Below are 57671 nucleotides of genomic sequence, written 5' to 3'. Positions count from 1 at the left end.
ATTTGTCTCAGCAAAAGTGGGCGTTCATTGCGGCAGAGAAGTTTGGTCACGCGTTAAGTTGCGTCGAACAACTGATGGATATCTTAGGCGACGACCCTTACGAACGCCGTGATAGAGGGTATCTACTCAATCAATTAAATTGTCCGAAGATGGCAAAAGACGACTTACAGTTTTTTGTTGATGAATGTCCGGACGACCCAACTATTGAAGTGATCCAGCATCAGATCAAAGAGTTGGCCGATCACAATAATATTTTGCATTAAAAAATAGTTATATAAAAAATAATAACAGCGAGGATTTATGGAGCAAAGCGCTGCGCTCGTTACCAATAACGCGGTAATCATGGGCCTATTGGCCGTTATTTTAGGATTTGTTTTTTACACATCGAGTCAAAAAAGCGGAGTTTGGGCAAAGTTTTACAAGTACGTGCCAGCGCTTTTGATGTGTTATTTCTTACCATCTCTGTTAAATACCTTTGGTATCGTTGATGGTAACAATAACGATGTCTACACGGTGGCAAAATATTATCTGTTACCCGCTTGTTTGGTGTTGTTGACACTGAGTATTGACCTAAAATCGATATCTGCTTTGGGTAAAAAGGCGATTATCATGTTCCTGACGGGTACTGTGGGTGTGGTGATTGGTGGCCCCATTGCGCTTTTACTTACTGCGACCTTTATGCCTGAGTTACTCGGTGTAACTGGCCCAGAAGCCGTATGGCGTGGTATGGCAGCACTTGCAGGAAGCTGGATTGGTGGCGGCGCCAATATGGTGGCAATGAAAGAGATTTACGGCGCAGGCGGAGAAATCTTCACCATTATGGTAACGGTTGATATTGTTGTCGCAAACCTATGGATGGCGTGTTTGCTCTACATGGCGGCGCGCAATAAAGAAATTGATGCGCGAACAGGGGCTGATACTTCTTCAATCAATCGCTTAATTGACAAAGTGCAAGCATTTGAAGCCGAGCACTCAAGAAAGCCAGAGCTCAAAGATTTGATGATCCTAGTTGGTTTTGCTTTTGGGGCAACGGGGCTTGCGCATTTTGCCGCGGACTTATTGGTGCCATTTTTTAGTAGCAACTACCCAGAACTGAAGAAATTCTCACTTCATAGCAAATTGTTTTGGATCATTGTACTAGTAACGACTATAGGCCTAGCACTTTCGTTTACCAAAGCACGCCAATATGAAGCGGTTGGCGCGTCAAAAATTGGTTCAAGCTTTTTATATATTTTAGTGGCAACCATTGGTCTACACATGGATATCACCAAAATTGTTGAAGCGCCTAAATACGTCGTTATAGGTGTTATTTGGATGGCCGTGCATGTTGGTTTGTTATTTATCGTTGCTAAATTAATTAAAGCACCCGTGTTTTATGTTGCCGTTGGCAGTAAAGCAAACATTGGTGGTGCGGCATCTGCGCCGGTGGTGGCTTCGGCTTTTCACCCTGCGCTTGCTCCGGTCGGTGTGTTACTGGCGGTGCTTGGTTATGCTCTGGGTACTTATATGGCTTGGTTATGCGGACAATTGCTTCGTGTGATAGGCAGCTAAAGGATAAAAAATGAATACAGATATTATTAACGTTGCGGGACGAGAAGTTGCAAACGATAAGCCGTTTGTGCTGTTCGGTGGGATGAATGTGCTTGAGTCACGCGACTTGGCAATGCAAATTGCCGAGCATTACGTTGAAGTGACGAATAAACTTGGGATCCCATACGTATTTAAAGCGTCATTTGATAAAGCTAATCGCTCATCAATTAATTCTTACCGTGGCCCAGGTATGGAAGAAGGCTTAAAGATTTTTGAAGAAATCAAAAAAACCTTTAATGTACCGGTGATCACCGATGTACATGAACCTTTCCAAGCAAAACCCGTTGCAGAAGTTGCTGATGTGATCCAGTTACCTGCGTTTCTTGCTCGTCAAACCGACTTAGTTGTCGCTATGGCGGAAACTGGCGCGGTGATCAACGTGAAAAAACCACAGTTTTTAGCGCCACACGAAATGCGTCATATCATTAAGAAGATCAATGAAGCGGGCAATGACAAAGTTATCCTCTGTGAACGCGGTAGTAGCTTTGGTTATAACAATCTGATCGTGGATATGCTCGGCATGGATGACATGAAGCGTATGGCTCCAGTGATTTTTGATGCGACACATGCGCTACAGCGTCCAGGTGGTCGTAGCGACTCTGCCGATGGCCGCCGTGCTCAGGCTGCTGAGCTTGCTCGTAGCGGTATGGCGCTTGGGTTAGCTGGACTCTTTATTGAAGCGCATCCGAATCCAAATGAAGCTAAGTGTGATGGTCCTTGTGCATTGCCATTGGCTAAACTTGAAGGCTACCTACAACAGATGAAAGCGGTAGATGAGCTAGTTAAGAGTTTTGCGCCACTGGACACCAGCGCGGCTGATTTATAATCTATACCCAAGCGACCTCATTATTAGATGTTGTTTGGGGATTTTACTTGCCCGCGGTTAGCGGGTTTTTTTATAGGCATGAATGAATGTCACGACGAGTTCCACCATTAAATGCATTAAAAGCCTTTGAGGCGGCAGCACGACACCTGAGCTTTACCAAAGCGGCGGAGGAGTTGTACGTCACTCAAGCTGCGGTTAGTCATCAAATTAAAATCTTAGAAGAACATCTAGGTTTGAAACTGTTTTTGCGAAAAAATCGCTCTTTACTTCTAACAGAGGAAGGGCAGGGTTATTACCTCGATATTAAAGATATTTTTTCACAATTAATTGATGCGACTGAAAAGCTTCTAGCGCGAGGTGCAAAAGGTTCATTAACGGTGAGTTTGACGCCGAGCTTTGCAATTCAATGGTTGGTACCAAGGCTGAGTAACTTCAATGAGTTGCACCCTGAAATCGACGTGCGGATCAAAGCCCAAGATCATGATGATAACTCATTAACGGATGATGTTGATGTTGCGATTTACTACGGTCGTGGTAACTGGAACGGGGTGCAAACTCACAAATTACACACTGAGTATTTAGTACCGCTATGCAGTCCGTTTTTGTTAACTGGTCCAAAGCCGCTAAACCAGCCAAGCGACCTTGCGCAACATACCTTACTCCATGACACCACGCGTCGCGCTTGGAAAGCTTGGATGAAAACCGCTGGAGTAAGAAATGTGGCGGTAAATACTGGGCCTATCTTCAGTCACTCTTCGATGGTATTACAAGCCGCTATTCACGGCCAAGGCGTGGCGCTGGGCAATAGCGTACTGGCAAGACCGGATATAGATGCTGGACGATTGGTTATTCCATTTAGTCATCACCTTGAAAGTAAAAATGCCTATTACTTGGTGTTTAGAGAGTCACAATCGGAACTGGGTAAAATCGTCTCATTCAAAGAATGGATGCTCGGTATGGTAGAACACGAACAAGAGTTAAATAGTTTATGAGCGCAGTAAATATTGAATGGCACTATGCTGAAAACCCAGTTGCACAGTTTATTTTTGCCCATGGTGCAGGTGCAGGAAGCGATAGCGATTTTATGCAAGAAGTGGCTAAGTTGCTTGCTTCTATGGGAATTCAAGTTGGACTCTTTGACTTTGAATATATGCAGCAAGCCAAACAAGAAGGGAAAAAACGCCCACCAGAGCGTGCCCCTAAGTTACTTGCGTATTTTGAGTTGGTACTTGCGGCGGTCGAACCAAGCTTGCCGCTCTTTATTGGTGGTAAGTCGATGGGCGGGCGTATGGCATCTATGCTGGCCTGTGAAACCACCATGAAGATGGAAGGGGTACTCGCGTTTGGCTATCCATTCCACCCGCCTGGTAAGCCAGAAAAGCTCAGAGTGGACCATTTTCCTGAATTGAAATGCCCCATGCTTATTTTACAAGGTGAACGCGATACCTTTGGCAATCGCACAGAGGTTGATGCCATGAGTTTTCCAGAGCAGGTAACGGTGAAATGGCTCAAAGATGGTGACCACTCGTTAAAACCACGTAAAGTGAGCGGTGTAAGCGGATCAGAAAGCCGCGCGAATGCTGCTGTGATAGCGGCGAATTTTATTAAGGAGCGCTGTCATGGCTAAGCTCTACTTGATTATTGGCAGCGTGTTTTGTTTATTGTCTGTGGCTCTGGGCGCTTTTGCCGCTCACGGTCTCAAAGGACGCTTAAGTGATTATGCCATTGGTATTTTTAATACGGCGGCGCAGTACCAAATGACCCATGGTCTTGCCATTATCGCCACGGCGTTTTTAATCAAATGGGGCCTAAAGGTGCAAGTTGCTGGTGGTTTCTTTATTGCTGGTGTATTGCTATTTAGTGGTAGTTTGTACTTACTTGCCTTAACAGGTATGAAATGGCTAGGGCCAATCACCCCAATCGGTGGTATCTGTTTTTTAATTGCTTGGGTTTTATTGATAGTTCAAGCTGCTAAATCTTCCTTTTAATCTAGAGAATCTAATGTCGAGTATCGTTATCTATTGTCGCGGTGGTTTTGAAAGTGACGCCGCAGCCGAAATTAATCATTATGCTGCAAAGCATGGAATTGCTGGCTACGTAAAAGCTAAGCCGAATACTGCTTTTGTAACATTTGAGTGCTTTTCGCCAAATGATGCAGAGACATTAGCGAAGAAAATCGACTTTAAGAAACTGGTGTTTGCAAGGCAGTGGTTTGTCGGCACATTACATACCCATATGCCGATTGAAGACAGAGTGAGCGTGATAAAAGCGGCAGTGGAAGGCTTTCCTTTGTGTGGTGAGCTACGCGTTGAAACGCCAGATACTAACGAAGGAAAAGAACTTTCTAAATTCTGTAAAAAGTTTTCAACGCCTTTGTCTAAGGCGCTCGAGAAGCAAAACAAGCTGACTCGTGAGGTAAAACCTACCAAGCCTGTGTTACACGTGTTGTTCCTTGCTAATAACACCGCTTATGTCGGTTATTCGTTTAGTGATAACAATTCGCCATTCTTTATGGGGATCCCACGTCTGCGAATGCCGTCGGACGCACCAAGCCGCTCGACGCTAAAATTAGACGAGGCATTTCATGTCTTTGTGCCTAAAGATCAGCAAGAGACACGTGTGCGTGCGGGGATGCGAGCAGTTGATTTAGGTGCTTGTCCCGGCGGTTGGACATACCAACTTGTGCGCCGTGGCATGTTTGTCGCCTCAATCGACAATGGTCCAATGAATGATGACCTCATGGAAACAGGACAAGTAAAACACTATCGAGAAGACGGATTTAAATATCGCCCTGAAAAGCGCAATATTGACTGGCTTGTGTGCGATATGGTCGAAAAGCCAACTCGCGTTGCTGATTTGATGGTGGACTGGGTGGTGAATGCGTTTGCTCGTGAGTTGATCTTTAACTTAAAGCTACCGATGAAAAAACGTTTCGACAGTGTGTATGAATGTCTTACGCTTATCCATGAAGAGCTGCAAAAGTACAATGTGGATTATGAAATCCAAGCAAAACATCTGTACCACGACCGTGAAGAAGTCACGGTTCATATCAACGTATTGAAAGTACCACAGAATCTTTATAGTTGATTTAGAGGAACGTAACTTATGCACCGCTAGGGTTTATCTTATTACTCTGCTTTCACCGATTTCACTCCGGACGGGCTCCGGAGTCTCATTTCTCCCTTCTATCATCAGCGACCCTGCGTGTGGACTTAAAACAAGCTTGAAGTTCAGATTAGAAGTTGTGACATAAAAAATTCATTAGTTAACCCTGTTTTTAAGTTGCTGAAATAGGTGCATATTTAACTTTTTAAAATTAGCAAATGAAAATAATTCATTTAGATGCTACTTATTGCTCAATAAAAGGTCTACACTGGAGTTCCCCAGTATACTTAGTGGGCATTGTTTGTATCGCTTCCGAAGCTGTACCTTGGCACGGACAGTCAGCCCACTAAGTATTATTCTTACCGAGGTGATATCGTGTGTGCGAACAGGTCTTTCTTAGGCAACCGCTTTTCAACCCTTCCTGATGAGCGTATACATCCACATACGCACAGAGGTTTATTAAATGTTTATCACTGTAGTGGTTCAGAGGCCACGCCAAGTGCTGTTATTTTCTGCGAAGCAAACTTTACAAAAACCGATGGCAAAACTGCCAATGGACTTGTCCGTTATTCTCCTAAATTTCGAATATTATCGGTTATAGATAGTGAAAAGGCTGGGCTGGACTCAGGCTATGCTTTAGATGGTGAACGCAATGGTATCCCAATTTATGCAAGTTTAAATGAAGCTATTGAGATGGCAAAAGAAGTTCCGGAGTATTTTATATTTGGCATGGCGCCATCAAGTGGTGTTTTATCCGTTCTTGATAAGCAAGTGATTTTAGATGCTATAAAGCTGGGGATGAATATTGTTAATGGACTGCACGAATATCTAAATAATGATCCTGAATTTATTGCTGCTAGCCGTAAATCTGGTGTTGTGATTTTGGATATTCGCAGGCCTAGAGCGACAAGCAACTTGCGAATTTTTAGTGGTCTTGTCAATCGAGTCGATTGTCCAAAAATTGTGATTATGGGGACGGATTGCGCGATAGGAAAACGCACAACAGCAACAAAGCTTGCCTGTGCGCTGAGGCAATACGGATTAAACGTTGTTTTGGTCGCGACAGGACAAACCGGAGTTATTCAAGGCGCGCCATACAGTTTGGTGATGGACGCAATACCCGCTCAATTTGGTCCAGGAGAGCTCGAAGCTGTTATTTATCGGGCTTATGAAATTGAGAAACCAGATGTAATGATTATCGAGGGCCAGGGGCCTTGAGTCATCCCGCATTTTCGACCAGTGCGATGATCATAAGGGGCGCGGCACCAGATGCTATTATTTTGCAGCATGCACCTTACCGGAAATACCGAGTTGATTTTGATGAGATGGCCATGCCCTCAATTGCAAGTGAGATCGAATTGATTGAGCAATTCGCTCATGCAAAGGTAATAGGTATTAGTATAAATCACGAAGGAATGGCGGAGGATGATATCGATGAACACATATACCATTACTCTAAAGAATTTAGTATACCAGTTACAGATGCACTAAAGCGTTCCAGTAAATTTCTAGTTCACATGGTGCTTAGGGCGTTTCCAAAGCTCATAAAACAACTACCAACACTGCAATGAGCAATCCTAGGCTGGAAATCGACTGTGCTAAGATTGCGGTGAATGCACGCCTCCTTATCGACAAGTTAAAGCGTCATGGTATAGATGTTGTACCAGTAACAAAAGTATTTATGGGACATCCTAAGGTTGCGGCTATGTTAGTCGAGTCTGGAGCCAATATGCTGGCTGATTCCCGTATTGAGAACATTGAAAGAATGCGACGTGCAGGGATTACAATACCAATTATGCTGATCCGTTCTCCAATGTTAAGTCAAGTAGACAGAGTGGTACTGAACTGCGAAGTGAGTCTTAATACCGAGTTACAAATCATTAGAGCGCTTGCAAAAGCCGCTAAGAAGGCGGGTTATTACCACGGCGTTATTATTATGGTGGAACTTGGCGATTTGAGAGAGGGGGTTATGCCTGAGCAACTGTCGAATACAATAAGGCAAACATTAGCCCTGTCAAATATCGAATTAAAAGGAATTGGCGCCAACCTAGCGTGTCGTTATGGTGTTGCACCAGAGCAAGAAAATATGGCGCAGTTGGCCAAGTTAATGCTAGAAGTTGAAAATCAATTTGGCATTAGGCTACAAGTGATATCCGGTGGGAGTTCAGCGAGTTTGCTATGGGCATTTAGTTTAGATCAACGGAGTTGTGTCACTCAACTGAGGCTAGGAGAGTCTATTTATTTTGGAGTAGAAGCGCTAAATAAGCGTCCCATCGCTGGAGCCAATACCGATGCCATAACGTTGGTCGCTGAAGTTATTGAGTCCAATAAAAAACCATCCGCCCCTTGGGGAAGGCGTTATAAAAATGCCTTCGGTGAATCACCAGAAGTCAAAAATCGGAAACTGGTTGATCAAGCACTGTTAGCCCTTGGTCGTCAGGATGTTAATCCTTCAGGCATAACACCACCAACAGGGATCACTATTGTCGCGAGCAGCAGTGACCACATGGTAGTCGAGAGTGTAAGAAAACCTTTGAAGGTTGGTCAAGAGATCAGATTTAAGCTGGACTATGTAGGACTGCTATCTGCGATGACCTCCCCCTATGTAAGAAAGTACTTTTATCAATGAACCTGTAGGCTTTTTAGTCGCGGCAAGTAAAACGAAAGCTTAATTTAAGCTATGTATCACATTAAAAAAGAGAGTGTTTGAAATGAGCCCGAATAATCAAACTGGACACCCGTGGGGGGAGGAAACAAATCACCTCCAGACTTAGATGATATCGTCAATAAACTTTCTCATTACAAAAATATGCTGCCAGGCGGTAGTCCTTCAAATTTCTTCATCATTATAATTATTACTAGTCTTTCCATAACTATATGGAGCTCGATTTATACGGTTCCTAGTGATTCTGTCGCTGTTGTCCAGCGATTTGGTAAGTTCTCCTCTTTGGAACATCCTGGGTTACATTTTAAATTGCCCCTGAGTATAGACAACACCACTATTGTGCCTGTTAAACGGCAACTAAAGCAGGAGTTTGGTTTCTCAACACTTGGTGCTGGAGATCCCCACCAAATGCCACGCCTGTCCCAAGGGTTAAAAGAAACCCAAATGGTTACAGGAGATTTAAATGCGGCATTGGTGGAGTGGGTAGTACAGTACCGTATTGACGACCCAAAAAAGTTTCTTTTTGAAGTAAGGGAGCCTGCTGAAACATTACGATACGTGTCTGAGTCGGTAATGCGGGAGGTGGTAGGGGACAGAACCGTCGACGAAGTTATTACGATTGGACGACAAGAGATCGAGTCCGAAGCGCTAATTAAAATGCAGGCTTTATCAAGCAAATATGCAATGGGTTTACGAATTGACCAAGTACAATTAAAAAACATTAATCCTCCCGAGCCAGTACAAGCATCATTTAATGAAGTGAATCAGGCGCAACAAGAAAAAGAGAAATTAATCAATGAAGCGCGAAGGGATTATAACAAAGTGATCCCACTTGCCTTGGGAGAAAAAGATCAACGGATCCGCGAAGCTGATGGTTATCGTCTAAAACGTATTAATGAGGCGCGAGGAGATGCTGATCGGTTCAATGCGTTATATCTAGAATATATCAAAGCTCCAGAGGTCACCACGCGACGAATATATATAGAAACAATGCAGCTCGTGCTTCCGACCATTCGCTCGAAAATTATTATTGATGAAAATACCACTCATATTCTGCCATTACTGCATCTAGGCGATATAAAAATGGGAGAGAAATAATGAAACACAGGAAAAAGATCTTAGTGATTGCAGTCATTGCTATTGCTACTTTGCTACTAAATAACGCGTTATACAGTGTAAGCGAAGTACAGCAGGTAATTATTACTCAATTTGGCAAACCCGTCGGTATGCCGATAACGCATGCGGGATTAAAGATCAAAGTGCCTTTTATTCAACAAGTTAACATAATGGAGAAACGGGTTTTAGAGTGGGATGGCAGACCTTCTGACATGCCTACAAAAGATAAGCTTTATATCTCTGTCGACCTTTTTGCTAGATGGCGCATTACCGAACCTTTGCAGTACTTTCTTCGCTTGAAAGATGAGCGAAGTGCGCAATCAAGGTTGGATGACATTTTGGGAAGCGAAACAAGAAATGCGGTTGCAAAGCATGAGCTTATAGAGATTATTCGAACAGATAAAAACCGAAGTCCGTTAAGAGAAGGGTATTAAGCACGTTTGAAGAAGACTTGAAAATAGGTACTTTAGTGCCAATACAGAAAGGTCGAAAATTAGTTGAACAAGAAATTTTCTCTGCTGCCGAGGAGAAGGTACGTGTTTTTGGTATAGAGCTTCTAGACATTCGCTTTAAACGGATCAATTACAATGCCAGTGTGCGACCAAAAATTTATGAAAGAATGGTCAGCGAGAGGCGACAAATTGCTGAGCGTTTTTTATCTGAGGGGAATGGCGAAGCTGCGAGAATAAGGGGAGATAGGGTTAGAGAATTAAATAAAATCCAGTCCGAAGCCTACCTGCGAGTTGAGCAGATAAGGGGAGAGGCCGATGCAACCGCGGCAAAAATATATGCGCAAGCTTATAGCCAAAGCGCTCAATCTAAAGCTTTGTATGAATTTACGCGTTCAATGGCTTCTTACCCTGTGGTTATTTCTGCCAACACCACCTTAGTACTTTCAACAAAGAATGAGCTACTGCAATATTTGAATAAGACAAATGTGAATAAAGCGCTTTTAAAATCGCACAAAGCGACAAAAAATGGGAGATAAATATCAAACCAATCCATCACACTTAACGCAATTGCCAAAAGAACATGTAGATTGGTTTATTCGGCCTGTGACTCGGTTTATAAAAGTCGAAACGGCTGCGGGCGCGACGCTATTTCTCGCAACCATTATTGCGCTACTGTTTGCAAACTCAGATTTGAGCACGTCATATTCGCAATTTTGGCAAGCTTCAATTGGTATTAGTTTCAAAGATATGGAGCTAAAACGCTCATTGCACGAATGGATCAACGACGGCGCAATGACAATATTCTTTTTCTTAGTTGCGTTGGAACTTAAACGCGAGCTAGTGCTAGGTGAGTTGCGTAATCCGAAGCTGGCTATGTTTTCGATTTCAGCTGCACTGGGCGGCATGTTGATTCCGGGATCTATCTACTTGTTACTACAATACGGTAGACCGGAGCTGCACGGGTGGGGGACCGTAATGTCCACCGATACAGCCTTTGTTATAGGTTGCTTGGCCCTGCTTGGCCACAGTATCCCAAAGGCCTTACGAGTGTTTATGTTATCACTCGCTGTCGTGGACGACATCGGCGCCATTTTGGTGGTCGCAATAGGTTACGGTGAGGGGATTGACTGGCTTGCTGTTGGGGTTGCTTTGACTGGTCTCATCGCAGTGAAAATGATGTCTTTTATCGGCGTTCGCAGCTTTACCCTATTCTTTATCGCAGGTGGATTAATTTGGTTAGCTGTGGATATGTCTGGAATTCACCCAACAATCACCGGTGTGGCATTGGGGCTTATGACCCCAACGACGAAATGGGTAGATGATGAGCGGTTGCATCGTATTATGCAATGTGTGATGAATTTTCCTTTAGAGGAACGTAAAAGCGGTGATACACCAGATAGGAGAGCACTAAAAACGGCAGAAGCCGCAGCAAGAGAAGCGCTCTCACCAGTCGAGCGGCTAGAAATTTTACTCCACCCTTGGGTTGGGTTTGTCGTTATGCCTCTATTTGCGTTAGCGAATGCAGGGATTGTACTAAAAAGTGCAAATTTCATGTCGTCACTGACTTTAACCGTATTGGTCTGCTTCGTGATCGGCAAGCCTTTAGGGATCATGTTACTTAGCTGGGTTGCAGTCAAAATACGACTGGCAAAACTACCCGACGGCTTAGGATGGAATATGGTGTGTGGTGGCAGCATGTTAGCAGGGATTGGTTTCACAATGGCTTTGTTTATTGCCGATTTAGCTTATGGTGCAGCACAAGTAAACTCGGCGAAGCTGGGAATTTTATTAGCATCCGTTATTTCAGCATTATTGGGATGCGTTGTCTTAAAATACATATCAATGGCGAACGCTAAAAAAGTTTCACCTGTTCAAAGTAACGTCAGTTCAACGCTCATCAACGATAAAAAACCTTTATCTAAGTAAAACAAATGCCTGGCTTACTGACTAAAAAGCCTAAATAAACTATGGGTTAAAACAAGTAAACTTAAGTTCACAAAAGTACAATTAATGAGCCTTGGAAGAGTGCTTAAATGGTCCTTTTTTATGTTTTTTTGTAAATTTTTATCTATTATTTACTCGTCAGTAGTTCCGTTCTCAACAAGTAACCAAGGAACATCTCATGCAAAGCAGTAAAGGTATATCCTCATGTCCATTTGCGCATGGCGCAAATACCTCAGCAGTGCGGAGTGAACATCAGTGGTTTCCGCATAGTCTTAACCTTGATATTTTGCACCAGCACGATAGTAAAACGGATCCTATGGACCCCGACTTTAATTACGCAGATGCATTCAGAAGCCTGGACTATCAGGCACTAAAACACGATCTTCATGCACTAATGACAGATTCACAACCATGGTGGCCGGCAGATTGGGGACATTATGGAGGTTTGATGATCCGAATGGCGTGGCATTCAGCGGGTAGTTATCGTGTCGCTGATGGCCGCGGTGGTGCAAATACTGGTAATCAGCGTTTTGCGCCACTAAATAGCTGGCCGGATAACGGAAATCTAGATAAAGCGCGTCGCTTACTATGGCCTCTTAAGAAAAAATATGGCAATAAGATCTCTTGGGCTGATTTAATCATTCTGGCAGGTAACGTTGCCTACGAGTCCATGGGTTTTAAAACGTTTGGGTTCGCTGGTGGTCGGGAAGATATTTGGCACCCAGAAAAAGATACTTATTGGGGCAGTGAAAGGGAGTGGTTAGCACCATCGAACAGCCCAGATAGTCGCTATACTGGCGACCGCGAGCTTGAAAACCCGCTGGCAGCAGTCATGATGGGACTGATTTATGTTAACCCTGAAGGCGTTGATGGTAATCCAGACCCACTAAAAACAGCCGCAGATATGCGAGTTACTTTCGCTCGAATGGCAATGAATGATGAAGAGACCGTTGCTCTCACCGCTGGTGGTCATACCGTTGGTAAGGCACATGGTAACGGTAATGCAGAAAAACTCGGTCCTGATCCTGAAAATGCCGATTTACATGAACAAGGACTTGGCTGGATAAACCATACCTCGAGAGGAATAGGCCGCGACACGGTTACCAGTGGGATAGAAGGTGCTTGGACGACCAATCCAACGCGATGGGACAATGGCTATTTTTATTTACTGCTCACGTACGAGTGGGAAAAAACCAAGAGTCCAGCTGGGGCATGGCAATGGCAGCCTATAGATATCAAAGAAGAAGATATGCCAGTAGATGCAGAAGACCCAAGTAAACGCTGCATGCCAATGATGACAGATGCAGATATGGCACTAAGAGAAGACCCCGCCTATCGCAAAATTTCAGACAAGTTCTATGTTTCTCCCACTTATTTCGAGGATGTTTTTGCTAGGGCCTGGTTTAAATTAACACATAGAGACTTAGGTCCTAAAAGCCGCTATTTAGGTCCAGAAGTGCCCGAAGCCGATTTGTTATGGCAAGACCCTGTACCGAGCGTTGACTATGTGCTCCGTGAAAGTGAAATAGTTGCACTTAAACAGCAGATTTTAGGTTCAGAACTCACGATTTCAGAACTTATTACGACAGCTTGGGATAGTGCTCGGACCTTCAGAAAATCCGACTTTAGAGGAGGTGCCAATGGCGCTAGGATCAGGCTTGCTCCACAAAATGGCTGGTTAGGAAATGAGCCCGAACGGTTAAGCAAAGTCTTGACGGTACTTGAGTCAATTCAACAAAGTTGTGAAAAACCTATCAGTATGGCGGATTTGATTGTGCTCGGTGGCAGTGCAGCGCTTGAGCTTGCAGCTAAAGCTGCTGGAGTATCTGTTTCTGTACCTTTCTCCCCAGGACGGGGAGATGCGACTGAGGCACAAACCGATGCAGAGTCTTTTAACGTTCTAGAGCCTGTCCATGACGGCTTCAGAAACTGGTTAAAGCAAGATTACGCAGTAAAAGCTGAAGAAATGCTATTAGACCGTGCGCAATTGATGGGGCTTTCGGCTAAAGAGATGACGGTACTCATTGGTGGTATGCGTGTATTGGGTACTAACCATGGTAACACGACGCATGGAGTGTTTACTGATCGAGTAGGTCAATTAACGAACGACTTTTTTGTAAATTTAACTGATATGAATTTCAGTTGGGAGCCTGCTGGTGAAAATCTATATAATATCGTCGACCGACGCTCTAAAAAGGTGAGATGGACGGCTACAAGAGTTGATTTAGTGTTCGGCTCAAATTCAGTGCTAAGAGCCTACGCAGAAGTGTACGCGCAAGATGATAACAAAGAAAAGTTTGTGAAAGACTTCGTTAATACTTGGGTTAAAGTGATGAATGCAGATCGTTTTGATTTAAACTAATTGTTAGCCGAGTCGCTATCCCGTGACTCAACTAAGCGTCGCGGGATATGCACAATGCTGCGGCTGAGGTGGCGCTCTCTTAGCATTGTGCTTGAGGCTTTGATATCGCCGCGTAAAGCGCCTCCCACACGGGTGTTAGCTTATTTGTGGGCGCGATTTCACATCGCCTTTTTCATCAAGCTCGCCGCGTAAAGCAGCTCCCACGCGGGTGTTAGCTTATTTGTGGGCGCGATTTTACATCGCCTTTTTCATCAAGCTCGCCGCGTAAAGCAGCTCCCACGCGGGTGTTAGCTTATTTGTGGGCGCGATTTTACATCGTAATCTTTTTGCTTTAATCAATCAGTCTTAATAACTTGTCACTCGGTTGATTTCTGTAAGCGATGTTACGCCTGCCGCGGCTTTTCTCAAACCAGACTTACGTAAGTTATCAAAACCTAACTGCTCTGCTTTTTCGGCAATCTCAAGAGAATTGCCCCTTCCATGATCAGGTGCGAAAGCTCAGGCGTGATTTTTACCACTTCATAAATACCCACACGGCCCTTGTAACCATCGGTGCAGTGTTCACAGCCTTTAGGCGCAAAAAGGGTAATCTCTTTAATCTGCTCGGCAGTAAAGCCTTGCCCTAACAAGGCTTCTTCTGGCAGCGTTTCTGCTGTTTTACACTTAGGACAGAGGCGTCTTGCGAGACGCTGGGCAATAATCAGACTCACCGAGCTTGCTACGTTGTACGCCGGCACGCCCATGTTTAATAGACGAGTGAGCGTTTCAGGCGCGGAATTGGTATGCAATGTACTCAATACTAAGTGACCAGTTTGAGCCGCTTTTATTGAGATCTCTGCGGTTTCAAGGTCACGGATCTCACCTACCATCACCACATCAGGATCCTGACGCAGGAATGCCCTCAAGGCATTGGCAAAGGTCATATCCGCTTTGATATTGATTTGTACTTGGTTAATGCCCTCGAGGTTTATTTCGACTGGGTCTTCCGCTGTGCTGATATTGCGCTCTGGCTGATTAAGAATATTTAAACCCGTGTAAAGTGAAACAGTTTTACCAGAACCCGTTGGGCCGGTTACCAAAATCATGCCCTGAGGCTGCTCTAGTGCGTCGAGGTAGAGTTTTTTCTGCTCTGGCTCATAACCTAGCACGTCAATCCCCAACATGGCGCTGGACGAGTCTAGAATACGCATTACGATTTTCTCGCCCCACATGGTAGGCAGCGTACTCACACGAAAATCGATACTTTTGCGCTCGGAAATCTTTAATTTAATGCGGCCATCTTGCGGTTTACGTTTTTCCGCTATGTCTAAGTGCGCCATTACTTTGATACGGGCAGCGAGCCGAGTCGCTAGTGTGTTAGGTGGGCTTGCCATTTCATGCAGCAGGCCATCGATACGAAAGCGAACGCGATATTTTTTCTCGTAGGGCTCAAAGTGCAGATCCGACGCGCCTTTTTTTATCGCGTCCATTAAGATTTTATTGATATAAACGATGATTGGCGCATCGTCTTTGTCTTCGTTGGTGTTTTGCTGTTTAGGCTCGTCATCGACTTCTAAGTCTGCAAATTCTTTAAATTCTTCTTCAGAGATCGAGAGGCCGCCTGTTGCATCAAACAGCTGATCAATCTTTGCTTCGAGTTTTTTGTAGTCGGTTACCAGTACTTCACACTGTAACCCAGTACTAAACTCAAAGTTTTCAAATGCGCCAAAATCAGTGGGATCGGAGGCAGCAACGTAGAGTTTTCTACCTTTTTGTACTAGCGGTAAAATATGGTGTTTACGGATCAGTTTTTCTTTGACTAGCGCTGATGGAATTTCACTGACATTAAAGTGATCAAGATTAAAGAATGGCACTTTAAATAAGTCTAGGCATTCTTCAGCTAGCTCTTTGGAGCTCATTCCTGAACTTAGGCAAATCAACTCGGCAGTGGTGTTTGCTTCTGACTGGCGAGACTTTATTTGCTCAGCAGTGACTCGCCCTAAGGTAATAAATTTACGCAGTAGCGGGGAATGATGTTCCATAGTACCTCTTTGCCTTCACATTGAATGCATATTCAATATTTATCATTAAGTTGGAAAAATGCCAAGTTATCACTGTGAGTGTAGATTAAGTTTTACAGCCAAGTCTAGCCTAATTATTTAGTCTTACTTTCTCTTGCGCCAGTGTAAGAAACGCATTGTGTAGTCTGTCTGTCTCTTGCAGGCTTTCAAGCAGCGGTCGGTCGTTGTCTAGTATGTAGTCCGCTTTTGCTTGTTTATCTGAGCGCGGTAACTGCGACTCGATAATACGGTTTACTTGCGCTGCATCGACTGAATCTCGGCTGGTTGTTCTTGCGATTTGCGTATCAACAGCAACATCAACAAGTAAAGTGGCATCGCAGTAGCGCTCTAAACCATTTTCGAACAGCAGGGGCGCCGCTAAAACCACGTAATCGCTTTGCGCTGCATTTAACTGCGTGAGTATTTCATTACGGATAAGCGGGTGAAGTAGCTCATTAAGCCACTGTTTTTTGTCGGCATCAGCAAAAATAATGGCTCTTAACTTAGCCCTGTCTAAGTTGCCGTCAGGCTGTAAAATGGCACTGCCAAACTCATCCGCGATCGCTTGTAGCCCAGTGCTGCCTAGCGCGACTACTTCTCGTGCAACGATATCGGCGTCAACAACCACTATCCCTTTTTGCTGCAAGTGGTTAGTGATGGCCGTTTTACCTGCTCCAATACCGCCCGTCACCCCTAAAATCCAATTATTCGTTTTTAGCATTGTCTTACTTTACATTATTAGGTTTACGTACCACAGCTGCAGCTGTTCGCCATACATTAGAGTGATCCAACCTGCAATGGCTAAGTAAGGACCAAACGGAATAGGCGTGGCTTTATCTCGGCCTTGAACGCTTAATTGGATGCTACCAATGATTGCGCCGACCAGACTTGAAAGTAGCACTATGGTTAAGATTGCTTGCCAGCCCATTAATGCGCCAAAGATGGCCAGCAGTTTAAAGTCGCCATAGCCCATGCCTTCTTTACCTGTGAGTAATTTAAAGAGCCAATACACACTCCATAAACTTAAATAACCAACCGCTGCACCAATAATGGCACTATTGGGGTCGATGCCAACACCAAAACAACTGGCAACCAGCACTAACCATAAGGTTGGTAGCGTTAACTGATCGGGCAGCAACATTTCGTCGATATCGATAACCGTAAGTGCGACTAATACCCAAGTAATCACAATATACATCGTGGCTTCTAAAGTGGCACCAAAATGCCACGCAACCCATGTGGAGAGTAGGGAGGTTGTTAGCTCTACCAAAGGATAGCGGACAGAGATTGACGCGTCGCAGTGGTTGCATTTGCCTTTTAATAATAGCCAACTGATCAGTGGAATGTTTTGCCACGCCTTAATCGGCGTTTTGCAGCTGGGGCAATGAGAGTTTGGCTTAATTAAATTAAAAACAGGTGCTTCAGCGGTTTGTTTTGGTAGCTCATCAGCGAGCAACACGCGACATTCTGACTGCCAGCTCTGCTTCATCATTTTAGGTAAGCGAAGAATAACCACATTGAGAAAGCTGCCGATGCAAAGACTAACGAGTCCAACGGTGAGTAACCAATACCATAACTGGGTTTGCATCAAGTTGATAATATCTTGCATAAGTTGGGCGCTTGCTTATATTTTTTGTTTAAACTTTCGAGGCATGCTCGGTATAGGTTTTTGCAGTTTACCACACAGCACTATTGAGAGGCACAGCACTGTACCTCTAAATAGTGTAACTTTGTGAACAAAAATTAAATAACTGAGCCTAATTGGAATATCGGCAAGTACATGGCAATAATTAGGCCACCGATCAGTACGCCGAGTACCACCATAATGAGAGGCTCTAATAGACTAGATAGTCCATCCACCGCATCATCGACCTCTTGCTCATAGATGTTAGCAACCTTTGCCAGCATGCCATCTAGAGAGCCCGATTCTTCACCAATAGACACCATTTGTATCACCATATCAGGGAAGACTTTGGTGTTATGCATTGCCCAGTGCATTTGGTTACCCGAGTTAACCTCTGCTTTAATTTCTTTAATTGCATTTTTATAAATAATATTGCCCGACGCTCCTGCGGCAGAATCTAGCGCATCGCCAAGGGGCACACCCGCTGCAAAGGTGGTCGAAAGCGTACGAGCATAACGCGCCACTGCTGCTTTTTTAAGGATCTCGCCAATCACTGGAATACGTAAAATCATACGGTCATTAAAGTGCTTTACCGCAGCGCTGCGAATAAGCATTTCTTTATAGGTATAACCAAAAAGGCCAAGTCCAAGCACAAATACCCACCAATATTCCTGCATAAATTCGGAAATCGCGATAACCATTAGCGTAAAGGCTGGGAGTTCGGCGCCAAAACCAGCAAAAATATCTTGGAATTGAGGTACAACGAAAATAAGCAAAATACCAGTAACTATGAGTGCTACAGCCACTACGGCAATAGGGTAGAACAGCGCCTTTTTAATCTTAGACTTAAGTGCTTCAGTCTTCTCCTTATAAAGCGCGATGCGGTCAAATATGGTATCGAGAGCACCAGACTGTTCCCCTGAATGGACAAGGTCACAATAGAGCTCATCAAAATATCGAGGGTATGCTCTTAGAGATTTAGCAAGAGGCTGGCCTGCTTTCACTTCATCAGCGATATGGGCAATCAGCTTAGATAAGCTTTTATTTTTGATGCCACGAGCAAGCATATCTAATGTTTGTACTAAAGAAACACCTGCCATTAACATTGTAGCAATTTGTCGGGTTGTCGTTGCTATATCAACAGATTTAATTTTTTGAGTACCAGAAAAGCCAAAGAGAGGTTTAGGCTTGCGTTTAACTTTAGATGGGGTAATGCCTTGTTTTCTCAGCTGGGCTTTGACTAGGGCCACACTTTGGCCTGTCATCTCACCATTAAGTTTTTTGCCTCGAGTATTTACTCCAAACCAAATAAAAAGCTCATGGTCTCTATTCTTGTCTTTGCTCATACTATAGGCTCTCTTTTGCCATACCTAAATTCAAATATGCTCTCACCGATTCGCTTTCCTTTCTCCAAATTGTATTGTCAATGAAGTAGTGATGGATATTTATAAATAAAAGCACTGATATTAGAGTTAAGTGAACTCCAAACTCTGAGTTTTGGGTAAAAATACTATCAATGTTTTTTGGAATAACCTCAAAAACAAAGCATCCAATTATAAATGAAGATAACCAAAACTTTATTTTTTTATCAGTTTTATTTTGATGTTTTCCTTCTATATACTTGCTTACAAAGAACAAGTATTGTAGAGAGTGAAAAAATGGAACGAGGAAAAAAAATACAGGGTTAAAAAATGCTGGAGATATCCAAACTGCGACACTTAGTATCGGTGTTATTGTAAGTGCTAAATTAATTTTACTAGATACTTTATTTTTTAGTAAAAAAGACAATGTGAACATGCAGATTAATATTAAAGATAAATACTTTAAAATTTCATAGTATGATACTGGTAGCTGAGGAAGTTCATACTTAAAACCCCAAAAATTACCTGTGTATTCAAAGTTAATAAAGTGACGATAAAATGAACTCGCCCACAACGCATACAAAGAACTTAAGAGCACGTATCTTTCATAGTTCTTCAAAAATAATTTATATTTAAAAGCTAATGTTAGGAAACAGCCAAATGCTTGTTTAACGTAATGCCAACCAACAGTAAAGATCATGAAAATGACTAAACTCTTGTAAACAACCACCGATTTGCTAATGAAAGCATAAAAAATAACTAAGCCAAGAAGTATAGGTAAAATTACACCTGCAAATAAAGTCCGATACTCTTTTGTTAAACTATTCTTTTTCTCAGTATAAAAAATTTGATAACTTGAAATGAAATGAGGAGCATTACAAAAAACAGAAAGAACCCATGCTAAAAGTATCAAATCAAAACTAGAAGCTTCTACTTTAAATAGCATTAAAAGGAAATATATAATCAAGGAAGCACCTCCGACCAATAAAAAGTCGAAAGTGCAGTGAGCTAAATGCTTATGTTGCATTTAAACTAACATTATGGAGATGGAGTTGCAGCCGCAGCTTCACAACTACTAGGTAACCATGAGGTTTTTGCTGCTCCAGTTACAGAGCCTTCACACTTCCACCCATAAAGAGCGAAACCAGCACCAGAGAAATCAGCTTTTGCGGCTGCAGTATTTGCCGCTTTTTGAGGGGTCAGAGTAATTGTTAAGCCTGCCAACTCACTTTGACCAGAAACCGAAATTAAGCCCGCATCACTTACAGTAAACGCTGAAGCAAATTGAGTCGCTTTAGCATTTGCATCACAGCCATCTGGATCACTACCGATCTGCGCTTTTTCGGTAACACAAGTTTTTCCAGAGCTTGCTGCAAGTAACATTTCTGAGGCGCGAGCACGCTGAGTGTAATCTTGATAAGCAGGCAGAGCTACTGCTGCAAGAATACCGATGATCGCGATAACAATCATTAGTTCGATTAGGGTAAAACCACCCTGTTGTTTTTGAGTCATGATGTGTCTCCTAAATTTTAAGTGACTTAACCATAATAGGTTTAAGTTAAGCGTTTATTAAAACCTTTGCAATAATTACCAATCCATCGAATCAACAAACTGGTGTGCTCAAATTGACTTAACGGCGACCAAGAAGATGCAACAAGTTCATCATTCAAAAATCTTAAAAGCTGGACCCGTTAAGTTTGTGACCGGTCCCTAACCAACTAAGAGTGTAGCACCGATTTAGTTTTAGCGATCACAATTAACATTTACTTTAATAGTAAACACTGATGTCTACAATCAAATTTTAATAATAAATTATTGATTCTTTTGCGGTAGCGCAAGCTTTCCTAATATCGGTTCAAAAAACGAACGGAATCAATCGTTACCGAACATTAAGATCTTGTTACACTCTAGTTCTTTTGTCGTATTTAACGGGTTTTAACTAGGTTTGTCAACGAAATAGAAAACTTTCTCTATTACGGAGGGTTACAGCGTGAGTGCAACACTATTTGCTGGCACAAAGTAGTATTCTTTTTAAAAAATGAAAAATCCGATATCTTAAGGAGCAGACAAGTCAGCTGAGTGATTTACTGGTTACTTGATAGCACTATAAAAAAGAAAGGGCCCAGCAATGAGCCCTATCAGAGCGTTTTTTTAAATTTAGCGAAAGCTATTCAAAACGCATCGACAGGTCGATGCTTTGTACATGCTTGGTCAGTGCGCCGCTTGAAATAAAATCAACACCGGCTTGTGCATAAGTCGTCAAAATTTCAATGGTCATATTACCAGAGACTTCCAATTTGGCTTTGCCTTGCGTGATTTCAACCGCTTGTTGAATTTCACTTACGCTGAAGTTGTCCAGCATAATAATATCGCTGCCAGCATCTAAGGCTTGTTGTAATTCGCTTAGGTTTTCTACTTCAACTTCTACCGGTTTGTCTGGGTGGTTATTACGCGCAGTGGCAACGGCTTTGGCGATACTGCCACAGGCGGCAATGTGGTTTTCTTTAATAAGATACGCGTCGAATAGACCGATTCTATGATTTTTACCACCGCCACATTTAACGGCGTATTTTTGTAGCGCTCTTAATCCTGGGATGGTTTTACGTGTGTCTAGCAGTTTGGTTTGCGTACCGCTCAGCACTTCAACATACTTAGCTGTGGTGGTTGCCGTGCCCGATAGCGTTTGTACAAAGTTAAGCGCCGTACGCTCTGCGGTTAGAATTGCTCTTGCAGAACCGCTTGCGGTAAACAAGCGGGTGTTGGCGGCTACAAAGTCGCCGTCGTTCACAAGTACGTTGACGCTAACACTTGGGTCGACCTGATGAAAAACTTCTTCGATTAACGCCTTGCCAACGAACACACAATCTTCCCTTGTGATCACATAGGCATTTGCTTGCTGCGTTTCTGGGATAAGGGCTGCGGTAATATCACCTTCGTTTGGTGTTTGATAATTGAGGTCTTCGTCTAGCGCCTGTTTTACCAATTGGCTGATAAGGTTTTGGTCAATCATAGGTTGTCTTTTCATTTTTTCTGCAATGGCCGAATTTTACGCGCGTTTGCCTAGGAGTACAATTGATGGAGAAGAATTCACGAAATTTGGCGAGGTGGCTTTTATGTCGCGGGGTAAACCCGCTGCTACGATTATGTGTTGTTTGCTGTGACTTTATGTCGAAACCAATATGTATTTTCGTAGCAGCGACTTTATGTCGCGACGGTGTGTTTGAAATGCAGAGGCTTGTTTGTAGAGAATGAGTTGATGGCTAAAACGGAGGTCGCGGGGTAAACCCGCTGCTACGGTTATGTGTTGTTTGTTGTGATTTGATGTCGAACCATTATGTCTTTTATGTCGCGGTACTATCGTTACGTTACACATAAATCCATCCCTACCTTTTGTCTTATTTTGTCTTTATAATCGAATGCAAACCAAGGCTTGGAACTAATACTTTGAATTGGCTACCTTTTGCTAAACATAAGCAATCCCCGCATTACGATGGAAGACCGCAAGCGTGCGAGATAGATTTACTGGTGATCCACAATATCTCGTTGCCAGCAGGGTGCTTTGGCACGTCGTACGTGGAAGACTTATTTATGGGGACATTGGACTGTGACGCAGATCCGACTTTTTCTGACTTAGCGGGAGTAAGAGTATCGGCGCATTGCGTTATTCGCCGTGACGGTAGCATCACCCAATATGTTCCCTTCGGTGAGCGGGCGTGGCATGCAGGCGTGTCGCAGTGGCAAGGTCGAACTCGCTGTAATGACTTTGCAATTGGTATTGAAATGGAGGGCACAGACACCACGCCATATACCGAAGCGCAATATACGAGTTTAGTAAAAACAACGCGTTGGCTGCAGCAGTACTATCCAAAGCTGACGAATGATCGTATTGTAGGGCACAGTGATATTGCTCCAGGAAGAAAGACAGATCCGGGGGCAGCATTTGATTGGCAGTATTATTTTACCTTGTTAACTAACCAAGAGAGCTAGGCAAGCATGATCTTAATTTCTATCATCATCGCGCTTATTATTGAACGACTTGGCGCGCGGGCGAACTACTGGCAAGTCGATTATTACCTACAAAGTTACTACGCGAACACCAAATCTTGGACTCAGCCAAATGCAATGTTGGGCTCGCATTTTGGTGTGATGCTTTGGTTAGTGATTCCTGCATTGGTTGTTGCTTTTATTTACAGTCTAAGTGACTTTGTGTTTTGGCAGTTTGCAATCAATATCTGTGTGCTCTTAGTCTGCTTTGGTTGTGCTAAATATCGCAAGCTCTATAAAGGCTATTTGAATGCGCTCACGCGAGGTGATAACGAAGCGGCTACGCTTTATGCATTGCAAATGGGGCAAGACAAATTAGAAGATGAGCCGGGCGGCGAGACTTTTGGTCAGACGCTTGCGTGGATTAACTTTCAACATTACTGCGGAGTTATTTTTTGGTTTGTGGCGTTGGGCGCGCCGGGCGCTGTGCTCTATGCGATGGTAAGACAAATTGTGCATTGGCATCACGAGCAAGAAAATCCGCCGCTGCAACATGTCTTTGAGCAGTTTTGCCGTTTATTTTATTGGTTAAATTGGCTTCCCGCACGGATCGCAAGCTTTGGCTTTTTGATCATTGGTAACTTCAGTAAAGGCACATCAAGTTGGTTGAAATATGTGTTAGATTTTAAAACGACAAATCGTCAAATTGTCACAAGCACCGCACTCGCGGCTGAGCAAATTGAACAGCAGTTTTTAGGTTGCACTTTTGAAGCAAGCTGCATGATGCGCCTTGTGAAGCGTAATATTTTGTTTTATCTAGTGATCATTGCAGTACTAACGCTATTTGGTTGGGTGGAGTAGCTAACCTGAGCTGCCAATCTTTCCTACCTTTATAACAATGCTCCATATACTGTCAGCGCATATGGAGCAGTTGAAATCAATGTTTGAAGTTGGCCTCTAACCAGCGCTTTTTCTGCTCTTCCATTTTAGTAACAAGAGGTAGATCAAAGCCCATGTTTCGAACCACATAATCCGTAACGTCTATCAAATCGCATACTCCAGTTACCGACCAAAGCGCTTCTTCTAGATCTTTTGCTTTGTGGATTGCATAGTGGCTCACATAGCGCAGCTCATTCGCAAGATAATCCATATCTGGGCGGCCAGTTTTTGACACATAGAGCTGATAGACAAAAAGTAAATCGTTGCGCAGCGCTTTTTTAGCATACAGATACAGGCTATCGATTGAGTCTTCATGAGCAATAACTTGCGCATTTACCGCTTCGTGTTGATTGGTCTGGTTTGGGTCAAACTTAATAAAGACTAGGTATTTTAGTGGTTTATCTTGTCGCGATTTTGCTTTTAGAATTTCCGTTAGTTTTTCTTCGACAAAGCGCTCGGGAAAAACGGCCTTGGCGTCCAAAGTGTTATCATCATTATCACTAAACGAATGCAGTAGGTGATGGAGTGACGTAGGGTAGAGCCCCTGTCCAATCGCCCCCACGGCATTATGTGAGGTCTCTTTATGCAAATAGAGAGGGAACTGACAGACAGATTTAGTAACCATATTACGTAGTGCAAGTGATAGTCCCGGCACCTTTGGTGCTTCATCACAAGCAACTAGCTTGTCTTTATTGCTCTCAATAAGCGCCTTGAAGAATCCCATCGCAGAATGGTCGAGTTGACCTATTTTTTGCACTTTTAAGTTAATGATAGTTTTGGCTTTATTGACCATCATCACTTCATAGCGCAAATTAGTTAAATTGTGCTGTTTCGTCAGCTTTTGCAAGTCAACTAAGTCTAAGTGTATCGAGTCCCCTTTATTCAACGGCATTTCTTGGCCGCACTCTATTTGCAAACCCATGACTGAAAAATCACGCGTAATACAGTTGAAAGTCCCTTGACCGTCAATGTGAACGACCACATTGGTTTTATAAAGGTAGCGTCTGTGCGCACGTAAGTTAACGTACTCCAAGGCTACGACTTCAAGAGGAGGCGGAGTGGCTGACTTGCCGTGACCAAACTTCTTTAATTGATTAACTAAGCTTTGTTCATAACTCAGACGTTGGAACCGCTCTGTAATAGTCGGGTTGCTAATATCGGTCAGTAACATGAGGTATTTTACGTCTTGGATAAAGCCTTGCACCCTTGGCGTGGGGCGTTTATTGAGCTTTTCAACGTTTTTGCCCGCACTTGCAGGGAGTGAGAGAGGAATAAATGCATCCTCGTGGTGGCTTGGCATAAGCTGCACTTTAAACGTGCGCCAGCTGTCTTTTTGACTGCCAAAGGCAAAAAACAGATCGTTTAGCTGCTGCATTTCTTCCAGCTCAAAATCAAAGGCTGAGTAAAAGTACATTCTGCCTTGACTTGAGTGAGTAAACACATGGCATATCGCTTCTTTTACTGCACCTGAAAGCGCAAGCAGACGCTGCATTCGTTTTTGGTTGAATACGGAGTAGAGCCCTGACTGCTTTCTTTCGTCCTCGAAATAGTAATTGATGTAGGCGTTATTTTCGTTGGTAAGCACCATACTTGGATAAAGCTGTTTTTGTTTCTCACTGATGAAAACAAACAAAGAGCAGACGCGTGGAAGATAATATTGTTCATAGCCTTTACAAACTACGGCATCCAACGTGTTGTCGAGATTTATCTTATAGCGACGTTTGTTACCATGTATAAAGCTATTTAGAAAATCATCAAACCCTTGGTTTTTCTCGATAAATGTGCGTTTTAAGCGAACTTGGTTGTATTCAATCGTGCCGGGTTCTACGGCGACGACTTCATATTGAATACCTTCTTTCAAGCCAAGCTCAAAGTCTTGCTCCAGACCCACTAAGCGGATTGAAATAATTTGTCCGGGGTCTACTTGCTGATTGGTCGGTAGCTTTATTTTAGCGCCGCTGAGGGAAATATCCGAGGTGGAAGCGGAAATCTTAGGACGATTTTTTGCCAGTTCCACTGTTATTTTAATGGAGTAATTCATGCGCTCTTCAGAGCGGCTTTCGTATGAGGCGAAACGAACAAGTTTAGTGTAGTTATGATTGACCGCGTCCTTTTCTACTTCTTCCTCGCGCGCTTTGGCCTGCTTTTGCATGACCTTATAATTATTGTCGGTACTCATTACGGATTCGTACACTGCAAGGGTATAGCCCCCGTGCTTTGCGACTTCCCGCTCGAATACTTCGATTGCTAAGTCATCCATAAAGTGCTGTTTGCCTTCATATTCGTAAGGCTTAACTTGACCTGCGACTTGTCCTCTGAGGTCAATAAATCGTGCCACGGGCTGAGATAGCCGTGACATTTCCATTTTTAATAGAAATTGGTCCGGCTTGGATAGGTCCGCAGTACGTTGCTTAAATATGCGGTCAAAAGCCGGGTCGCCAAGATCCAGTTTTAAATCCTCAATTAAGCTTTGATATTTTTGTAATCTATCTTCAGGCATAAACAGTTTTACACGCGCTCATTTTATGTGACCAGTTGGGTCACCGCCAATAATATGTCAACATTGGCGCTTTATTAGTTTATTCTTAACCTATTATTGTGTTTAAGCAAGATATATACCTGTAATTTATGGCAAAAAAGAAAACAGCATTTGTATGTAGCGATTGTGGTGCCGAATTCGCACGTTGGCAAGGACAGTGTTCTGAGTGCAAGGCATGGAATACCGTAACGGAGTTTCGCGTTCCGTCAGCAAAGTCAGTCCCTCAAGGCGGTGCAACTTCAGGCTATGCCGGTCTTGTTGAAGCTAAAGTACAAACCTTAGATGAAGTTAACTTAGAACAATTACCGCGATTTTCAACAGGCTTTAAAGAGTTTGACCGTGTACTAGGTGGGGGCGTTGTTCCAGGAAGTGCAATACTAATTGGTGGTAGCCCAGGTGCAGGTAAAAGTACGGTACTGCTGCAAACCATGTGTCGCCTCGCCGAAACCATGAACACTTTGTATGTCACCGGTGAAGAGTCGCTGCAACAAGTTGCCATGCGTGCGACACGATTGGGGCTGCCGACAAATAAGTTAAAAACACTCGCAGAAACCAATGTCGAGACGATTTGTCAGCTCGCGCTTCGTGAAAAACCAAGCATTATGGTTATCGACTCAATTCAAGTAATGCACATGAGTGATATCCAATCAGCACCGGGATCGGTTTCTCAAGTGCGTGAAAGCGCTGCATATTTGACGCGTTTTGCCAAAACAAATCAGGTCGCCATTATCATGGTGGGGCATGTGACTAAAGATGGCACTCTGGCCGGCCCTAAAGTGTTAGAGCATTGTATTGACTGCTCCATTTTACTGGAAGGCAGCGCCGATAGCCGCTTTAGAACATTGCGGGGCAATAAAAACCGTTTTGGTGCCGTAAACGAGTTAGGTGTGTTTGCCATGACAAGCCAAGGCTTAAAGGAAGTAAACAATCCGTCGGCCATTTTCTTAAATCGTGGCGAAGCGCAAACGCCAGGCTCACTGGTCATGGTTATTTGGGAAGGCACACGACCGTTACTCGTGGAAGTACAAGCACTAGTCGACTACTCACAATTGGCCAATCCTCGTCGTGTCACCGTTGGCTTGGAACAAAATCGTTTAGCCATGCTACTTGCGGTACTGCATCGTCACGGTGGTTTGCAAGTGTCGGATCAAGACGTGTTTGTAAACGTAGTGGGCGGTGTCAAAGTGACCGAAACCAGCGCCGATTTGGCCTTAATAGCCGCACTGGTTTCAAGCTTTAAAAACCAAACATTAGACAGGCAGCTGGTGGTATTTGGTGAGGTGGGGCTAGGTGGTGAGATCCGCCCTGTGCCAAGTGGGCAAGAGCGGTTGCGTGAAGCATCCAAGCATGGCTTTACAAGAGCGATTGTACCAAAAGCAAATAAACCAAAAGAAAATATAGAGGGGATGGAAATTGTAGCCGTCTCTAGCCTTAGCGAAGCGCTTGAGGCACTTTTTTAAATAATGGAGTGAATGATGAATAAGTCCACATTAGCAGTAGCCGTTGTGGTGTTAGCCGGCGCAGGGTATGTTGGCGCCAACTACTATGTTAATGAACAAGTGAAGCAAGAGATCACTAAGCAAATCGAAAGCTTCGAGCAAGACAGCGGTCTAAGCGTAAGTTTTGCTAATAGCTCAGTTGATTTATTTACCCGTGGTGTAGAAATTACCGACTTAACGATTTCACAAGTCGATGAAAATATTCCTATTTTCACCATTGAGAAACTCAACGTTGTGGGTTACGAACAGGACAAAATCAGCCCTTATACTGAGCTTGACCTAGCTGGTTTAAAAATAGCAAAAGAAGCGACTGAGTTTACCCAAGGGATGTCGCCGGAGCTGGTGAATGCAACATACCATTTAAAAACAAGTCTTGCCTATGACGATGCGTCTGGCGCGAGCGAGGTTAAATTCGCAACGTCGGCAGAAGATATTGTAAACACCTCTTTTAATGCTGCGTTTGGAAATAGCAAGGCTTTTATGGATGCCTCATTGGCGGCTTCAAAAATTCAAGGAGATTCACCAAGCCTTGAACAAGAGCTTCAAGTGCAGTCGCAAATGATGGCGGCGATGCAGTCCCTTGAGTTAAAGTCCTTTAGCATGAATATTGATAATGCAGGCGGCTTACCTCGGTTACTTGAGTCTGAAATTGCTCAGCAGGGCATGAGCAAGGCTGACTTTCAGGCGATTGTTGCCCAGCAACTACAAATGATGATGTTACCTGCTGAAATTCAAACCGCTGTGAATGACTTTGCCAATGGAATGGAGTCACTTGCTATATCTGTTTCGGTACCACAAAGTCAAAGTATGATGGCTCTTGGGCAGCAGTTATCCATGGCTATGGCGCAAAATCCAGAAACACTGCCTGAACTTATCGAGATCAACGCGAGCGGTAAGTAAAGTCAATTCAACTAATTTAAAGGGATTTTGGATTTGCTCCTAAATCCTTTTCTCCCTATAAGTCTACTCATTCGCAATGTCTGCTTCACCAAATTGATGAAATCTAAAGCGGCCTTGAGGTTGATCATACAATTCGTTGGAGTTGCAAAGGCTGCGGTGGTAGCATTGGAGTATCAATTGCTTGGGAATGTATTTATGAGCGAATTCAAAGACTACCAGCAAGCTCAATTGCTATTAGAAAAACACGAACTATTTATTGCCCCCGCCGAAGTTCATGGCACCATTTCTGGGCTATTGGCCTGTGGCCTGAATATTGAAGATTCTGAGTATTTAGGGCTATTGAGCGACGTATTTAACGACGGTCAAAAATTTTCAGCACCAATTAGAGAATTTTGCATCGATTTATATAAGCAAGTTGCTGAGCACTTCAACGACGGTGAGTTCCAATTTGAACTGTATTTGCCGCCAGAAGACGAGTCATTACATGACCAAGCTAACGCACTGATTGCTTGGGTATCAGGCTTTTTGCTTGGCTTTGGCTTAAAGCAAAAAGATTACGGTAAGTTATCCGCAGATGTTAAAGAAGTGATTAACGACTTTAGCGAAATAACCAAGCTTGATACTGGTTTTGAAGACAGCAACGACGATAAAGAAGCGCTTCTAGAAGTGGTGGAATATGTGCGTGTTTCTACACTTTTATGCTTTGCCGAAATGGGTAAAGAATCGCAATCCGTTAGCACATCAAAGACGATACATTAATTATGATAAAAAACAGCGAGTTTGTAGAACGCCGTGCGCGTCTTATTGCGGCACTAGATAACAACGCAGTAGCAATTATCCCAGCAGCCGTAGAGTTAACCCGTAGCCGCGACACCGAATTTCCGTTTCGCCAAGATAGCGACTTTTTTTACCTGACGGGCTTTAAAGAGCCGGATGCGGTTTTGGTGCTCACGAAAGACAGGGACGGTAATGGACAGTCTACGTTGTTTTGTCGCAATAAAGATAAGATCGCTGAGATTTGGCATGGTCGCCGTATGGGCTATGAGCACGCTAAATCGCAACTTGAACTCGACCAGACTTTTGCGCTTAGTGACTTAGACAGCGAGCTATTAAATCTTGTGAATGGTCGCAAGGTGCTATTCTACGGTCAAGGCACGTATAGTGCCTTTGATGATAAGGTTTGGCAGTTACTGAGTACGTTACGTGGCGCGCCGAAAAAGGGCTATCGTGCACCTGAGATCATCAAAGATATTCGTCCACTCGTCCATGAAATGCGCTTATTTAAGTCGGATGCGGAAATCGCCATCATGCGCGAAGCAGGCAGAATTAGTGCTGAGGCACACAAACGCGCCATGCAGTTTGCAAAGCCGGGCGCGACGGAATATCAGCTTGAAGCCGAAATTCATCATCATTATGCAATGAACGGTGCACGTCACCCAGCCTATGGCACCATTGTTGGCAGCGGCATCAATGCGACGATTTTACACTACACCGACAACTGTGATGCGCTACAAGACGGCGACTTAGTACTGATTGATTCGGGTTGTGAGCTTGAAGGCTATGCGGCTGATATAACTCGTACTTTCCCAGTAAACGGCCAGTTTAGTGATGCGCAGCGCAAGATTTATGACTTGGTATTAGCTGCGCAAAATGCGGCCTTTGGTGAAGTAAAACCGGGTGGCACGTTAGTTAAAGCCAATCAAGTGGCGATGACCGTATTGACTCAAGGGCTAGTAGATTTAGGCATTCTTGCGGGCGACGTTAATGAACTCGTAGAAGCGCAGGCATGCAAAGCATTTTACATGCATGGTTTAGGTCATTGGCTAGGTCTTGATGTTCACGATGTCGGTGAATACAAGTTAGATGAAGCGGACCGTCCATTTGAACCTGGCATGGTACTTACCATTGAGCCGGGTCTGTATTTTGACGAAGATGCGCAAGTTCCTGATGAATTTAAAGGGATTGGCATTCGTATCGAAGATGATTTGTTGGTCACTGAATCCGGTTATGAAAACTTAACCGCGCAGGTGCCAAAAACCATCGCAGAAATAGAAGCATTAATGAATAACTAGTGGACACTTTGCGTGCAACAGTTTGATGTCGTCGTGGTTGGTGGTGGTATGGCGGGAGCCAGCGCCGCCATTGCCATAAAAAAAGTCTCTCCGCAGGCAAAGATTGCGGTTATTGAAGCCTTTGCGCCCAAAGGTAAACAGCATCCGAGTTTTGACGATCGCAGTATTGCGCTTGCTGCGCAGTCGGTCGCATTTTTGGGCGAGCTCAATCTATTTAATCCCGAATGGCAGTATGTTGAGCCAATCACACAAGTGAATGTTTCTGACAGAGGTCACTTTGGTAAGGCGTGGATCAAGCCCGAAGACTACAACCAAAAAGCACTAGGCTATGTGGTTGAAGTCAATCCCTATGGTCACTTTTTACATGAGCAGCTGAGCAATCTTGATATTGCACTGTTTTGCCCAAACCAAGTGGCGCATTTACATCAACAACCAGAACAGGTTGAACTGACCCTCGATAATGGTGAGCAATTACAAAGCCGATTACTGGTTGTTGCGGATGGCGCGCAATCTCCCACGCGGACTAAGCTCAATATCGGCTTTGATAGCATAGGCTACGAGCAAGGCGCATTGATTGCCAATGTGCAAATTGACACGGCACATCATGGTCAGGCGTTCGAGCGTTTTACCGAACATGGCCCGATGGCACTGTTGCCAATGAGTGATAATCGTTATTCACTGGTGTGGTGTATGCCAAATGAGCAACTCAGCGAGTTTGAAGCGATGGCAGCACATGAGTTTTTAGCTGCATTGCAGCATGCCTTTGGTTATCGCGCTGGGCGCTTTGTGCAAGTAGGCATGCGAGCAAGCTATCCGCTGGTGCTTGGGCGAGTAGAGCAACTCACTCATCATCGCGTGGTGGTGATTGGTAACGCGGCGCATGCCATTCATCCCATTGCAGGGCAGGGCTTTAATTTAGGTCTACGAGATATTCAAGTACTAACCTCACAATGTCAGGCGATTGCGCCCAACGAGTGGGGAAGTTTTCAATTTACGCGTGCTTATCAACTGGCGCGAGCGCAAGATATTAACACGGTGATGACATTAACCGATGCGCTCGTTCGACTATTTTCAAACTCATCAAGAGTCTTAGCCTTAGGCCGTAGTTTAGGTCTACTCACCATGGCGCTGTCTGAAACAGCAAGAGCGCCGCTGGCTAAACAATTGATGGGATATAAAGGATAAAGGAGTTGGCATGCAACAAGTTCAAGTTTGTATTGTTGGTGGTGGATGTGTTGGTTTAACGCTGGCGCTGGGGCTTGCGCAGCAAAATATCTCGGTATTAGTGCTAGACCGTGGTGAAAAACCAACACCATTGGCACAAGAATACAGCGCACGCGTGAGCGCGATAAGCGCGGCAAGTCAGGCTTTATTTGAGCGTTTGGGCGTTTGGCCTGAGATTAAAGCGCAGCGCGCCGCAGCATATACTCGGATGGATGTACGCGATAAAGACAGCTTTGGTAAAATCGCTTTTGACAATGAATCGCTCGACTTACCTGAGCTTGGTCATATCATTGAAAATGACGCCATTCGTTTTGCGCTGTTAACAGCACTTGAAGCTGAGCAATCGGCCAAGCTGATGTGGAACACAAAATACCAAAGCCTGCACCAAACAGACACCGATGTGCTGTTAACCTTAGCCACTGGTGAGCCGGTGATGGCAAAGCTAGTGGTGGCGGCTGATGGTGCACGTTCGGCTATTCGCCAGCAGTTTAATATGCCTATCACTTATTGGGATTATGACCATCATGCGCTGGTTGCAACGATAAAAACCGCAGCGCCGCATGACGCAACCGCGAGACAAATATTCCTCCCCGATGGACCACTGGCCTTTTTGCCGCTTGATGACCCATATACTCATTCAATTGTTTGGTCTACCGCACCGGATAAAGCAAAGCAGCTACAAGCCATGCCGGTAGAGGCGTTTAATAAAGCGTTGAGTGCTGCGATTGATATGCAGTGCGGCGTGTGTGAGCTGGTGAGCGAAAGACATGTTTTTCCGTTGACCATGCGCTATGCAAAACAATGGGTGCAAGGGCGCATCGTTTTAATGGGCGACGCGGCACATACCATTCACCCGCTTGCAGGTCTTGGCATGAATTTAGGACTAAAAGACGCTGCGTATCTGATCACCTTGTTATCAGCACCGCAAGAGCAATTTGCCAGCACTCGGATACTGCGCCAATATGAGCGCAGCAGAAAAGCAGATGCTCAAAAGCATATTGCCATGATGCAAGGACTTAAAGAGCTGTTTGAAGGCAACCATCCGCTTAAAAAGTTAGTGCGCGGTGTTGGCCTGAGCTTGGTCGACAACCTCGGTCCAATCAAACACCTGTTCGCCAAAGAAGCGATAGGCGGTAAATAAAAAGATCGCCGCGTAAAGCGCCTCCCACAAAACGGGGATTTGCTTCAGGTGGGAGCGAGTTCATCCCGCGATCTTTTCCCTAATCAGTATCGCCGCATAAAGCGGCTCCCACAAGGTTTTACGTTGCTGGTAGGAGCGGGTTCACCCCGCGATCTTTTAACCTAACCTCAATGCAATAAACTCTGCGAGTTTATCAACGGCGTGGGCGGATTCTTGGGTATTTTTGACTAGGCTGATACCGATTTGGCCGAGTTCGGGTAATATTTGAGTTTGGGTCTGATAAGGCAGCTCCGCAGGAACGGTGCTTTTAGCCAGTACGGTGATCCCGAGTCCCTCTTTTAATGCGGCGGTAAGGCCGGTTAAGTCGGCGTTGCTATATACGATACGATATTGTAATCCAGCTTGCTGCAGCGCCTCGATAGCACGGCGGCGATAAATACAGCCTTCTGGTGCGGTGACTAAGGTGACAGTCGATAGCTGTGCAAGTGATAAATCGCCAACCCAGACCAACTGGTCTTGCATAAAGACAGGGTACTTGGATGAGCTAAGCTCTTCATTGAGCGCTAGCACCAAATCAAATTGGTCTTGCCTTGCTACTGACAGTAAATGTTTACTCAGCCTTGATTTAACTTCCAGCGCAACATCAGGATATAAAGAAACAAAATCGCCAATAATCGAGGGTAAGATCCTTGCTGCAAATTCGCTGGGAATACCTAAGCGCACTCTGCCCGTTACACTCTCAGAGGTAAACTGCTGAATAATTGCATCGTTTTGCTGCAGCATTTGTTTGGCGAGGGGCAAAAGTAGCTCACCATATTGATTCAACACCTGCCTTTGACCCTGCTTTTTAAACAGCTTGCAACCTAGCATGTCTTCTAAGCGTTTGATCTGCAAGCTAACAGCAGGTTGAGACAAACCAAGTAGCTCACCGGCCTTGGCAAAGCCACCGACATCAACCACAGTGACCAGCGTTCTTAATCCATCGATTGATAAGTTTTTCATATAAGGAAATGCAATTTATAAAACCCAAGTACATTAATATTATTTATCAATTGATAAGTAAATACAATTTGTTGTTGAGTTTGCGCATCCTTATACTTTTGCTCATCGAAATTTCACTAAGGTAGTGCCATGAGCGTCACGCCAATTATCTTTGCAAAGCACCGTCAGGGCAGTGTTCCGGCGCAAAACCATTACATGCCAACTGATGCTGTTGTTGTACTCGATTTCAGCGGCTTTGAGACCACGCCTTTCTTAAGCCAAATTCTTGCACTTAACTTGAACAAGTTAATGGCACCAGGCTTAGGTTTTCAAGGCAAACTAGACAGTGGCGAAAATTTCGCCGTGTACTATTTTAGTGAAACGGCTTACCGTTTTGTTGTAAGTGAAAGCGCAGCCGCTGAGCTGGCAACATTGATTGATAGCCATGCTAACGAGTTTGATATTGAACTAGTTCGCCGTCATGATTTAGTTGCCGCTACCATAAGCGGCGAGCTTGCGTTTGAGCGTTTAGTCAGTGACTTTACGTTAACGCCAGGCCTTAGGATCTCAGATAAAAATGCCTGCTATGGCAAGCAAAGCGGTGAAGTATTTATTACGACCTTGCTGGTGGACGAACAGCAACAGTATCAGTTGATTGCACAAGCCACTGTGTTAGAAAAGTGGCAAACGACGCTCACTGACGCTGGTTTTAAACTCGTTTCATAAATTCCGTGCAGTTATCGTAAGCGCGATAACAATAACCCCCTCAGTGCTCAACCTTAAGCTGCTGAGTAAAAAAGTGAAGGATAAGTATGACTTCTAAAACAGTACTACACGCTAAGCACCTAGAAGCTGGCGCGAAAATGGTAGACTTCCACGGTTGGGAAATGCCAATCAACTATGGCTCACAAATTGAAGAGCACCACGCTGTGCGTCAAGATGCAGGCATGTTTGACGTTTCACACATGACGATTGTTGATATCGAAGGTGTAGACGCAAAGGCATTTCTACAAAAGCTAGTTGCAAACGATGTAGCTAAGCTTACTGTGGCTGGTAAGGCACTATACACAGGCATGCTAAACGAGCAGGGCGGTGTGATTGACGACCTTATCATTTACTTCTTCACTGAAACGCAATATCGCATGGTTGTTAACTCTGCAACACGTGAAAAAGATCTTGCACACATCGGTGCGGTAGCAGCAGATTTTGATGTAACAGTCACAGAGCGTCCTGAGTACGCGATGATTGCGGTACAAGGTCCAAATGCAAAAGCAAAAACAGCCACTATCCTAGACGAACAACAACAAGCGGCTGTTGAAGGCATGAAGCCATTCTTTGGTGTGCAAGCTGGCGACCTGTTTATCGCAACAACGGGTTACACTGGTGAAGATGGTTACGAAATCGTAGTACACAACGATGGTGCGGCGGACTTATGGCAAAAATTATTAGACGCAGGTGTGCGTCCGGCTGGCCTAGGTGCACGTGATACGCTACGTTTAGAAGCGGGCATGAACCTTTACGGCTCAGACATGGACGAGACGGTGTCCCCACTTGCAGCGAACATGGCATGGACAATTGCATGGGAGCCAGAGGAGCGTGACTTTATCGGCCGTGCGGCTATCACTAAGCAACGCGCAGAGCAAAGCACTGACAAGCTGGTAGGTTTAGTCCTAGAAAGCAAAGGCGTATTACGTGGTGGCTCTAAAGTTATCGTAGAAGGTGGCGAAGGTGTTATTACTTCTGGTACATTCTCACCAACTTTAGGCTTCAGTGTAGCGCTTGCGCGTGTACCTCGTTCAATTGGCGAGACTGCACAAGTTGAAATGCGTAAGAAGCTAGTTGATGTTAAAGTAGTTAAGCCAAGCTTCGTTCGTAACGGCAAGTCAATTATCTAGTTTTTTTAGATAATAAATAGAATAACATTGATGTCGCTCACGGGGTGACATCGCAACCGACCAAAGGAACAAAAAAATGAGCAACATTCCTAGCGAGTTAAAGTACGCTACTTCACACGAGTGGGTTCGCGCTGAAGGTGACGGCATTTACACTGTTGGTATCACTGAGCACGCACAAGAGCTTCTAGGCGACATGGTATTCGTTGAATTACCAGACGTAGATGATGAAGTTGACGCGGGTGAAGACTGCGCGGTAGCTGAGTCTGTAAAAGCAGCGTCAGACATCTATGCACCAATCGGCGGCACTATCGTTGCAATCAACGAAGAGCTAGAAGATGCGCCTGAAACTGTAAACAACGATGCTTACGGTGACGGTTGGTTGTTCCGTATTAAAGCGTCTGATGAGTCTGAGCTAGACAATCTACTAGACGCTGAAGGCTACGCAAATTCAATCGACGAAGACTAATTTGTTGATAGTAATAAAAGCCCCTTTTTAGGGGCTTTTATTGTTGCTTTTTGGGCAAGGGTGCTTGCTCAAGGTATGACGAGCTCATGCCAACGTTTTTAGAATACTGCCGTTACCAAGGTATCTCATTTAGATAAAAACAGTATTCACCTTTTTCATTTGGATCATAGGAACCTGGACTAATGTCAAACGCCAAATCTCTTGAACAGTTAGAGCAAAAGCAAGATTTTATCCGCCGCCATATTGGGCCAAGCCCAGCACAGGTGAGCGAGATGCTAAGCGCTCTTGGAGTATCTAGTGTTGAAGAGCTGATCGGTCAAACTGTACCTGCTTCAATTCGTTTAGAAGAGGGCTTACAGATCGGTGAAAGCCGCACAGAAGTGGAAACCCTAAGCTACCTGAAATCAGTAGCAAGCAAAAACAAGGTTTTCAAATCTTACATCGGTCAAGGCTACCACCCAACTCACGTACCGAATGTTATTTTACGTAACGTACTTGAGAATCCGGGTTGGTACACAGCTTACACCCCTTATCAGCCAGAGATTGCGCAAGGTCGCTTGGAGTCATTGCTTAACTTCCAAACGCTGACTATGGACATTACCGGCCTAGACTTGGCAAGTGCATCACTACTTGACGAATCCACTGCAGCGGCAGAAGCAATGGCGCTTGCAAAACGTGTATCTAAAGCGAAAAAAGCAAACATCTTCTTTATCGCAGACGACGTTCACGTACAAACTATCGACGTAGTATCTACGCGTGCTGAGCAGTTTGGTTTTGAAGTAGTAGTAGGCCCTGCTAGCGACGCTGCTAACCACGAGATTTTTGGTGCGCTATTCCAGTATCCTTCAACATCAGGTGAAGTGGTTGACGTTACTGACCTAATCGCACAAGTACAAGACAAAAAAGCGATTGCCTGTGTTGCCGCAGACATCATGAGCTTAATGCTACTTAAAGCACCAGGTAAACTAGGTGCAGACGTAGTACTTGGTTCTGCACAGCGTTTTGGTGTACCTATGGGTTACGGCGGTCCACACGCGGCATTCTTTGCTACGCGTGATGCTTACAAGCGCTCACTACCAGGCCGTATTATTGGTGTGTCTAAAGACCGTTTAGGTAACGACGCGTTACGTATGGCGATGCAAACTCGTGAACAGCACATCCGCCGTGAAAAGGCCAACTCAAACATTTGTACTGCACAGGTGCTACTGGCAAACATGGCTGCGTTTTACGCGGTTTACCATGGTCCTCAAGGTCTTAAGATCATCGCTGAGCGCATTAATCGCCTTGCAAGCATTCTTGCCACGGGTCTTAAAGCAAAAGGCGTAGCACTTAAGCACGATACTTGGTTTGACACCATTACGGTAAAAGCGGACGACGCTGACAAGCAAGCGGTTGTGGCGCGTGCGGTAGCAAAAGGTGTGAACTTTGCCCTTAACCACAATGGCGAATACTCAATTGCAGTAAACGAAACCACAACGCGTGCGGACGTAGCTGAGCTATTCGACATCATTTTAGGCGACGACCACGGCCTAAATGTAGATGCGTTAGACGCACAAGTATCAGGCGAGAACATCACAGGTATTCCTGCGAGCCTAGTGCGCGACGACGAAATTTTAACGCACGCGAACTTCAACAGCTATCACAGCGAAACCGAGATGCTGCGTTATATCAAGCGTCTTGAAAACAAAGATTTAGCACTAAACCACTCAATGATCTCATTGGGCTCGTGTACCATGAAGCTAAATGCAACCGCTGAAATGATCCCAGTAACTTGGCCTGAGTTTGCAGAGCTACACCCGTTCTGCCCAATCGACCAAGCACAAGGTTATAAGATCATGATGACTGAGCTGCACGACTGGCTTGTGAACATCACAGGTTACGACGCAGTATCACTACAGCCAAACTCAGGTGCACAAGGTGAATATGCAGGCCTTATCGCGATCCGTAAGTACCATGAGTCTCGTGGTGAAGGTCACCGTAACATCTGTTTGATCCCAAGTTCAGCGCACGGTACAAACCCAGCGTCTGCACAAATGGCAAGCATGAAAGTAGTTGTGGTTGACTGTGATAAAAACGGTAACATCGATATGGACGACCTACGCGCGAAAGCTGCAGACGTAGCTGAAAACCTATCGTGCATCATGGTAACGTACCCGTCTACACACGGTGTGTACGAAGAATCTATCCGTGAAGTATGCGACATCGTGCACCAGCACGGCGGCCAAGTATATATGGACGGCGCAAACATGAACGCGCAGGTTGGTGTAACTAGCCCAGGTTCAATCGGCTCTGATGTATCGCACTTAAACCTACACAAAACATTCTGTATTCCACACGGTGGCGGTGGCCCAGGTGTTGGTCCTATCGGTGTTAAATCGCACCTAGCGCCATTTATGCCTAACCACAGCGTGATCAACGTAGAAGGCACAAACGTAGGTAACGGCGCGGTTTCTGCGGCACCTTACGGCTCAGCAGCTATTCTACCTATCTCGTGGGCATACATCGCGATGATGGGCAGCGAAGGCCTAAAACAAGCAACTGAAATGGCAATCGTAAACGCTAACTATCTAACGGCTAAGTTGAGCGAGCACTTCCCAATTCTATACCGTGGCCGTAACGACCGTGTTGCCCACGAATGTATTGTTGACCTACGCCCACTGAAAGAAGCCACAGGCATTACCGAAATGGACGTTGCTAAGCGTCTACAAGACTACGGCTTCCACTCACCAACGATGTCGTTCCCAGTAGCGGGCACACTAATGGTTGAGCCAACGGAATCTGAGTCTAAGGTAGAAATCGACCGCTTTATCGAAGCCATGGTTTCTATCAAAGGTGAAATCGACAAGATTGCATCAGGCGAGTGGTCTATCGAAGACAACCCATTAGTATTTGCACCACACACGCAAGCAGACGTACTAAGCAACGACTGGAACCGTGCATACGACCGTTTTTACGCTGCATTCCCAGTACCAAGCGTAGCAAAAGACAAATTCTGGCCAACGGTAACCCGTATCGACGACGTATACGGCGACCGTAACCTTATCTGTTCTTGCCCTGCGGTTGATACTTACCGCGATGCGTAAGGGATGTAGATCTCGAATAAAGAATGCAACTATCGGAATTAAGTTTGCAACTCAAATAAAGTTTGCAACCGATAGTTGGATTTTGAGGTCAGTAAAATAAAAAAGCGAACCAGAAATGGTTCGCTTTTATATTTCATCTAAAACGAAAACACATTTAGTGTTTTAGGCCTGACCCTCTTTGATCTTGTTCTATATTCGTTTTGGCAGTAATAGGGGAACTCCGATAGCTTATTTCACAGAATCATAAATATCGCTTTGAATGTACCCACGCCAAACATGCACCTATGGGTCTTTACGCAACCAAATAGGGTGTTTTGCTTATGCTATAACGCAAATACGCCAGCACGAGAAGTACTGTGCTATGTAATTTGGTATAGTCATTTAAAGGTTAATTGAGTAGACTGCTAACGATTTTAAACGACTTTAGTCTTTTATCGGGTGCTAAAACCATGTCCACCGAATCCTGGGTTACAGCCCTCGAGGTTGCTCAACACTTAGGCGTCGCCAAAGATACTGTCTACCGCTGGCGCGAACGCAAAGGCCTGCCCGCGCATAAAATCGGTCGCCTTTGGAAGTTTCAGCTATCCGAGGTGGATGAATGGGTGCGTGCTGGTGGGGCAGATGAAGAGCAGAATGGCAAGCAAGGAGTGCAGTAGCGAATGAGCAAAACCGAAGCACAAACCCGGTCAGAACTTATCGACCAACAGTTGGCGCTCGCAGGCTGGAACGTCAAAGACCCAACCCAAGTTGTTGAAGAGTTCGATATCGTTACTGCATTGCCGGAAGGCATTGCTGAACCACGCATTAAATACGAAGGACATCAGTTCAGTGACTACGTACTGTTAGGAAAAGACGGCAAACCACTGGCGGTAGTCGAAGCCAAAAAGACCGCAAAAGATGCAGCCATTGGCCGTGAACAAGCCAAACAATATTGCTACAACATCCAAATACAACTGGGTGGTGAACTGCCGTTTTGCTTTTACACCAATGGCCACGTTCTTTACTTCTGGGACCTTGAAAACGCTCCGCCACGCAAAGTGGTTGGATTTCCCACGCGTGATGATCTGGAGCGTTTTGCATATATCCGCCGTAATCGCAAGCCACTCACGCAAGAATTCATCAACACTTCCATTGCCGGGCGTGATTACCAAATACGCGCCATTCGTTCAGTATTGGAAGGTATTGAGCAAAAAAAGCGAGATTTCCTATTGGTAATGGCAACCGGTACTGGAAAAACCCGCACCTGCATCGCCCATACCGATGCGCTGATGCGTGCGGGCCACGCCGAAAAAGTCTTGTTTCTGGTAGATCGTATTGCCTTGCGTGAACAAGCACTGGCCGCCTTTAAAGAGCATATGCCCAACGAGCCGCGCTGGCCCAATGTGGGGGAAAAGCTAATATCGAAAGACCGTCGGGTTTATGTGGCAACATACCCTACCATGCTTAATATTATTCGAGATGAAACGCAGCACCTGTCACCGCATTTTTTCGATTTTATCGTGGTCGATGAAAGCCACCGCTCCATCTATAACACTTTTGGTGAAGTGCTCGATTATTTTAAAACCATCACCATGGGTTTGACGGCCACACCGACCGACATTATCGACCACAACACCTTTGAGCTGTTTCACTGCGAAGATGGTATCCCCACCTTTGCCTACACCTACGAAGAAGCTGTTAACAACGTGCCGCCCTACCTCTGCAATTTCCAGGTGATGAAAATTCAGACCAAGTTCCAAATGGAAGGCATTAGCAAGCGCACTATTTCATTAGAAGACCAGAAAAAACTGATCCTGCAAGGCAAAGAAGTCGAAGACATCAACTTCGAAGGCACCCAGCTGGAAAAACAGGTGGTCAACAAGGGCACCAATACCCTTATCGTGCGCGAATTTATGGAAGAAGCCATTAAAGACGCCAACGGCGTTTTGCCCGGTAAAACCATCTTCTTCTGCGCCACCAAAGCTCACGCCCGCCGTATGGAAGAAATCTTCGATAAGCTCTATCCCCAATACAACGGCGAGCTGGCCAAGGTACTGGTATCGGATGACCCACGTGTTTACGGCAAAGGCGGCCTGCTCGACCAGTTTACCAATAACGATATGCCGCGCATTGCCATCAGTGTGGATATGTTAGATACCGGTATCGACGTGCGCGAAATTGTAAACCTTGTATTCGCCAAGCCCGTGTACTCCTACACCAAATTCTGGCAGATGGTTGGCCGTGGTACACGTTTGCTAGAAGCCAATAAATCTAAACCCTGGTGTTTAGAAAAAGACGTGTTTTTGATTCTCGACTGCTGGGATAACTTCGAATATTTCAAGCTCAATCCCAAAGGCAAAGAGCTCAAACCGCAGTTGCCTCTACCTGTTAAATTAGTAGGCTTGCGCCTAGATAAAATCGAAGCTGCGAATGACACTGGCAATGCTGATATCGCAGCGCGAGAAGTGATAAAGTTGCGTGTACAAATTGCTGCTTTGCCAAAAAACTCTGTGGTCATTAAAGAGGCTACCGCAAGTCTTTCCCGGCTTGACGATGAGAATTTTTGGCTCACGCTCAATCACGATAAGCTCGAATTTCTGCGAGCCGAAATAAAACCACTGTTTCGCACCGTTTCTGAAGGCGACTTCAAAGCCATGCGCTTCGAGCGCGATGTGCTGGAACATTCGCTGGCATTGATAAAGGAAGAAAAAGAACAGGCCGAAACCATTAAAGAAGGCATTGTCGAGCAAATCAGCGAGCTGCCCCTCTCTGTACCTTTTGTCAAAATCGAAGAAGAACTGATTCGCGCCGCACAAACGCCACTGTATTGGAGCAATGCAGACGAAGACCGTTTTGACGAGATGGTGGTCAAGCTCGGCCCGTTAATGAAATTCCGCGAGCAAAACACCGGGCAAGAGCTAACTCATCTTGATTTAGCTGACGAATTGCACGAAAAAGAATGGGTGGAGTTTGGCCCGCAAAATGAAGCGGTTAGTGTAACCCGTTACCGAGAAATGGTCGAAAGCCTGATCGCCGAACTTACGGACCATAACCCCATACTGCAAAAGATCAAAAACGGCGAAGCGGTAAACAGCGACGAAGCCCAACAACTGGTCGAATTGCTACACGAAGAGCACCCACACATTACCGAAAACCTTTTGCGTCAGGTGTATAAAAACCGCAAGGCGCGTTTTATTCAGTTCATTCGCCATATTCTGGGTATCGAAGTGTTAAAAAGCTTCCCCGACGAAGTCAGTGCTGCGTTTGACCAGTTTATTCGAGCACATACCACTCTCAACAGCCGTCAGCTGGAATTTTTAAACCTGCTGAAAAACTTTATCATCGAGCGCGAAAAGGTCGAGAAGAAAGATTTAATCAACGCCCCGTTTACGGTCATTCACCCGCAGGGCATACGCGGGGTGTTCAGCCCCGCCGAAATCAACGAAATTCTGCTGCTAGCTCAAACGCTGGCTGCTTAAAAAGGTAAATCATGTTACAGAACAACCCCGAACTCAAAAGCAAAATCGATCAGCTGTGGAATAAATTCTGGAGCGGCGGTATCAGTAACCCGCTTACTGCTATCGAGCAAATAACTTACCTGCTGTTTATGAAGCGTCTCGATGAACTGGATTTAAAACGCCAAGCTGATGCGGAATGGACAGAAGAAGCCTACACCTCAAAATTCGAAGGCCAATGGATTCCACCGGAATACCGCAACCAAGATAAGCCAAAACAATATGCCATTGAAAAACGAACGCTGCGCTGGAGCGAATTCAAATGTATGCAAGCCGAAGAAATGCTTCAGCACGTGCAAGGTAAAGTCTTTCCGTTTTTAAAAGATTTGAATGGCGCTGAAAGCAACTTTACCCACCATATGAAAAATGCTGTGTTTATTATCCCTAAACCGGCCTTATTGGTAGAGGCAGTGAAAACCATCGACGAAATCTTTGCCGTGATGGAGCGCGACTCGCAAGAAAAAGGCCAGGCCTTTCAGGATATACAAGGTGATGTCTATGAGTACCTTCTGTCGGAAATCGCTACCGCCGGTAAAAACGGCCAATTCCGTACCCCGCGCCATATCATTAAACTGCTGGCGGATTTAGTGCAGCCACAACTGGGCCACAAAATTGCCGACCCCGCCTGTGGTTCTGGCGGCTTCTTACTGGGGGCTTATCAATACATTGTCACTGAGCTGGCAAAAAAATCGGGTAAAAAAGATTTAAAACCCGATGAAGATGGTTTTTTACGTACATCCGTTGCTTCAACCCTGACTAACAAGGCGCAAGCAATTTTAAGCGCTTCTTTGTGGGGATACGACATCGATAGCACCATGGTGCGCTTAGGCCTAATGAACCTGATGATGCACGGCATTGAAGAGCCGAATATCGATTACAAAGATACTCTCAGCAAAAGTTACACTCAGGAAGCCGAATACGACATCATCATGGCCAACCCTCCTTTTACCGGCAGCATTGATAAAGGAGACATCAACGAAGATCTTCAACTATCTACCACTAAATCCGAGTTGCTGTTTGTCGAAAACATTTACCGTCTGCTGAAAAAGGGCGGCACCGCTGGCGTAATTGTGCCGCAAGGTGTGTTATTTGGCTCGGGTAAAGCCTTTAAGGATTTGCGCAAAATATTGGTAGAGCGTTGCGATTTAAAAGGTGTAATCACCCTGCCCAGCGGTGTGTTCAAACCCTATGCTGGAGTCAGTACGGCGATATTATTGTTTACCAAAGTCTGGGGTCCAAAAGAGAAAGTTGATAAACCCGCTACCGAAAAAGTCTGGTTTTATGAAATGGCCGCCGATGGTTATTCGTTGGACGATAAACGCAGTAAACTGGAGAGCTATGGCGACCTGCAAGATATTGTCGAAAAATATCACGCCCGCGATGTGCTAAAAGAAAGCAGCGATAGAACCGCCAAATATTTTAGTGTGCCACGCAGTGAAATCGAAGCAGAAAGCTATGATCTTTCGCTAAGCCGCTACAAAGAAGATGTATTTGAAGAAGTGCATTATGACGCACCCAGCGTGATTTTGGATCGCCTGATTCAGGCAGAAGTGGGTGATATGGATGAAGCGGACCTAGCCAATGTGCAAAGTGGTATTGTGCGTGAGTTGTTAGAACTGAAGGGGGTGGTGGGATGATTTCCAAACCACTCGCAAAAATAGCAAAAGTTATAGCAGGCCAATCACCCGCCTCAACAACATATAACTCAGTCGGCCAAGGATTACCATTTTTTCAAGGAAAAGCGGATTTTCAGGATATGTATCCGAAAGTCCGTATGTGGTGTACAAGTGATAAGCGCAAAATAGCAGAGTCTGGCGACATACTTATTTCCGTTCGAGCACCAGTTGGTGCTGTAAATATCTGTAATCAGAAATCAATAATTGGGCGAGGCCTTTCCGCTATTCGGCCTTTGCCAGAACTCGATAGATTATTTCTTTATTACTTCCTTAAAGCTAACGAGGAAAGAATTGATGCGCTTGGTACTGGCTCAACTTTCAAAGCAATAACTCAAGATACTTTAAAGAAAATTGAGATACCGCTTCCCCCACTCAACGACCAAATCCGTATTGCCCATCTGCTCGGAAAAGTGGAAGGGCTGATCGCCCAGCGCAAACAACACCTGCAACAACTCGACGACCTGCTCAAAAGCCAGTTTTTAGAGATGTTTGGCGATCTTGCAAGGAATGACATGGGGTGGCAGTATGCAAAACTGGATGGATACATTACTCATCTTACAAGTGGTGGGCGTGGCTGGGCAAAATATTATTCAGATTCAGGAAAAAGATTTATTCGTTCCCTAGATGTTCAGATGAACCATATTGGTAAAGATGATATTGCTTATGTGAATCCTCCTTCTAATGCAGAAGCTGACAGAACAAGGGTTCAGAGTGGAGACGTGCTATTGACCATTACAGGTTCAAAAATTGGCAGGGTATGCTTTGTTCCAGAAAACTTTGAGGAAGCATACATAAGCCAGCATGTATCAATAATTAGAACCAAAGGTATTAATCCTGTTTTCCTATCTTTTTACCTGTCAGCTGAGCACTCCGGTCAAAGACAGATTAAAAAACAGCAGTATGGGCAAGCGAAGCCCGGCCTAAACCTAACTCAGATTAGAAATTTTCAGGTACCTTTGGTAGACATAAGCATTCAAAATCTTTTCGCCGTAATTTTCGAAAGAATCGAAGCGATAAAAGATCGCTATCAGCAAAGCCTTACCGATTTGGAATCACTCTACGGCGCAATTAGCCAACAAGCCTTTAAAGGCGAGTTGGATTTATCGCAAGTGGCTTTATCTGATGTTAGGGACGACGCCGAAGTTGCCAACTACTCTGAACAGGTCGAAATAACGGAGGCAGAAGATGTTTCCATCAACTTTCCTGATACCGAATACCTGTTAGACGCGCTAACTGATATGTCACTGCGCGAACGTTTACTGAATGAGTGGCTGGAAAGTTATTACCAGCAAATAGGTAGAGCTGAATTTTCGACAGATAAATTTTTAGCCACCGCTCAAACCCGTATTGCTGAATTGCACCCTGATAATGATTTTGAGTTAGGCACTGGCGATTACGATGTAGTAAAAAAATGGGTATTCGACGCATTAGCTTCTAAAAAGCTATCTCAGAACCTTGATGAAGCAAACAACCGCCTTCGATTGACTACGGGAAAGTCTGCATGAAACTTGTGCGTCTGAAAATCAATGATCCGAGAGGTTTTCGTAGCCTGCCATCTGGCTTTGAGCACCACTTTCGTAGTAAACAGACCTTGCAAGAGGAGCTGGCCAATACCAACAGCTTTGCACCATTTGTCTGCGCTGGGCCCAATGGCAGTGGTAAATCAAATTTGCTGGAGGTGTTGGCTGCGATTTTTTATCAATTGGAAATTCAGCGTGTAAGGCGCAGTTTTTTACCCGAAGCACTGCAAGGTGATGAACAGTATCTTTCACCCACCGCCTTTGAATTGGATTACCTGATTCGTGTGCCTAAAGAATACCGCCGACCAGACAGTCCGGAATGGGCCAAGGTTAGCGTTTGGAAAGAAGCGGATGAAACGGTTCGGTTTACGTGGGAGAACCAGGGCGAATTCGATACCAACATTAATGAAGTCTTCGGCAGTGGCTATGCTGATATTATTCTGCCGCAATATATACTGGGTTATTCCTCTGGCGAAAATGAGATTTTAAGTCTGCCATTTTTTAAAATGCGTTTTATCCAGTTTGATGAGTACTGGAATGCGCTGATACAACAGTTGTCTTACCCCGGCTACCCTGAAACCCGCATGGCGTATATGGATAACAGTTTTAGCCAAGCCATTTTACTATGTAATTTGTTGTTTCAGGACGATGATACCCTGCAACCCTTTGGCGAGGATGTGGGCATTGAAGCACTAAAGGAGTTTCGCATTATTCTGCGCCGCAGGATAGAATTAACGGCCGAACAGTTTGAGGCCTTTGCGTTAGAAAATGAAAAATCGGTTGACGCCGTTACTAAGCGCAATGGGGCTCTCAGCTCCTTCTATGATGAAGAAGAGCAAAGAGAGCGTTACTACTTAAACCTTTTGTATAACATTGATAAAACAGAAGGTTCGAATGAAAAAATAGACCCAATATTAGAGCGCTTAAGACGTTGTGCCACATTGAACTATGAAGACGATTCCGACGATACCCTAATACTTGATTATTGGGTAAACGACGCCACCAAACAGGCTTTTCGAGAAAACTTCAGCAATGATCCACTTACATTGTTTCAAGCCTTTCAGGTGCTACTGGCCCTTAATCTCTACACCGTTAATGACAAACTGAAAGCTGATTTGTATCAGAGCAGCAGCCACTATGTGAGCGAAACAGTACCGACTCTGGCTTCAGACGAGCGCATTATGCGTTTTAAAAATTTCTACTTCACAAAGCAAGGCGTCGATCAGCCAATGCTTCTTAAAGAACTTTCGGACGGCGAGCACCAATTGCTGCACAGCCTTGGTCTGTGCTTGTTGTTCCGAAATACCAATAGCCTGTTTTTGCTGGATGAACCCGAAACTCACTTTAATCCCGACTGGCGCGCCAATTTTATCAGCCGCTTACGCCAGTGTTTCCTGAAGGATGGCAACGCTAGCCAGGAAATGCTAATCACCACCCACTCCCCGTTTTTAATCTCCGACAGCCAGCAGGACAAGGTGCTGGTCTTTGACAAGGATAAAGTCATGCGCAAAGTTAGTATCCAAAAGCCGGAATACAATACGCTGGGTGCATCAATTAATTTGATCACTATGGAAACGTTCAACAAACAGGAAACGATTGGCGCCTACGCAAAAGACATTCTCAAACACTTGCTATCCAGCGAGTTTAAGGAAACTGAACCGCATAAGTTAGCAAAATTGATTATTGATACTCTTGGTGACTCGATTGAGCGCTCAATAGCCATTCAAGAAGTATTAGCAAGAGGTGAGCAAACCAACCACTCTAATAAGGGCGATTAATGTTATTTCCTTATATTCAATTACCTCACAAAATGCGCTACATGCATGGTTTTATAGCTTATATTTTTGCTAGAGTTTGGTGTCGAGCGGGTACGGTCGAATACAGTCTGGATCTATTCAATGGCATGCCCAAATTGTATGTAATAATGGAAGAGCTAGACCGCCAAGACAAAGCTGGCAAAGAAGATGGTGCAGGCGCATTTTTCTACAAATACGTGAATGGTATTTTCAATGAATTTAAAGCATTGCAGCCGCCTGAATTAAAAGCACTAAAAAAACAGTTTTTAGCAAATAACAACATCCAAGCCTTATGTGAAGGGCTCACTAACCCTGTTCGTTATTCTTCTGCTGCTCAAACTGAACTTGATAAAAAAATTCAGAATTTTTTCTCTAAGCTATATAGCTGCGGATTTTTTAACTTGAAACTTGTTAGGGATGCAATAGGGGCTAATTTGCATGACCATTATAATGATTTTGCAAAAGAAAATGATCTGCCTTGTTGCCCGTTCTGTGGATTGCAGCCGATGGATAACGAGTACGACCCTACGCGAGAAGCATACGATCACTATTTACCTTCAAGTGTTTACCCATTTAATTCCGTAAACTTAAAAAACCTCGCTCCTTCATGCTACAAATGTAACTCGCAAAATAAAGGTGCTAAAGATCCCTTATTAGATGATGCCGGTAATCCAAGAAGGGCGTTTTTCCCGTATTCAAAAAGTAGATATGATATAGAAATATCACTTCAGTTTTTGTCGCACTCACGACTTCCGCAGCAAGCCACTGAAGTTGTGGTTGATATTGAATGCTTAGGTTACGAGGAAGAACTTGAAACTTGGAATCACCTTTATAAAATTAAAAAGCGGCTATCGGCAAAGTGCTGCTCAAATGCGACAAGAACAGCTTGGATGAACCGAATAAAAATAGAATGCCAGAACTATAAACGCACACCTGAAGAAGCTTTGGAAGCAGAACTAATTGCCTGTAACGAATCACCTTGGGTAGAAGCTGCGTTCTTGAAATCAGCTTATCTTCGGGAAGCTGATAGAAAGGGGTTGTTGCGAGTTGAACCGACTCAAGCGTAAGGCTTGTTTGAGACTGTACTAGAACAACAGGCTAGGCTGAAGACATAAGCTCCTTGGCCACACTCTCCAACACTTCAACGACTAATTATATGGTCAAAATACCATCGGCTTTGTTTAACCTCTGTATGTGAACAAATTGATCGCAAGCGATCTCAACTGGCTTTTTTGCTGCTTTTATGAGCTATTAAAAAGTTTTTTAAAAAAATTTTCAGCCAATTTTGACTATGTCTTAAAAATAGCGGTTTAGCTTGCGTTGAAATGTTTCAGTTTTTAAAGCATCAAAATACCTCACAACAAAATCATTGTTTCCATTTTTATATCAAAAACTTATTTTCCGCCAAAAATATTCTGTTGATTTAATTCAATGTTTACCCTCTAAAATTTGATGTTTTTTGTGATGCGAAAATACAACAAAACTGTTGTTTTATCAGTTGTTTATGTGAATTTCGGGTAGTTGATCAAAGTTTGATCTATGTGCAAAATATTGAGACCCAAGTAATCAATTGCAGGATGCATATGAAATTAAGAGAGGTCATTGCTACACCGAAAGAAATGGAAAAGTTAAATCGGTGGAAGCGTGATATTCAGAATTTAACAGCGGGAAGTTATCGACCCTATTTAACCGTTCGTGCAGTAAATCAGATTGGCCGTCGGCACTGGATATATTGCAATGTACAAAGGCGTCAGGCGCACTTATTAAGTGACGGCGAAAAACGTATGTATAAAAAGCTTATTTATACACCAGGTACACTGCGTGTTTTTGAGCAGTATGCCCTTAACCTGGATGAAAGTTTAGATATCGCCGTGGCTGCTAACCTTATTCATCCGCGCAACTGGGAAACTTGTGAGGCCTATGTTATGACAACGGACTTTCTGGTGCAGTCACGAGACCCAGAAAGTCCAAGCCGTATCATTACCACTGCGTATAGCTTTAAGTACGCCTCTCAAATCTTTGTGGTGGATGAGGAGGGCAATATACTGGAAACTGATACAGATGAACCTAATTCACAACCAAAACCAGTTCGAAAAAATGCCCGTTCATGGCAGAAGTTTGAGATAGAAAAGCGTTACTGGGAAAGTAGAAACGTTAATTATCGTATTGTCACCGATTTGGACGCAACAAAGGAAGAAGTGTGGAATATTGAGTTTTGTGAACCCGCTGCTCGTTTAAATTTTCCTGCGGATATTGTTCAGTCCTTTGTCGTCAGTTTCTGTCGTTCATGGCAAAAGCATTTCATTAAGTCTTTGGAGTTCCATCTACGTTCTGTGCAGCGTGACTTACAGTGTTCTGAAAAAGAGTCAATTCAGTTATTTCAATACTCTATATTGAAGCACTTTCTGCCAATAAAGCATACCAGTTGCTTTCAGTTTCATCGCCCAGTGGAGTTATCGCTATGATGCTTCGAAGAGGAATGCGCTTAACCAATGAAAATGTAGAAAAAGACTTGTTTGTTTGCCACGTCAGTCGTTGCCGTCGCTTTGCTGCCTTACTCGATTTACATGGTTTTGACCCTAAAGGTAATCTTTCTAAGCCTGAACCATGGCGAGCAGAAGACGTTGCAGTTCATGTCGTTCGTCATAAATTGAAGGTAGATAGCTTTGAGTATCCGACAGTCATGACACGCAGCGATGAGTGGATCCGCGAAGACATGAAAAAGGAAAACTGGCTGAAAAAACGTGACTATAGATTCAATAGAATTAAAACGTTAATTGAGCCCGATACGATTGATCAGTATTTGTACGGCAAAGGTTTGGGTGCTGAGGTAAAAGCACTACTTAGAAATGAACGAGGCTATCGAGAGAAAGCTTCATTTTATTGTGACCTTAATCGTTATATTATTTTTGGATGTACCAAAAACTCATTGTTGCCATTTGGGTTGGCGCAATGTGGGTCAAACTATCGTCATGTTAAAGATTTATCTGACAAACAGATTAAGCGGGGTCCAAACGGGAAGAATGGCAAGCTGAAGATTCTCTCTGAAGCCCGCTGTATAAATGAAGTCGATAAAGAAAATATCAGAAAAACAGTTGCATATATCAAAGCCAAAAAAGTTAACTTTTCTGTGTCGTATGCATATGAGCTTTATCACGCCACTTACGAACGTTACATAGTGGAGAAGAAAACTCGTGCTGGATATCGACGCATGCAAAAACCGTTTCCTGAGCACGAACGAATTTCCGATGGTATGTTCAGGTATCATTTTGACCAAATAATCAGCAAGGTTGACCTACTTCGGATAAAGCATGGCAATGTTAATTTTGCGAAGGATTTTGAAGACAAACAGGGGGAGGCTACTGATGGCGTATTAGGCGCAACGTATCGTTACGAGATTGATGCTACGATTCTGAATGTTTATTTACGATATCCGTTTGATACAACAGGTAGATATACCGTTGGCCGGCCTGTCTTATATTTGGTGGTAGATGTCCATTCAACCATGATTGTAGGAATGTACTTGGGGTTAAGCGGTCCAAACTGGCAAGGGGTATATCAAGCACTGGCAAACGCGTGCACCAATAAAGTAGCGTTTGCCAAACGCTTTGGTGTTCACCTTGATGAAGGGGAATGGGCTGCTGAACATGTGCCTATTCAGATTGCGATTGATAATGGCCCTGAATACAAAGATTCATTTCTAGGACGGTTGTTAGATGCCAGGATTGGTATTGAAGATGTTGGTTTGATGGCAGTTTATCGAGGTGATGCTAAAGGCGTCGTGGAGCGGAAATTTGATACCGTCGACAATGATGTAATTAAATACCTTGAAGGTGCAGTGCCAACGCAGCCCAAACGAGAAGATTCCCACGCTTCAAACAACGCACTTTATGATTATGATTCATTGGTGGCTATTCTAATTGCCGAGATTTGCTACCACAACAATTCAGCAGACCGTCTAAAAAAGCTCGGCTTTCAAGGGGTTGTAGATGGCGTTGGGATCACTCCCAACTCTATTTTTAAGAGTAGTCTAGCGGAAATGGAGAAGCTTGAGAAACTCAATCAAAAAGTTGATGAAGCCAAAATTCGCTGGGCACTTCTGCCAGAAGAGCGTGCAAGTGTGCATTCTGATGCCGTCTATTTTAAAGGAGTTCCCTATGTACATCCCTATTTCAAATCCAGCGGAAGTTATTCCAAAGCTAGGCACCATGGGGCATTCAATATCATTGTTAAACACATGTATGACAACATCAACGAGCTACTCCATGAAGCAGATGATGGCCGGATAATTAAGTTAACGCTAAAGAACATTAACAATGCAAATGTATTGGCAGGGCACCACTGGGAGTTCGCTGTAAATCATTTAGAAGAACGCAAGGTTATTCGTCACAAGCACAAACAGGTTGTACTGGAGGAGAAAGCCAAGCGAGATACTAGAATAGATGCTGTTACCGAGCAGCAAGAAGCAGAGCGATCGTTAGCACCTAAAAGTAAACGCAAGTCTATGCAGCCGGGCGTCAAAGCCAATCAACAAATTCAAGAGCAGGTTATACGAATTAAAAACCAGCAACAACTGGATGAAGTTTTTGACATCGATTCTTCTGAGGAGTTGGTTTGTCACACGTCAATGGACGATCTTGACGATGAGTTATACGGAGATTAATGGAGTAATCTTATGAAAATAAAAGCAAATTATCGAAAACACCCACTTGAAAGTTTAAATGGAAACCCTCTTATTGAGGCTATCGAGTTAATCCTTACCGAAAGCATGCTTATTGATAAACTGACACATAAACCCAACTTTGACGACTGTTTTTGGGAAGTCGGAGAACTGTTTCAGCAAGTATTACTGAAGCGTATGGATAGTATTCATATTCCGTCTAGGTATGTGTTTAGTTTGTACAACAAGTTTATGAGTCTGATTTTGGATGGCTATTCAAAATACAGCCCTATGTCGCCTGAAACCACGAAGTTACTGATGAGCGAAGCTCAGTCAATTAGGCAAGATACGTCATTGAGCCAAAGAAGCATTGACCGTACCACGGCGCCAAGTGTTTTAGTGCATGGCCACAGCGGTGCAGGTAAAACCAAGACGATACGTAGTGTGCTAAATGTAATACCACAGGTAATTGAACACCATGAGTATGAAGAGAAGCCCTTTCGACAGGACCAATTAGTTTGGGTCTCATTTGATTTGCCTTCAACACCATCAACGAAAGGGTTGGCTCTCAACTTCTTTTCTGCTGTTGATGATGCTTTAGGAACTGATTACTACGAGCAGTGGAAAGATAAGTCGCACGTTTCAGTAGAACGTCATCTGGGACAAATGCGCATAATTGCGCTTACCCATCACTTAGGTTTGGTTCATATCGATGAGTTACAATTTCTGTTGAAGTACAGAAAATACAAGGAGGCACCATCGTTTACCACTATTGAGGCGCTTTTTAACAAGCTAGGTATTCCTCTCGTTTTGTCTTCCACTACGTCAGGACGAAATATATTTTTGTCAGATTCTCAACGTCCTGACTTTACTACAACTCGCAGATTACTAACTGATCGCGAGTATCAGATTTCTTTGTGCAAAGTGGATAGCCCATTTTATCAATCCTTCTTTGAAGCACTATTTCCTGCGGAACTTTGTACCGGAGGGATCCAGCCAGGTAAGCAATTTAAAGAATTGTTTCATTACTTAACTTGTGGGCTTCCTGCGATGATGACTCGGTTAGCGTCTTTGCACCACGATACAATCGCACAACTAATCAATAAGAACCCTGAAAAAGCGACTTCATACCGTACAGACGATGAAACACGTCTTAAGATGGTCTACGAGAATCAGTTCAAATTGATTTCGCGTGCGCTAGCAAACTTGAGAGCTGGAAACATTCCTGAATTTGAAGGTGAGATTGATAAAGCAGATACAAAAACCCCCGCACTAAGTGACAATGAGGTAAAACAGTTGGCCGCAGCAAAGCGAGAAAAAATGAAAAAGGCATTGCCAACATTAGTGCCCGATCCGCTTGGTATTCCTCCAGTTCAATCCAGTCAATCTGGTGAAGATACACATGTTCAAAAGGGAGGTAATTAGCATGATTAAATCAATCTCCTTCATGCCAGTCCCATTTGATGGTGAGCATTTTATGGGGGTAATGTCACGCAAGGCAATCCTACTAGATAGCACCGACCCTAAGGCAATGTTTGAGCGCATGCTTACGGAAGTTGGCTCTTTGAGTAATCAACGCATCTATCATCCGCTAATTGATGTTGCGGCTAATGCTTATGAGGGGAGTATTAGCCGAGAACAGTTGCTAAGAAAACATTCATTGTTTCCGTACTACTCATCCACGATGCATTTTCATGGCGTAGACAAAATAATCAACAAACGGATCCGAAAAGGAGGGCTTTGGAAACGCTGTGAATTTATTGAGCAAGTGCCTTCCATGCCAGCTCCATCATATAAGTCATTATCATTCACTTCGGCTTGGCGGTGGTGTCCTGTGTGTGCTATTGAAGATGAGCAACGAGTAGGTACTTCTTACTGGCATGTTGAACATCAGTTGCCATCGATGCTGACGTGCTCAAAGCATAACTGTGAGTTGATTGAAAATTGTAATAGATGTGGATATTCGAATACAGATATAAGAGTGACGGCGACGCCACCAACTAATAATACATGCCCTAAGTGTGGGGGTGTTCATGAGGCTAGTTACCCTCGGTTAAATGAGCACATAGCGTGGGTGCAGCAAGCTAGTATGAGTTTACTAAACTCTCCAGGTGCTCTTGCCAAGCCACACTTTGAATATGTAATGAAGCGAGGCATTCAAAATGCCTTTATAAGCTTCATTGAGGGAAGAACACAAAAGCAGGTGTTTTTGGCAGCAGCACTTCAGCAAGACTTTGAAAGCTGGTTCTTTGAGCATGGCTTTGAGCGTTTTTTCCATGAGTCTGAGGCTGTCATCAAATACAAAACGTTAAGTCTTGAAAAGGCGTTACGAAATGTAAATGGATGGCACCCATTGTTTGTATTGATGTGGCTGCGCTTTTTGGCGGTAGAATGGCCTTCGTTAGAAATTGCAGCTTAGTCGCATTGCTACCAAACGAGACTATTTATAGTTGGCTCGCCAGAGCTGGGCTAATAAGTGGTTTGGCTACGGATCATGATTTTTTGCTGGCTAGATTGGGATACACTGGTCAGCAATTAACATCAATATTCCCACCTTTTATTGTTCCTGTTTCAGAAAGTGTAGGCTTGGACATTGACGAATTAATCGCAAAAAACACAGCTTTGCCATTTTTTAAGCCTTTTATACAAAGTGACATTTTTCAAAATGCATGCGCTAATTTACGTGAGGGATCATGCATTGATGCGTACAGTCAATTCTCATTACTGGCTAATCGAATACCAGAACCGACAGTGCTGTGTTATTGCCCGCAGTGTGTCGCCCAAGATATCAAAAATGTTGGTGTGGCGTATTGGCACGTTGTCCATCAATTACCATGGATCAGTTACTGCCCAATTCATTTAATAAAGCTAGAACACATCAAGCGTGAAAGAAAATTGCTCGTACTGCCACCTCAGGAAATCAGTGGCGGTAGAGATTTCATACATGCAAGTGTAAAGCAGGCAAGACTTGCTCAAGATGCATTTTCACTTTGGTCTTTGAGTTTAGAAGCCTTTGAACCAGTTACTTTGAGGAAGGTATATTTACACGGTTTAAATACTAATAATTTGGTATGTCAGCATGGTTCTGTTAAGCAAGCAAAGTGGCAAGACAGTCTGAAAAATTATTGGTTGAATGAATTGCCGAGAGAACTCGTTAACGCGATTTTTGTGGGTAGTATAAGTAAAAGCTACCCAACAAACCTGATTTACCAACCAGATGCACAATTCCACCCCTTAAAACATTTGCTAGTCATACAACATCTGTTCGGTAGTCTGTCAGCTTTCTTAACCTGTTACTCGAATGTCCAAGAGCTACAGATTAGGCCGCATTATGTCGCTTGTGAGGCTATTGAACGTGTTAGTCCTGAAAAAACGGATTTACTCATAAAGCAGTTAAGAAATGGTATGAGCATGAGACAAGCCGCAAAAAGGGCAAACGTTAGCGTGGGATATGCAAAATCAGTAGCAATACAAAATAACATACAGATTGAGCGAAGAGCTCAGTTTCTATTTGCGACGGAGCGTGCGCAAATCGTTTCCAGACTAAAGACCGGTGAGCCTACAGCTTCCATTGCTCTAAAGATGGAATGTTCACAAGGTGCAATAGAGCAGATTCTGACTCAGTATCCTGAAATAAAAGAAATGCGTATTCAAATACGATTTAAAAAACAACGCGATACACATCGTTCAGCAGTGAAAGCTTGTTTGGACAGCTTAGAATTACCAACTCGTGGGAAAGTACAAAAGCTTCAGCGAAGCGCTTATACCTGGCTTTTTAAACATGACAAGGAATGGCTTTATAAGGCGCTGCCTGATGCTATACCAAGAATTAACAGGCACCAAGGGTATTAGGATGAAACCTTATTTAAAGATCGCCGGCAAACTAGGCATAGAAATAAATTACCAAAGGTCAAATCGAGCATGACTGAAATTGAATATACACGAGAAGGGCTCAATGCACTTAGAGCCGAACATCAGCATTTACTAATAGTTGATATTGAGCATACCTGTGATTCTGAAAATACGATACCCGTTACTGAAAGAGAGGTAATCGAGCTGGGGGCTGTCATTCTTTGTTGCAAAACCCTCAAGGTAAAGGATGTGTTTTCAAGTTTAATTAAACCAGTAAAATATCCTAAGTTGACAAAGTTTTGCACCACTCTGACAGGGATTAAGCAGGAAGATATTGAGCATGCTGATTTATTTCCAACTGTTTTTAATCGATTTTTGGTATGGCTACAGGACTATCCAGATTTTTTATTTTGCTCTTGGGGAGCGTACGATCGCGTTCAGTTGGAACTAGATTGTAAGCGGCACTTCATTCCCGAATTTCATTGCGAACAAGAGCTCAATATTAAAAAGGCATTCGCAAAAATAATGAAAATAAAGCCTCGGGTTGGATTAAAGAGAGCTATGGACTGGCTAAAACTGGCAAGTGATGGTAAGCACCACAGAGCGTTAAGTGATGCGAAAAATGCAGCAAAAATTTTGAATTTGTTATTGCAGCCAGAGCTTTGTGAGACGAACTCGAAAAATATAAGGCTAGATGTCGATGCACTAGTTGAAGGGAAAGTGCATATCAAAGAGCTGAGTTCTGCTGGCTTTGTTAATGTTTCAAGTGAAAAGAAAGCACTGCATCCAGCACACTATTTCAAAGAACTTTTTTTACCTAGGCTTAAAGCCAGCGGACTAAGTAGCGAGGACATAATTGAACACTT

General features: G+C 44.1%; 43 protein-coding genes and 3 pseudogenes (2 of these 46 cut by a window edge). 37 read left to right on the top strand and 9 right to left on the bottom strand.

Annotation, left to right across the window (positions count from 1 at the left end):
• From B1L02_RS13265 to katG, 13 genes and pseudogenes are all read left to right on the top strand, one after another.
• A protein-coding gene (locus B1L02_RS13265; RefSeq protein ID WP_223192005.1) for a tetratricopeptide repeat protein crosses the window boundary here: on the top strand, positions 1–263 show its 3' portion. Its footprint begins 568 nt before the window's first position; only the last 263 of its 831 coding nucleotides appear in the window; its start codon lies off the left edge, out of view; its stop codon occupies positions 261–263.
• A gap of 37 nt (positions 264–300) precedes the next feature.
• Entirely contained in the window at positions 301–1551 is a 1251-nt protein-coding gene (locus B1L02_RS13260; RefSeq protein WP_088531410.1) for a DUF819 domain-containing protein, read from the top strand.
• Between the two features lie 10 nt (positions 1552–1561).
• The gene (gene kdsA, locus B1L02_RS13255; RefSeq protein ID WP_088531409.1) at positions 1562–2416 is read left to right on the top strand and encodes a 3-deoxy-8-phosphooctulonate synthase; all 855 of its coding nucleotides are present in this window, start codon (positions 1562–1564) and stop codon (positions 2414–2416) included.
• Positions 2417–2502: 86 nt separating this feature from the next.
• Complete coding sequence (locus B1L02_RS13250) at positions 2503–3408, top strand: transcriptional regulator GcvA (protein WP_088531408.1); 906 nt, start codon at positions 2503–2505, stop codon at positions 3406–3408.
• Complete coding sequence (locus B1L02_RS13245; RefSeq protein WP_088531407.1) at positions 3405–4043, top strand: alpha/beta family hydrolase; 639 nt, start codon at positions 3405–3407, stop codon at positions 4041–4043. The genes B1L02_RS13250 and B1L02_RS13245 overlap by 4 nt, the downstream gene beginning before the upstream one ends.
• The gene (locus B1L02_RS13240) at positions 4036–4404 is read left to right on the top strand and encodes a DUF423 domain-containing protein (protein WP_088531406.1); all 369 of its coding nucleotides are present in this window, start codon (positions 4036–4038) and stop codon (positions 4402–4404) included. Before B1L02_RS13245 ends, B1L02_RS13240 begins: the two co-directional genes overlap by 8 nt.
• Before the next feature lie 13 nt (positions 4405–4417).
• Positions 4418–5503 carry a 23S rRNA (cytidine(2498)-2'-O)-methyltransferase RlmM gene (gene rlmM / locus B1L02_RS13235; RefSeq protein ID WP_088531405.1) on the top strand — a complete coding sequence of 362 codons (1086 nt, stop codon included), beginning with the start codon at positions 4418–4420 and terminating at the stop codon, positions 5501–5503.
• 393 nt (positions 5504–5896) lie between these two features.
• Positions 5897–7092 (top strand): annotated as a pseudogene (locus tag B1L02_RS13230) (DUF1611 domain-containing protein).
• A complete protein-coding gene (locus tag B1L02_RS13225) occupies positions 7089–8150 on the top strand; it encodes an alanine/ornithine racemase family PLP-dependent enzyme (RefSeq protein ID WP_088531404.1) in 1062 nt (353 codons plus the stop codon). Before B1L02_RS13230 ends, B1L02_RS13225 begins: the two are co-directional and overlap by 4 nt.
• Before the next feature lie 180 nt (positions 8151–8330).
• Positions 8331–9284 carry an FtsH protease activity modulator HflK gene (hflK, locus tag B1L02_RS13220; protein ID WP_197696997.1) on the top strand — a complete coding sequence of 318 codons (954 nt, stop codon included), beginning with the start codon at positions 8331–8333 and terminating at the stop codon, positions 9282–9284.
• Positions 9284–10290, top strand: a pseudogene (gene hflC / locus B1L02_RS13215) (protease modulator HflC). Before hflK ends, hflC begins: the two are co-directional and overlap by 1 nt.
• Positions 10280–11680, top strand: a complete 1401-nt coding sequence (nhaA, locus tag B1L02_RS13210; RefSeq protein WP_088531402.1) for a Na+/H+ antiporter NhaA — start codon at positions 10280–10282, stop codon at positions 11678–11680. The pseudogene hflC and the gene nhaA overlap by 11 nt, the downstream one beginning before the upstream one ends.
• Positions 11681–11876: 196 nt before the next feature.
• Positions 11877–14060: a catalase/peroxidase HPI gene (gene katG, locus B1L02_RS13205; RefSeq protein ID WP_088531401.1), complete on the top strand. Its 2184-nt coding sequence runs from the start codon at positions 11877–11879 to the stop codon at positions 14058–14060.
• 345 nt (positions 14061–14405) lie between these two features.
• Here the strand turns inward: katG and pilB are convergent.
• The 7 genes and pseudogenes from pilB to nadC all read right to left on the bottom strand — a co-directional run bounded on the left by pilB (position 14406) and on the right by nadC (position 22094).
• A pseudogene (gene pilB, locus B1L02_RS13200) lies at positions 14406–16081 on the bottom strand (type IV-A pilus assembly ATPase PilB).
• Positions 16082–16190: 109 nt separating this feature from the next.
• Positions 16191–16820, bottom strand: coding sequence for a dephospho-CoA kinase (gene coaE / locus B1L02_RS13195; protein ID WP_088531400.1), 630 nt, complete (start codon positions 16818–16820; stop codon positions 16191–16193).
• Between the two features lie 9 nt (positions 16821–16829).
• Positions 16830–17708, bottom strand: a complete 879-nt coding sequence (locus B1L02_RS13190) for a prepilin peptidase (protein WP_088531399.1) — start codon at positions 17706–17708, stop codon at positions 16830–16832.
• Between the two features lie 134 nt (positions 17709–17842).
• A complete protein-coding gene (locus B1L02_RS13185; RefSeq protein WP_088531398.1) occupies positions 17843–19069 on the bottom strand; it encodes a type II secretion system F family protein in 1227 nt (408 codons plus the stop codon).
• A 1-nt stretch (position 19070) separates the two neighbouring features.
• On the bottom strand, positions 19071–20111 hold the full coding sequence (locus tag B1L02_RS13180) for a hypothetical protein (RefSeq protein ID WP_157757243.1): 1041 nt from the start codon (positions 20109–20111) through the stop codon (positions 19071–19073).
• A gap of 11 nt (positions 20112–20122) precedes the next feature.
• On the bottom strand, positions 20123–20596 hold the full coding sequence (locus B1L02_RS13175) for a pilin (protein WP_088531396.1): 474 nt from the start codon (positions 20594–20596) through the stop codon (positions 20123–20125).
• Between the two features lie 655 nt (positions 20597–21251).
• Positions 21252–22094 carry a carboxylating nicotinate-nucleotide diphosphorylase gene (gene nadC, locus B1L02_RS13170; RefSeq protein ID WP_088532285.1) on the bottom strand — a complete coding sequence of 281 codons (843 nt, stop codon included), beginning with the start codon at positions 22092–22094 and terminating at the stop codon, positions 21252–21254.
• A 434-nt stretch (positions 22095–22528) separates the two neighbouring features.
• On the opposite strand from nadC, the gene ampD reads away from it, so the two are divergent.
• Positions 22529–23071, top strand: coding sequence for a 1,6-anhydro-N-acetylmuramyl-L-alanine amidase AmpD (gene ampD, locus B1L02_RS13165; protein WP_088531395.1), 543 nt, complete (start codon positions 22529–22531; stop codon positions 23069–23071).
• 6 nt (positions 23072–23077) lie between these two features.
• Complete coding sequence (gene ampE / locus B1L02_RS13160) at positions 23078–23929, top strand: beta-lactamase regulator AmpE (protein WP_088531394.1); 852 nt, start codon at positions 23078–23080, stop codon at positions 23927–23929.
• 76 nt (positions 23930–24005) lie between these two features.
• Here ampE and B1L02_RS13155 read toward each other — a convergent pair whose 3' ends face one another.
• Positions 24006–26507, bottom strand: coding sequence for a PilZ domain-containing protein (locus B1L02_RS13155; RefSeq protein ID WP_088531393.1), 2502 nt, complete (start codon positions 26505–26507; stop codon positions 24006–24008).
• 128 nt (positions 26508–26635) lie between these two features.
• Between B1L02_RS13155 and radA the strand changes: the two genes are divergently transcribed.
• The 6 genes from radA (at position 26636) to B1L02_RS13125 (ending at position 33382) form a co-directional block, all read left to right on the top strand.
• Positions 26636–28006, top strand: a complete 1371-nt coding sequence (gene radA / locus B1L02_RS13150; protein ID WP_088531392.1) for a DNA repair protein RadA — start codon at positions 26636–26638, stop codon at positions 28004–28006.
• Positions 28007–28018: 12 nt separating this feature from the next.
• On the top strand, positions 28019–28945 hold the full coding sequence (locus B1L02_RS13145; RefSeq protein WP_223192006.1) for a DUF945 family protein: 927 nt from the start codon (positions 28019–28021) through the stop codon (positions 28943–28945).
• 195 nt (positions 28946–29140) lie between these two features.
• Entirely contained in the window at positions 29141–29704 is a 564-nt protein-coding gene (locus B1L02_RS13140; RefSeq protein WP_088532284.1) for a UPF0149 family protein, read from the top strand.
• Positions 29705–29706: 2 nt separating this feature from the next.
• Positions 29707–31017 (top strand): Xaa-Pro aminopeptidase, encoded by a 1311-nt coding sequence (gene pepP / locus B1L02_RS13135; protein WP_088531390.1) that lies wholly within the window; start codon positions 29707–29709, stop codon positions 31015–31017.
• Positions 31018–31029: 12 nt separating this feature from the next.
• A complete protein-coding gene (gene ubiH / locus B1L02_RS13130) occupies positions 31030–32202 on the top strand; it encodes a 2-octaprenyl-6-methoxyphenyl hydroxylase (protein ID WP_088531389.1) in 1173 nt (390 codons plus the stop codon).
• 10 nt (positions 32203–32212) lie between these two features.
• Entirely contained in the window at positions 32213–33382 is a 1170-nt protein-coding gene (locus tag B1L02_RS13125) for an FAD-dependent oxidoreductase (protein ID WP_088531388.1), read from the top strand.
• 156 nt (positions 33383–33538) lie between these two features.
• Here B1L02_RS13125 and B1L02_RS13120 read toward each other — a convergent pair whose 3' ends face one another.
• Complete coding sequence (locus B1L02_RS13120) at positions 33539–34384, bottom strand: LysR family transcriptional regulator (protein ID WP_088531387.1); 846 nt, start codon at positions 34382–34384, stop codon at positions 33539–33541.
• 129 nt (positions 34385–34513) lie between these two features.
• On the opposite strand from B1L02_RS13120, the gene B1L02_RS13115 reads away from it, so the two are divergent.
• The 16 genes from B1L02_RS13115 to B1L02_RS13040 form a co-directional block, all read left to right on the top strand.
• Positions 34514–35089 (top strand): hypothetical protein, encoded by a 576-nt coding sequence (locus B1L02_RS13115; protein ID WP_088531386.1) that lies wholly within the window; start codon positions 34514–34516, stop codon positions 35087–35089.
• Between the two features lie 86 nt (positions 35090–35175).
• A complete protein-coding gene (gene gcvT / locus B1L02_RS13110; RefSeq protein ID WP_088531385.1) occupies positions 35176–36258 on the top strand; it encodes a glycine cleavage system aminomethyltransferase GcvT in 1083 nt (360 codons plus the stop codon).
• Between the two features lie 76 nt (positions 36259–36334).
• Positions 36335–36724: a glycine cleavage system protein GcvH gene (gcvH, locus tag B1L02_RS13105; RefSeq protein WP_088531384.1), complete on the top strand. Its 390-nt coding sequence runs from the start codon at positions 36335–36337 to the stop codon at positions 36722–36724.
• Between the two features lie 182 nt (positions 36725–36906).
• Positions 36907–39807 carry an aminomethyl-transferring glycine dehydrogenase gene (gene gcvP / locus B1L02_RS13100; RefSeq protein WP_088531383.1) on the top strand — a complete coding sequence of 967 codons (2901 nt, stop codon included), beginning with the start codon at positions 36907–36909 and terminating at the stop codon, positions 39805–39807.
• A 449-nt stretch (positions 39808–40256) separates the two neighbouring features.
• On the top strand, positions 40257–40463 hold the full coding sequence (locus B1L02_RS13095) for a helix-turn-helix domain-containing protein (protein WP_088531382.1): 207 nt from the start codon (positions 40257–40259) through the stop codon (positions 40461–40463).
• A gap of 3 nt (positions 40464–40466) precedes the next feature.
• Positions 40467–43265 carry a DEAD/DEAH box helicase family protein gene (locus B1L02_RS13090; protein ID WP_088531381.1) on the top strand — a complete coding sequence of 933 codons (2799 nt, stop codon included), beginning with the start codon at positions 40467–40469 and terminating at the stop codon, positions 43263–43265.
• A gap of 11 nt (positions 43266–43276) precedes the next feature.
• The gene (locus B1L02_RS13085) at positions 43277–44938 is read left to right on the top strand and encodes a type I restriction-modification system subunit M (RefSeq protein ID WP_088531380.1); all 1662 of its coding nucleotides are present in this window, start codon (positions 43277–43279) and stop codon (positions 44936–44938) included.
• Entirely contained in the window at positions 44935–46482 is a 1548-nt protein-coding gene (locus tag B1L02_RS13080; RefSeq protein WP_088531379.1) for a restriction endonuclease subunit S, read from the top strand. Before B1L02_RS13085 ends, B1L02_RS13080 begins: the two co-directional genes overlap by 4 nt.
• Complete coding sequence (locus B1L02_RS13075) at positions 46479–48275, top strand: restriction system-associated AAA family ATPase (RefSeq protein WP_088531378.1); 1797 nt, start codon at positions 46479–46481, stop codon at positions 48273–48275. The genes B1L02_RS13080 and B1L02_RS13075 overlap by 4 nt, the downstream gene beginning before the upstream one ends.
• A complete protein-coding gene (locus B1L02_RS13070) occupies positions 48275–49360 on the top strand; it encodes a hypothetical protein (protein WP_088531377.1) in 1086 nt (361 codons plus the stop codon). Before B1L02_RS13075 ends, B1L02_RS13070 begins: the two co-directional genes overlap by 1 nt.
• A 516-nt stretch (positions 49361–49876) precedes the next feature.
• Entirely contained in the window at positions 49877–50758 is an 882-nt protein-coding gene (locus B1L02_RS13065; RefSeq protein WP_157757242.1) for a TnsA endonuclease N-terminal domain-containing protein, read from the top strand.
• Positions 50755–52956, top strand: a complete 2202-nt coding sequence (locus tag B1L02_RS13060; protein WP_088531375.1) for a DDE-type integrase/transposase/recombinase — start codon at positions 50755–50757, stop codon at positions 52954–52956. Before B1L02_RS13065 ends, B1L02_RS13060 begins: the two co-directional genes overlap by 4 nt.
• Positions 52957–52968: 12 nt before the next feature.
• The gene (locus B1L02_RS13055) at positions 52969–54378 is read left to right on the top strand and encodes an AAA family ATPase (protein ID WP_088531374.1); all 1410 of its coding nucleotides are present in this window, start codon (positions 52969–52971) and stop codon (positions 54376–54378) included.
• A 1-nt stretch (position 54379) separates the two neighbouring features.
• Positions 54380–55372, top strand: a complete 993-nt coding sequence (locus tag B1L02_RS13050; protein ID WP_157757241.1) for a TniQ family protein — start codon at positions 54380–54382, stop codon at positions 55370–55372.
• A complete protein-coding gene (locus B1L02_RS13045; protein ID WP_088531372.1) occupies positions 55297–56805 on the top strand; it encodes a TnsD family Tn7-like transposition protein in 1509 nt (502 codons plus the stop codon). Before B1L02_RS13050 ends, B1L02_RS13045 begins: the two co-directional genes overlap by 76 nt.
• A 69-nt stretch (positions 56806–56874) precedes the next feature.
• On the top strand, positions 56875–57671 hold the 5' portion of the coding sequence (locus tag B1L02_RS13040; protein ID WP_088531371.1) for an exonuclease domain-containing protein. The gene runs 139 nt beyond the window's last position; only the first 797 of its 936 coding nucleotides appear in the window; it begins with the start codon at positions 56875–56877; its stop codon lies off the right edge, out of view.

It is taken from the genome of Pseudoalteromonas piscicida (genome assembly GCF_002208135.1).
GTDB lineage: Bacteria > Pseudomonadota > Gammaproteobacteria > Enterobacterales > Alteromonadaceae > Pseudoalteromonas > Pseudoalteromonas piscicida_A.
Note: the sequence above shows the minus strand (reverse complement) of the source record. Positions and strands in the feature narration are given on the sequence as shown.

Coding starts and splice junctions, on each gene's coding strand:
- radA (WP_088531392.1), top strand. CDS start 26,636: ATGGCAAAAAAGAAAACAGCATTTGTATGTAGCGATTGTGGTGCCGAA.
- B1L02_RS13145 (WP_223192006.1), top strand. CDS start 28,019: ATGATGAATAAGTCCACATTAGCAGTAGCCGTTGTGGTGTTAGCCGGC.
- B1L02_RS13245 (WP_088531407.1), top strand. CDS start 3,405: ATGAGCGCAGTAAATATTGAATGGCACTATGCTGAAAACCCAGTTGCA.
- B1L02_RS13080 (WP_088531379.1), top strand. CDS start 44,935: ATGATTTCCAAACCACTCGCAAAAATAGCAAAAGTTATAGCAGGCCAA.
- B1L02_RS13095 (WP_088531382.1), top strand. CDS start 40,257: ATGTCCACCGAATCCTGGGTTACAGCCCTCGAGGTTGCTCAACACTTA.
- B1L02_RS13050 (WP_157757241.1), top strand. CDS start 54,380: ATGATTAAATCAATCTCCTTCATGCCAGTCCCATTTGATGGTGAGCAT.
- B1L02_RS13060 (WP_088531375.1), top strand. CDS start 50,755: ATGATGCTTCGAAGAGGAATGCGCTTAACCAATGAAAATGTAGAAAAA.
- rlmM (WP_088531405.1), top strand. CDS start 4,418: ATGTCGAGTATCGTTATCTATTGTCGCGGTGGTTTTGAAAGTGACGCC.
- B1L02_RS13090 (WP_088531381.1), top strand. CDS start 40,467: ATGAGCAAAACCGAAGCACAAACCCGGTCAGAACTTATCGACCAACAG.
- coaE (WP_088531400.1), bottom strand. CDS start 16,820: ATGCTAAAAACGAATAATTGGATTTTAGGGGTGACGGGCGGTATTGGA.
- hflK (WP_197696997.1), top strand. CDS start 8,331: ATGCTGCCAGGCGGTAGTCCTTCAAATTTCTTCATCATTATAATTATT.
- B1L02_RS13055 (WP_088531374.1), top strand. CDS start 52,969: ATGAAAATAAAAGCAAATTATCGAAAACACCCACTTGAAAGTTTAAAT.
- B1L02_RS13140 (WP_088532284.1), top strand. CDS start 29,141: ATGAGCGAATTCAAAGACTACCAGCAAGCTCAATTGCTATTAGAAAAA.
- gcvT (WP_088531385.1), top strand. CDS start 35,176: ATGACTTCTAAAACAGTACTACACGCTAAGCACCTAGAAGCTGGCGCG.
- ampE (WP_088531394.1), top strand. CDS start 23,078: ATGATCTTAATTTCTATCATCATCGCGCTTATTATTGAACGACTTGGC.
- B1L02_RS13260 (WP_088531410.1), top strand. CDS start 301: ATGGAGCAAAGCGCTGCGCTCGTTACCAATAACGCGGTAATCATGGGC.
- B1L02_RS13065 (WP_157757242.1), top strand. CDS start 49,877: ATGAAATTAAGAGAGGTCATTGCTACACCGAAAGAAATGGAAAAGTTA.
- B1L02_RS13115 (WP_088531386.1), top strand. CDS start 34,514: ATGAGCGTCACGCCAATTATCTTTGCAAAGCACCGTCAGGGCAGTGTT.
- B1L02_RS13190 (WP_088531399.1), bottom strand. CDS start 17,708: ATGCAAGATATTATCAACTTGATGCAAACCCAGTTATGGTATTGGTTA.
- B1L02_RS13075 (WP_088531378.1), top strand. CDS start 46,479: ATGAAACTTGTGCGTCTGAAAATCAATGATCCGAGAGGTTTTCGTAGC.
- B1L02_RS13240 (WP_088531406.1), top strand. CDS start 4,036: ATGGCTAAGCTCTACTTGATTATTGGCAGCGTGTTTTGTTTATTGTCT.
- B1L02_RS13185 (WP_088531398.1), bottom strand. CDS start 19,069: ATGAGCAAAGACAAGAATAGAGACCATGAGCTTTTTATTTGGTTTGGA.
- nadC (WP_088532285.1), bottom strand. CDS start 22,094: ATGATTGACCAAAACCTTATCAGCCAATTGGTAAAACAGGCGCTAGAC.
- B1L02_RS13175 (WP_088531396.1), bottom strand. CDS start 20,596: ATGACTCAAAAACAACAGGGTGGTTTTACCCTAATCGAACTAATGATT.
- B1L02_RS13225 (WP_088531404.1), top strand. CDS start 7,089: ATGAGCAATCCTAGGCTGGAAATCGACTGTGCTAAGATTGCGGTGAAT.
- B1L02_RS13070 (WP_088531377.1), top strand. CDS start 48,275: ATGTTATTTCCTTATATTCAATTACCTCACAAAATGCGCTACATGCAT.
- gcvH (WP_088531384.1), top strand. CDS start 36,335: ATGAGCAACATTCCTAGCGAGTTAAAGTACGCTACTTCACACGAGTGG.
- katG (WP_088531401.1), top strand. CDS start 11,877: ATGCAAAGCAGTAAAGGTATATCCTCATGTCCATTTGCGCATGGCGCA.
- B1L02_RS13155 (WP_088531393.1), bottom strand. CDS start 26,507: ATGCCTGAAGATAGATTACAAAAATATCAAAGCTTAATTGAGGATTTA.
- gcvP (WP_088531383.1), top strand. CDS start 36,907: ATGTCAAACGCCAAATCTCTTGAACAGTTAGAGCAAAAGCAAGATTTT.
- B1L02_RS13045 (WP_088531372.1), top strand. CDS start 55,297: ATGGCACCCATTGTTTGTATTGATGTGGCTGCGCTTTTTGGCGGTAGA.
- B1L02_RS13125 (WP_088531388.1), top strand. CDS start 32,213: ATGCAACAAGTTCAAGTTTGTATTGTTGGTGGTGGATGTGTTGGTTTA.
- B1L02_RS13250 (WP_088531408.1), top strand. CDS start 2,503: ATGTCACGACGAGTTCCACCATTAAATGCATTAAAAGCCTTTGAGGCG.
- nhaA (WP_088531402.1), top strand. CDS start 10,280: ATGGGAGATAAATATCAAACCAATCCATCACACTTAACGCAATTGCCA.
- B1L02_RS13120 (WP_088531387.1), bottom strand. CDS start 34,384: ATGAAAAACTTATCAATCGATGGATTAAGAACGCTGGTCACTGTGGTT.
- kdsA (WP_088531409.1), top strand. CDS start 1,562: ATGAATACAGATATTATTAACGTTGCGGGACGAGAAGTTGCAAACGAT.
- B1L02_RS13085 (WP_088531380.1), top strand. CDS start 43,277: ATGTTACAGAACAACCCCGAACTCAAAAGCAAAATCGATCAGCTGTGG.
- B1L02_RS13180 (WP_157757243.1), bottom strand. CDS start 20,111: ATGCAACATAAGCATTTAGCTCACTGCACTTTCGACTTTTTATTGGTC.
- pepP (WP_088531390.1), top strand. CDS start 29,707: ATGATAAAAAACAGCGAGTTTGTAGAACGCCGTGCGCGTCTTATTGCG.